The sequence below is a fragment of the Lelliottia sp. EB106-05-01-XG201 genome (assembly GCF_058791735.1).
The window spans coordinates 1384119-1441360 of the sequence record NZ_JBYTDV010000001.1; the positions used below are offsets into that span (position 1 = coordinate 1384119).

Consider the following 57242-nt stretch of genomic DNA (forward strand, 5'->3'; position numbering starts at 1 on the left):
TGGTTCATTTGCCACCACAGATTTTAAATCAGTGGGCAGCGTCAGCGTTGATGCGCCTTTTACAATCGTATTAAAAAAATGCTCATCAATGATTAAAAATGCCGGCATTTTATTCACGGGCACAACCGGCTCAGACCCGACGCTGCTTTCATTAACGGACACCAGCGGGGGCGGGAATATAGCATCGGGGGTCGCTGTCCAGGTGCTGGATAAAGATAAGAAGCCTGTTGCCATTAACAGTTCATCGCCGCTGAATTACGCTTTAAAAAGCGGCGACAATACACTTAATTTTTCCCTGCGCTACAAGTCCACTCTGGCGACAGTGACACCGGGAAACGCAACTGCTGTACTTTATTTTTCGGTGGAGTATCCATGATGAATCACATCGGGCCGCTCTCTTTTTGTCTGTTGACGATCCTCACCCCCCCTGTAACCGTTGCCTACGACGGCAAGGTGAATATCACGGGTGATATTCATACGGTGACCTGTGCGGTAACCACCAGCGATCTTAAAGTCACTCTGGGCGAAGTCTATTCCACCGCCTTTACAGCGTCCGGCGATAGCAGCGATCTCATTCCGTTCTCCCTTGGGGTTAAGGATTGCTCAGCGGTCAGCAACGTGACCGTCACATTCACCGGCATTGCCGCGGTGAAAGGCAGTCCGCTGGTAGCCCTGGACTCCGCGCCGGGCACGGCCACCGGCCTGGGCGTGAAGATTCTGGACGATACAAAATCCACTATCGCCGTTAACAGCACCAGCCACTCCTACCCTGTTAAGGCCGGAGCCACAACGGCGACGTTAAATTTTTACGCGCAGTTCACTTCCTACAGCACAAAAGTGACCGCTGGCCCCGCCTCTGCCACCGTCACCTTCAACATGACCTATGAATAAAATGAACAAAGGCTTCCCGGTACTGGCTTTATTTTGCAGTTTCACCGTCCACGCGGGAATCGTGATTAACGGCACGCGGTTTATTTTTCCGGAGGCAGCGGAGTCTCTCACTGTTGATATGAACAACACGGCGACAACGGACTTTCTGGTACAGACCAAAATCAGCCCACTTCAGGGGAACACGATTTTTGTCGCCACGCCGCCGCTGATGATGGTCGGCGGCGGACATGCCGGAAAGATCCGTATCATTCGCACTGGTGGCATTTTACCCGCCGATCGTGAAAGCCTGTTTTACCTGACCATTGCGGCAATTCCGGCGGGCAGACCAGAGGCCAACAGTCTGCAAATTGCGGTAAAGTCTCGGATGAAACTCTTTTATCGTCCTGCGGGGTTAAATGAAGGGGCTGATTTGGCCTATCAGAAATTGCAGTGGGAAATGAATGATGGGGCGCTACAGGTCAGTAATCCTACGCCCTATTTTGTTACGCTCAGTCAGCTTAAAATTAATGACCAGCCTGTAGAACAAAGGAATATGGTCGCCCCCTTTAGTTCGCTAAAAGTGCCGGGGTGCCACGAAAGCGCTTCCTGCCAGGTGCAATGGCAAAGTCTGAATGATTACGCCGCTTTAATGCCAGTCCGTAAAACCTCAGTGGCCCGCTCTCATCCCAACCTTCTCCCCCAGCAGATGGAGAAAACCAGGGAAGATGAGCGCTGAACGCTCCCCTCTCCTCTGGAAGAGGGGAGCACAACAAGGCGCACTACATCACGCCTAACGCCTTCTCAACCACGTTCTCAACCGTGAAGCCAAAATACGGGAACAACTTATCGGCAGGGGCCGATTCACCGTATCCCGTCATTCCGACAATCGCCCCTTTCAGACCGACGTATTTGTACCAGTAGTCGGCAATCCCCGCCTCGACGGCCACGCGTGCCGCCACGTTCGACGGCAGCACTGATTCGCGATACGCCTCATCCTGCGCATCAAAAATATCCGTTGAAGGCAGAGACACCACGCGCACGGCGTGCCCTTCGGCGGTCAGTTTCTCCGCCGCTTTTACGGTGATTTCAATCTCGGATCCGGTGGCAATCAAAATCACATCCGGCTTGCCGCCGCTGTCTTTCAGGATATACCCGCCGCGGGCGATATTCTTGACCTGCTCCGGCGAGCGCTCGATCTGCGCCAGGTTCTGCCGCGAGAGGATCAGCGCCGTCGGGCCGGTGTGGCGCTCTACCGCCAGCTTCCAGCCGACCGCCGCCTCGACCTGATCGCACGGCCGCCAGGTGCTGAAGTTTGGCGTCAGGCGCAGGCTCGCGAGCTGTTCCACCGCCTGGTGCGTTGGCCCATCTTCGCCAAGACCGATGGAGTCGTGGGTATAAACCATAATCTGCCGCGCCTTCATCAGCGCCGCCATACGCGCCGCGTTGCGGGCATACTCGACAAACATCAGGAAGGTGGCGGTATAAGGGACAAATCCGCCGTGATGGGCGAGACCGTTAGCAATTGCAGTCATGCCGAACTCACGCACGCCGTAGTGGATGTAGTTCCCGGAGATATCCTCTTTCAGCGATTTCGAGCCGGACCAGATCGTCAGGTTACTCGGGGCCAGATCCGCCGAGCCGCCCAACAGTTCGGGCAGGATGGGGCCGATGACGTTGAGGGTGTTTTGCGAGGCTTTACGGGTGGCGATTTTCGCCGGATTCGCCTGTAAATCTTCGATCAACGCCTGCGTTTTCGCTTCCCACTCTTGCGGTAGTTCTCCGCTCATACGGCGGGAAAACTCTGCTGCCAGATCGGGATGCGCTTTTTTGTAGGCACTGAATTTTTCGTTCCACGCCTGCTGCGCTTTCTCGCCGTCCTCGCGCGCATCCCAGGCTTTGTAGATCTCTTTCGGGATCTCAAAGGCCGGATATTTCCAGCCCAGTTTCTGCCGCGTCAAGGCCACTTCCTCTTCGCCCAGCGCCGCGCCGTGGGCCTCTTCTTTACCCGCTTTGTTTGGCGAGCCGAAGCCGATCACCGTGCGACAGATAATCAGCGACGGTTTGTCCGTCACGCTCTGGGCTTCAAGAATCGCTTTCTTTATCGCTTCCGGGTCGTGGCCGTCGATTTCATGCACCACGTGCCAGTGATAGGCCTCGAAGCGTTTTGCCGTATCGTCGGTAAACCAGCCGTCGGTTTCCCCGTCGATGGAGATGCCGTTGTGATCGTAAAAACCGATCAGTTTGCCGAGTCCCAGCGTCCCCGCCAGCGAGCTGACCTCGTGGGAAATCCCCTCCATCAGACAGCCGTCGCCCATAAACACGTAGGTGAAGTGATCGACAATCTCATGGTCCGGGCGGTTAAACTGCGCGCCCAGCGTGCGTTCGGCAATCGCCAGTCCCACCGCGTTCGCCAGCCCCTGGCCGAGCGGGCCGGTGGTGGTTTCGACGCCCGGCGTATAGCCCAGCTCCGGGTGGCCCGGCGTTTTGGAGTGCAGCTGACGGAAGTTTTTCAGCTCCTCTAACGGCAGGTCGTAGCCGGAGAGATGCAGCAGGCTGTAAAGCAGCATCGAGGCGTGGCCGTTGGAGAGGATAAAGCGGTCACGGTCATACCAGGTCGGGTCGGTCGGGTTGTGCTTCAGAAAGTCATTCCACAGCACTTCGGCGATATCGGCCATGCCCATCGGCGCGCCCGGGTGGCCGGAATTGGCTTTTTGTACCGCATCCATGCTGAGGGCGCGAATGGCATTGGCTAGCTCTTTACGGGACATAATTCACTCCATGGCATGATTAAAGTTTGGCGGCGAGAAGATCTTCCAGTTTGCGCTGGTCAACGGCGAACAGGCGAATGCCTTCGGCCAGTTTATCCACGGCCATCGCGTCCTGATTATGTTCCCAGCGGAACTCGGCTTCGGTCAGCGGCTTTGGTTTTGGCAGGACGGTAGAAGTTGGGATCAGCTTGCGCACCACCGGCTCTTCTTTGTCCTGCAGATCTTTCAGCAGATTGGGCGAGATGGTCAGACGGTCGCAGCCCGCCAGAGCGAGGATCTGCTCGGTGCGGCGGAAGCTGGCACCCATCACGATGGTGTCGTAGCGGTGCTGCTTAAAGTAATCGTAGATATTGCGCACCGATTTCACGCCCGGATCTTCGTCCACCACGTACGGGTCCATCGGCTGTTTTGCCTGATACCAGTCGTAGATACGCCCGACAAACGGCGAGACGAGGAACACGCCGGCTTCGGCGCAGGCGCGCGCCTGGGCAAAGGAGAACAGCAGCGTCAGGTTGCAGTTGATCCCCTCTTTTTCCAGCACTTCGGCGGCGCGGATACCCTCCCAGGTAGAGGCGAGCTTGATCAGAATGCGCGATTTATCGATGTCCTGCTCCTGGTACAGGTCGACCAGGCGGCGCGCTTTGGCGATGCTCTTTTCTTTGTCGAAGGAGAGACGCGCGTCCACCTCCGTCGAAACGCGGCCGGGAATACTTTTCAGAATTTCCGCACCGATATTGACCGCCAGTTTGTCGCTGGCCTCCGCCACCTTCTGCTCCTGCGTTTTACCGCGCTGTTTACCGTAGGCGATGGCGTCGTCGATCAGGTGGCTGAAGTGGTCGAGGCCCGCCGCCTTCAGCAGCAGCGACGGGTTGGTGGTCGCGTCCTCTGGCTGGTAGTGGCGGATGGACTCGATATCGCCGCTGTCGGCGACAACCGTGGTGAATTTTTTGATGCCGTCTAATTGGTTCATGAAAATAACTCCTTAGAAATAAAGGACTCAGGCGAGTGCGTTGGTTCACACTTCTGCGAAATACATGACGTACTTAACAAAAAAGCATAGCAGACGGGGAAGGCATTGCTTTCGGGAGTGGGTAACATGGCTGTTATAAATTGATAACAAATTTTGCTCCGCGATGGTGAGACTTTGGCAGCCTTCAAAGTTTGCGCCGCCCGCAGGGGCGATACTAAGCGCCACTCCAGGGTGAGCATCAGGAACGTGAGTACGCCACCCTTTTTGATCGATACGTGAAAGGAACAATAAGATGGATGATCAGTTAAGACAGAGTGCCCTCGATTTTCATCAATTCCCTGTACCGGGCAAAATCCAGGTTTCCCCCACCAAGCCACTCGCCACCCAGCGCGACCTGGCGCTGGCCTATTCACCGGGCGTCGCCGCGCCGTGCCTTGAGATCGAAAAAGATCCGCTGGCCGCGTACAAATACACTGCGCGCGGCAACCTGGTGGCGGTGATTTCCAACGGCACCGCGGTGCTGGGGCTGGGCAATATCGGCGCACTGGCCGGTAAACCGGTGATGGAAGGGAAGGGCGTACTGTTCAAGAAATTCGCCGGTATCGATGTGTTTGATATTGAAGTGGATGAGCTGGACCCGGACAAATTCATCAACGTCGTGGCCGCACTGGAGCCGACGTTTGGCGGCATTAACCTCGAAGACATCAAAGCGCCGGAATGTTTCTACATTGAGCAGAAACTGCGTGAACGTATGAACATTCCGGTGTTCCACGATGACCAGCACGGGACGGCGATCATCAGTACCGCGGCCATTCTGAACGGCCTGCGCGTGGTCGAAAAAAACCTCTCCGATGTGCGCATGGTGGTCTCCGGTGCGGGTGCGGCGGCGATCGCCTGTATGAACCTGCTGGTGGCGCTCGGCATGCAGAAGCACAACATCGTGGTGTGCGATTCGAAAGGGGTTATCTACAAAGACCGCGAGCCGAACATGGCGGAAACCAAAGCCGCTTACGCGGTAGAGGACGACGGCAAACGCTCGCTAGACGACGTGATCGACGGGGCGGATATCTTCCTCGGCTGCTCCGGCCCGAAAGTGCTGACCCCGGAGATGGTCAAGAAAATGGCGCGCGCGCCAATGATTCTGGCGCTGGCGAACCCGGAGCCGGAAATCCTGCCGCCGTTGGCAAAATCCGTGCGTGAAGATGCGATTATCTGTACCGGACGTTCCGATTACCCAAACCAGGTCAACAACGTCCTGTGCTTCCCGTTCATCTTCCGCGGCGCGCTGGACGTGGGTGCGACGGCGATCAACGAAGAGATGAAACTGGCGGCGGTCCACGCCATTGCCGAGCTGGCCCATGCGGAGCAGAGCGAAGTGGTGGCCTCGGCGTATGGCGATCAGGATCTGAGCTTTGGCCCGGACTACATCATTCCGAAACCGTTCGATCCGCGCCTGATCGTCAAAATCGCGCCAGCCGTGGCGAAAGCGGCGATGGATTCCGGCGTGGCGACGCGTCCGATTGAAGACTTTGACGCCTACATCGATAAGCTGACCGAGTTCGTCTACAAAACCAACCTGTTCATGAAGCCGATCTTCTCCCAGGCGCGTGCCGACGCAAAACGCGTGGTGCTGGCCGAAGGCGAAGAGGCGCGCGTGCTGCATGCGACGCAGGAGCTGATCACCTTAGGTCTGGCGAAACCGATCCTGATTGGTCGTCCGAGCGTGATCGAGATGCGTATCCAGAAACTCGGCCTGCAGATTAAGCCGGGCGTGGATTTTGAGATCGTCAACAACGAATCGGATCCGCGTTTTAAAGAGTACTGGAGCGAGTACTACGCGATCATGAAACGCCGCGGGGTAACCCAGGAGCAGGCGCAGAAAGCGGTCATCAGCAACACCACGGTGATCGGGGCGATCATGGTTCATCGTGGGGAAGCCGACGCGCTGATTTGCGGAACGGTGGGGGATTATCACGAGCACTTTAGCGTGGTGCAGGAGATCTTCGGCTATCGCGACGGCGTGCATACGGCGGGGGCGATGAACGCGCTGCTGCTGCCAAGCGGCAACACCTTTATCGCCGATACTTACGTCAACGACGATCCGACGCCGGAAGAGCTGGCGGAGATCACGGTGATGGCGGCGGAAACGGTTCGTCGTTTCGGTATCGAACCAAAGGTGGCGCTGCTGTCGCACTCTAACTTTGGCTCATCCAAATCAGCCGCGGCCTGCAAAATGCGTCATACCCTGGAGCTGGTACGTGAGCGCGCGCCAGAGCTGATGATTGACGGTGAGATGCACGGCGATGCGGCGCTGGTGGAGAGTATCCGTAACGAGCGGATGCCGGACAGCCCGCTGAAAGGCTCGGCGAACGTGCTGATTATGCCGAACGTGGAAGCGGCGCGTATCAGCTATAACCTGCTGCGTGTGTCGAGTTCGGAAGGGGTGACCGTTGGGCCGGTGCTGATGGGTGTGGCGAAACCGGTGCATGTGTTAACGCCGATTGCGTCCGTGCGTCGTATCGTCAATATGGTCGCATTAGCGGTGGTTGAGGCGCAGACGCAGCCGTTGTAAGAGAGGCGTCGTCTGTGGTGTCGGGTGGCGCTGCGCTTACCCGACCTACAAAACCTGTAGGCCGGTGCAAGCGAAGCGCCGCCCGGCGTTAAACCCAGTCGCGAACTTTCAGAAACTCACTCAAGGCAGCCTCCGGGCTGCCTTCTTTTGGCTCGAAATTGTATTCCCAGCGCACCAGCGGCGGCATCGACATCAGAATCGACTCCGTGCGCCCGCCGGTCTGCAGGCCAAACAACGTCCCGCGATCCCACACCAGGTTGAACTCCACATACCGCCCGCGACGATAAAGCTGGAACTCGCGCTCGCGCACACCGTAATCGGTGTCTTTGCGTCGTTCAACGATCGGCAGATACGCATCCGTATAGCCTTTACCCACCGCCTGCATAAAGGCAAACGCGGTGTCAAAATCCGGCGTATTCAGATCGTCGAAGAACAGCCCGCCAATCCCGCGCTGTTCGTCCCGATGCTTGAGGTAGAAATAGTCGTCGCACCACTTTTTGTACTTCGGATAAACGTCCTCGCCAAACGGCTGACAAATATCGCGCGCGGTGCGATGCCAGTGGACGGCGTCCTCTTCGAATCCGTAATAAGGCGTTAAATCGAAGCCGCCGCCAAACCACCACACCGGATCGGCACCCGGTTTCTCGGCGATGAAAAAGCGCACGTTGGCGTGGCTGGTGGGCACAAACGGGCTGTGCGGATGCACGACCAGCGACACGCCCATCGCTTCGAAGCTGCGTCCGGCGAGCTCCGGGCGATGCGCGGTGGCAGACGCAGGCATCGCGTCACCGTGGACGTGAGAAAAGTTAACGCCTGCCTGCTCAAACACGCCGCCGTTACGCAGCACGCGGCTGCGCCCGCCGCCACCGGCTTCGCGCTGCCAGTTATCTTCCTGAAATTCGCCACCGTCGACGGCAGCCAGCTGCTGGCAAATCTGATCCTGCAGGTGCAGCAGAAACGCTTTGACCTGCTGAGAGTTCGGTTTCATTTACGTCTCGACGAATGCGCTTTTTGATTATCAAACCAGTTGAAATAACTGATCACCCCGGAGGCGATGGCGTTGGCGATTTTCTGACGAAACGCCGTGGTGCCGAGCAGACGCTCTTCGTCCGGGTTAGTAATGAATGAGGTTTCCACCAGCACGGACGGGATCGACGGCGATTTGAGGACCACAAATGCCGCCTGCTCCGTGCCTTTACTGTGCAGGCGATGCACCGGCTTAATCTTCTTTAAGATGTGCGAGCCGAGCGTCAGGCTGTTTTTGATGGTGTCGGTCTGGACCAGATCGAACAGCACCTGCTGTAACAGGTGATCTTTATCGGTGGTTTTTTTGCCCGCCACTTCGTCCGCGCGGTTTTCGCGATCGGACAGGTATTTCGCCATGGCGCTACTCGCTCCGCGGTTGGAGAGGGCAAACACCGATGCACCCGCGGCGCTCGGATTGGTAAAGCCGTCGGCGTGGATCGACATAAACAGATCCGCGCCATGCTGGTGGGCAATTTCCACGCGATCGTACAGCGGGATAAAGGTATCACCGCTGCGCGTCAGGCGCGCGTCGATGCCGTTGGCGCGTAAAATCGACCGCACGTTTTTGGCGATCGCCAGCACCACATGTTTCTCTTTCGAGCCGTTACGGCCAATCGCGCCGGTGTCGATCCCGCCGTGGCCCGGATCGAGCATCACCACGCGTTTGGCGCCCGCTTTCTTCGCCTTAGGCTTACTGTGCCCATTGCTGGTTTTCAGGGTGCTGTCGTCTTTGGCCTGCGCCTGGGCGATGCCGGTTAACGTCAAGGCCGCCAGCCCCGCTTTGAGTACCTGACGACGCGATGTGAGTGTTTTTAAAGGTTTGAATGTGCTCATGCGGCCTGAATTGTAAAAAATGGGGTCCTGGTGTTATATCGTATCGCGTTTTACGTTACGACAGTCCTTGTTGAGAATTGTTTTACTTTTCATTTCAATACGTGACAGAGTGACATTATGCCAAAATTTTGGACATTTTTCGCCGCTTATTGGCTAATGGCGGCGTTCGCGCCATAATCACTGTTTTTAAACCCAAAAAGGCGGTTAATACCATGGAGATACGCGTTTTTCGCCAGGAAGATTTCGAAGAGGTCATTACCCTTTGGGAACGCTGCGATCTGCTGCGTCCGTGGAACGATCCGGAAATGGATATCGAACGTAAGGTCAATCACGACGTCAGCCTGTTCCTCGTCGCGGAAGTGAACGGCGAAGTGGTGGGCACGGTGATGGGCGGCTACGACGGGCATCGCGGCTCGGCCTATTATCTCGGCGTTCACCCGGAATATCGCGGGCGTGGTATCGCCAATGCGCTGCTCAATCGCCTGGAAAAGAAACTGATCGCCCGTGGCTGCCCGAAGATTCAGATTATGGTGCGCGAAGACAACGACGTGGTATTAGGGATGTATGAGCGGCTCGGGTATGAGCATGCTGATGTTCTGAATTTAGGGAAGCGCCTGATCGAAGATGAAGAATACTGAGTTTCACCCGGCGCACTATGACAGCCAGGGCCGCGTCAGATTGCCTTTTCTGTTCTGGTGTGTGCTTCTGCTTCAGGCACGAACCTGGGTGCTGTTTGTGGTGGCGGGGGCGTCGCGCGATCAGGGAAATACGCTGCTGAATCTGTTCTATCCCGACCACGATAACTTCTGGCTCGGGCTGTTGCCCGGCGTGCCCGCGGTGCTGGCGTTTTTGCTCAGCGGCCGGCGGCAACATTTTCCGCGTGTCTGGTACAGCCTTCGTTGGCTGCTGATCCTCGCGCAGGTGGTATTGCTGTGCTGGCAGCCTCTGCTTTGGTACTTCGGTGAGCCGCTGAGTGGGATCGGGATTTCGCTGGTGGTGGCGGATATTGTGGCGCTGCTGTGGCTCCTGACGCATCCTCGTCTGCGCGCCAGTTTCGCCATCGAAAAAGATTAAAGGCACTTTTTATCGATGCTGCACTCCAACAAGCGTTGAATTAACAAGAAAGGACGTTTCAATGAAATCGCTGCGTTTAGTTTTATGCGCTTTGCCGCTGGTGTTAACCGGGTGTTCAACGCTCTCGTCAATCTCCTCCATCAACTGGTCGGCGGCCTATCCGTGGAACTGGTTTGGATCCTCATTCGAAGTGACCGAGAAGGGCGTCGGGAACATTAACGCAACCACCGCGCTGGACCAGGACGCCATCCAGTCAGAACTCAGCAGCGACTACCGCCTGCGCAGCGGCATGAAAACCGAGAATGGCACCATCGTGCACTACTTCGAAGCGCTGAAAGACGACAAGCTGGCGCTGATCATCAACGGCGATAAGGGCACCGTGAACCGCATTGAGGTGCTGGACCGCGATGTGGAAACCGACACTGGCGTCAAAGTGGGAACGCCGTTTAGCGACCTGTATCAGAAAGCGTTCGGCAACTGCGAGAGCGCGGTGGCGGATGAGAAAGTGGCCGTCGAGTGTAAGGCCAAAGACAGCCAGCATATTAGCTATCTCTTCACCGGTGAGTGGAGCGGCCCGGAAGGGCTGATGCCTGCGGATGACACTCTCAAAAACTGGAAAGTAAGCAAGATTATCTGGAAGCAGTAATTTGCGCCTGAACAAACCGCCTCGCTGAAATCCAGGTATAATACCCGCCATCAATGCCACGATATCGTGGCATCTTTTTTTCAGGAGGAGCGATGTCTCAGGTTCAGAGTGGCATTTTGCCAGAACATTGCCGCGCGGCGATTTGGATTGAAGCCAATGTGAAAGGGGATGTGGATGCCCTGCGTGCGGCCAGCAAAGTATTTATCGATAAACTGGCGACCTTCGAGGCCAAATTCCCGGACGCGCATCTCGGCGCGGTGGTGGCGTTTGGCAACAACGTCTGGCGTCAGCTGAGCGGCGGCGAAGGCGCTATTGAGCTGAAAGACTTTACCCCTTACGGTAAAGGCCTGGCGCCTGCGACGCAGTACGACGTGCTGATCCATATCCTTTCCCTGCGTCATGACGTGAACTTCTCCGTCGCCCAGGCGGCGATGGAAGCCTTCGGTGACAGCATCGAGGTCCAGGAAGAGGTGCACGGTTTCCGCTGGGTGGAAGAGCGCGATCTGAGCGGCTTCGTCGATGGCACCGAAAACCCGGCGGGCGAAGAGACACGTCGCGATGTGGCGGTGATCAAAAACGGCGTGGATGCGGGCGGCAGCTACGTGTTCGTTCAGCGCTGGGAGCACAACCTCAAGCAGCTGAACCGCATGAGCGTGCGCGATCAGGAGATGATGATCGGTCGCACCAAAGAAGCCAACGAAGAGATCGACGGTGACGACCGCCCGGTGACCTCTCACCTGACCCGCGTGGATCTGAAAGAAGACGGCAAAGGACTGAAGATTGTCCGCCAGAGCCTGCCGTACGGCACGGCGAGCGGCACCCACGGCCTGTACTTCTGCGCCTACTGCGCGCGTCTGTACAACATCGAACAGCAGCTGCTGAGCATGTTTGGTGACACCGACGGCAAGCGCGACGCCATGCTGCGCTTCACCAAACCGGTGACCGGCGGCTACTACTTCGCGCCGTCCGTTGAGCGTCTAATGGCTCTTTAATTTTGTAGGCCGGGTAATCGTAAGCGCCACCCGGCAATAACGCTCCTCATCCTTATTCCCTTTTCTGCTGCTAAATCACCAAACGGTATATAAAACCGTTACTCCTTTCGTACCCGTTATAAATATTATGGCAATAAGTTAGTCATCACATTTATAAGGGTGCGCAATGGCCGTTACTGTACTGAAAAAAGGATATCTGGCGCTGGCAGCTTCCATGCTGTTGGTCGCGCAGGCGCAGGCGACTGAGCTGCTCAACAGTTCCTATGATGTCTCCCGCGAACTGTTTGCCGCCCTGAATCCACCGTTTGAACAGCAGTGGGCGAAAGAGAACAACGGCGACAAGCTGACCATCAAGCAATCTCACGCGGGCTCCTCAAAGCAGGCGCTGGCGATTTTGCAGGGGCTGAAAGCCGATGTGGTGACCTACAACCAGATTACCGACGTGCAAATTTTGCATGACAAAGGCAACCTGATCCCGGCGGACTGGCAGAGCCGTCTGCCGAACAACAGCTCGCCGTTCTACTCCACCATGGCGTTCCTGGTGCGCAAGGGCAACCCGAAGAATATCCACGACTGGAACGATCTGGTGCGCTCTGACGTGAAGCTGATCTTCCCGAATCCAAAAACCTCCGGTAACGCGCGCTATACCTATCTCGCCGCCTGGGGCGCAGCCGATAAAGCGGACGGCGGCGATAAAGCCAAAACCGAGCAGTTCATGACTCAGTTCCTGAGAAACGTTGAAGTGTTCGATACCGGCGGTCGCGGGGCGACCACCACCTTCGTGGAACGCGGTCTGGGCGACGTGCTGATCAGCTTCGAATCGGAAGTGAACAACATCCGTAAACAGTACGAAGCGCAGGGCTTCGAAGTGGTAGTGCCGAAGGTCAACATCTTTGCCGAGTTCCCGGTGGCGTGGGTCGATAAAAACGTCAAAGCCAACGGCACCGAGAAAGCGGCGAAGGAGTACCTGAACTATCTCTACAGCCCGCAGGCGCAGGCCATTATCACCGACTATTACTATCGCGTGGCGAACCCGGACGTGATGAACAAGCTCAAAGACAAATTCCCGCAGACCGAGCTGTTCCGCGTGGAAGATCAGTTTGGCTCCTGGCCTGAGGTGATGAAAACCCACTTCACCACCGGCGGTGAGCTGGACAAACTGTTGGCGGCGGGGCGTAAGTAATGTTTGCAGTTTCCTCCAGACACGTGCTGCCCGGCTTTACCTTAAGCCTCGGGACCAGCCTGCTGTTCGTCTGTCTGATTTTGCTGTTGCCGTTAAGCGCGCTGGTGATGCAGCTTTCTGAGATGAGCTGGGCGCAGTACTGGGAAGTGATCACCAACCCGCAGGTGGTGGCGGCCTATAAAGTCACGCTGCTGTCGGCGTTTGTGGCGTCGATTTTCAACGGCGTGTTTGGCCTGCTGATGGCGTGGATCTTAACCCGCTATCGTTTTCCGGGCCGTACGCTGCTGGACGCCCTGATGGATCTGCCATTCGCGCTGCCGACGGCGGTTGCCGGTTTGACCCTGGCGTCCCTGTTCTCGGTAAACGGGTTTTACGGTCAGTGGCTGGCGCAGTTTGACATCAAAGTGACATACACCTGGCTTGGGATCGCCGTGGCGATGGCCTTTACCAGCATCCCGTTTGTGGTGCGTACCGTGCAGCCCGTTCTCGAAGAGTTAGGGCCGGAATACGAAGAGGCGGCGGAAACCCTCGGCGCGACGCGCATTCAGAGCTTCTGCAAAGTGGTATTACCGGAACTCTCTCCGGCGCTGCTGGCCGGTGTGGCGCTGTCGTTTACCCGCAGCCTTGGCGAGTTTGGCGCGGTGATTTTTATCGCCGGGAACATCGCGTGGAAAACCGAAGTCACCTCGCTGATGATTTTTGTGCGCTTGCAGGAGTTTGACTATCCGGCGGCGAGTGCGATTGCCTCGGTGATCCTGGCCGCGTCGCTGCTGCTGCTGTTCTCGATTAACACTCTGCAAAGTCGCTTTGGTCGACGTGTGGTAGGTCACTGATGGCGGAAGTTACTCAATTGAAGCGCTACGACGCCCCCCGCATCAACTGGGGAAAATGGTTTCTGATTAGCACCGGCGTGCTGGTGTCAGTCTTTATTCTCGTTGTGCCGATGGTCTACATCTTCGTGCAGGCGTTCAGCAAGGGGATTATGCCCGCGCTGCAAAACCTGGCGGACCCGGACATGCTGCACGCCATCTGGCTTACGGTGATGATCGCCCTGATTTCCGTGCCGGTGAATCTGGTGTTCGGGATTTTGCTGGCGTGGCTGGTGACGCGCTTTGACTTCCCGGGGCGTCAGCTGTTGCTGACCCTGCTGGATATCCCGTTTGCCGTCTCGCCGGTGGTCGCTGGTCTGATTTATCTGCTGTTTTACGGCTCGAATGGCCCGCTCGGCGGCTGGCTGGATGAGCACAACCTGCAAATCATGTTCGCCTGGCCGGGCATGGTGCTGGTGACGATATTCGTGACCTGTCCGTTTGTGGTGCGTGAGCTGGTGCCGGTGATGTTGAGCCAGGGCAGCCATGAAGACGAAGCGGCGATCCTGCTGGGCGCATCCGGCTGGCAGATGTTTAAGCGTGTGACGCTGCCGAACATTCGCTGGGCGCTGCTGTACGGCGTGGTGCTGACCAACGCCCGCGCGATCGGTGAGTTTGGCGCGGTGTCGGTGGTTTCTGGCTCGATTCGCGGTGAAACCCTGTCACTGCCATTACAGATTGAATTGCTGGAGCAGGACTATAACACCGTCGGTTCCTTTACCGCCGCAGCCCTGCTGACGCTGATGGCTATTTTGACCTTGTTTTTAAAGAGTGTGGTGCAGTGGCGTTTAGAGAATCAGGAAAAACGCCTGCAGCAGGAGGGAAATCATGAGCATTGAGATTGCCAATATTAAGAAGTCTTTTGGTCGCACCCAGGTGCTGAACGATATCTCACTGGATATCCCATCCGGCCAGATGGTGGCGCTGCTTGGCCCATCCGGCTCCGGTAAAACCACGCTTCTGCGTATTATTGCCGGGCTTGAGCATCAGACCAGCGGGCACATTCGCTTCCACGGAACCGATGTCAGCCGTCTGCATGCCCGCGATCGTAAAGTCGGTTTTGTGTTCCAGCACTACGCTCTTTTCCGCCACATGACGGTGTTCGACAACATCGCCTTTGGCCTGACCGTGCTGCCGCGTCGCGAGCGCCCGAATGCCGCGACCATCAAAGCGAAAGTGACCAAACTGCTGGAGATGGTGCAGCTGGCCCATCTCGCCGACCGTTACCCGGCGCAGCTTTCCGGTGGACAGAAGCAGCGCGTGGCGCTGGCTCGCGCCCTGGCGGTGGAGCCGCAAATCCTGCTGCTCGATGAACCTTTTGGCGCGCTGGACGCCCAGGTGCGTAAAGAGCTGCGTCGCTGGCTGCGTCAGCTCCATGAGGAGCTGAAATTCACCAGCGTCTTCGTGACTCACGATCAGGAAGAGGCGATGGAAGTGGCCGACCGCGTGGTGGTGATGAGCCAGGGGAATATCGAACAGGTTGATGAGCCGGAACAGCTGTGGCGCGAGCCTGCAACCCGCTTCGTGCTGGAGTTTATGGGCGAAGTGAACCGCATGCAGGGCAATATTCGCGGCGGACAGTTCCACGTCGGTGCGCACCGTTGGCCGCTGGGCTACACGCCTGCCCATCAGGGACCGGTCGATCTTTTCCTGCGTCCGTGGGAAGTGGACGTCAGCCGTCGAACCAGCCTCGATTCTCCGCTGCCGGTCCAGGTGCTGGAGGCGAGTCCTAAAGGTCACTACACCCAACTGGTGGTGCAACCCCTGGGCTGGTACACCGAGCCGCTGACGGTGGTGATGCGCGATGAAGAGGCGCCGTCCCGCGGCGATCGCCTGTTTGTCGGTTTGCAGCATGCCCGTATCTATCACGGCACCGAGCGCATCGAGTCGCGCGAGAGTCTTGCTCTGGCGGAGTCGGCCTGATAGGTTAATTAGACGTGGTATTTGCCGGGTGGCGCTGCGCTTACCCGGCCTACAAAGCGATCCCTGTAGGCCCGGTAAGCGAAGCGCCACCGGGCTTTTTATTGGACAGAATTCGTGAACACATTAGAACACACCATCGGCAACACCCCTCTGGTCAAACTACAGCGCATGCATCCCAACAATGGCAGCGAAATCTGGGTCAAACTGGAAGGCAATAACCCCGCCGGTTCTGTCAAAGACAGGGCGGCATTGTCGATGATAGTTGAGGCGGAAAAGCGCGGGGAGATACAGCCCGGCGACGTGCTGATCGAAGCGACCAGCGGCAACACTGGCATTGCGCTGGCGATGATTGCGGCGTTAAAAGGCTATCGCATGAAATTGCTGATGCCGGACAACATGAGTCAGGAGCGCCGTGCCGCCATGCGTGCCTATGGCGCAGAACTGATCCTCGTCACTAAAGAGCAGGGGATGGAAGGGGCGCGCGATCTGGCCCTCGACATGGCCCAGCGTGGCGAAGGGAAACTGCTGGATCAATTTAACAATCCCGATAACCCCTACGCGCACTACACCACGACGGGCCCGGAAATCTGGCGTCAGACCGACGGGCGCATCAGCCATTTCGTCTCCAGCATGGGGACCACCGGCACCATTACCGGTGTCTCGCGTTTTCTGCGTGAGCAGGACAGTGCAGTGACGATTGTCGGTCTGCAACCGGAAGAGGGGAGCAGCATTCCGGGCATTCGCCGCTGGCCGGCGGAGTACATGCCGGGCATTTTTAATGCCCAGCTTGTGGACCAGGTGCTGGATATTCATCAGCGCGAAGCGGAAAATACCATGCGTGAACTGGCAGTGCGCGAAGGCATCTTCTGCGGCGTCAGTTCGGGTGGCGCGGTAGCCGGGGCATTGCGCGTGGCGCAGGCTAATCCGGGTGCAGTGGTGGTGGCGATTATTTGCGATCGCGGCGACCGTTATCTGTCTACCGGTGTCTTTGGTGAAGAGAGTTATTCGCAGGGGGCGGGGATTTAAGCGTCATGGAGATGATTTTATTTCGGGATAAAACCCGTGCGCAGCAGACGGATATCGTGGCTGTGCAGTCGCAGGTGGTTTACGGCAGCGTGGGCAACAGCATTGCGGTGCCGAACATCAGACAACATCAGTTGACCGTCACGGCGGTCCCGACGGTGCTGTTCAGCAATACCCCGCATTACGACACCTTCTACGGCGGCGTGATCCCCGACGACTGGTTCAGCGGCTACCTGAAAGCCCTCGAAGAGCGCGATGTGTTACGCGAACTGAAAGCGGTGACCACGGGCTATATGGGCAGCGCCAGCCAGATTGCGATCCTCGCCGAGTGGCTTATCGCCATCAAAGCAAAGCACCCTGATTTGCTGGTGCTGGTCGACCCGGTGATCGGGGATATCGACAGCGGGATCTACGTGAAGCCCGAAATTCCGGAAGCCTATCGCACGCATTTGCTGCCGCTGGCGCAGGGGATTACGCCGAACGTCTTCGAGCTGGAAGTGCTGAGCGGCCAGCCTTGTAGCACGCCGGAGAGCGCCATTTCTGCGGCCCAAAGTCTGCTGTCCGACACCCTGAAATGGGTAGCGATCACCAGCGCGCCGGTGGAGTCTGATCCTGAGAACATCCACGTGGTACTGGTGACGAAAGAGGGGGTGACGGTAACGGACCATCCGCGCGTCGCGACTGACCTGAAAGGGACGGGTGACCTCTTCTGTTCAGAGCTAGTAAGCGGCATTGTGCAGGGCAGGGATGTGGCTGACGCGATTCGCCGTGCAGGCGATAGGGTGACAGAGGTGATGAAGTACACCCAGGAAAAAGGCTTTGATGAGCTCATTCTCCCCGCATAAACAAAAATGGCGCCCGAAGGCGCCATTTTTCTGTGCGGCAAGAATTACTTCTTGATGCGGATGACCGGGGTCTCGCCCACGGTAACGCTGCCAGACAGTTTGATCAGTTCTTTGATTTCGTCCATGTTGGAGATAACAACCGGAGTCAGGGTAGACTTGGCTTTCTCTTCCAGCAGCGCCAGATCGAATTCGATCACCGGGTCGCCGACTTTCACACGCTGGCCTTCTTCAGCGATACGCTTGAAGCCTTCGCCTTTCAGCTCAACGGTGTCGATACCGAAGTGTACAAACAGTTCGATACCGCTATCAGATTCGATAGAGAACGCATGGTTGGTTTCAAAAATTTTACCGATGGTGCCGTCAACTGGCGCAACCATTTTGTTACCAGTTGGTTTGATAGCAATACCATCACCAACGATTTTTTCGGCAAAAACTACATCCGGCACGTCTTCGATATTGACGATTTCGCCAGACAACGGAGCAATAATCTCAATAGTTCCGGTGTCTTTCTTATCATCAGAAACCAGAGATTTCAGTTTATCGAACAAACCCATGATCTTCTCCTAAGCAGTAATTTGGGCCGCATCTCGTGGATTAGCAGATTGTTTTTTCTTCAATGAACTTGTTAACCAGCGTCATTAACTCGTCCGTTGTCGGTTGAGCAAGAGCCTGCTCTGCTAACACCTTCGCATCTTCGAAGTTCGTGTTACGGATAATCTTCTTAATGCGCGGGATGGAAATGGCGCTCATAGAGAATTCGTCCAGACCCATACCCAGCAACAGAAGTGTAGCACGTTCGTCGCCTGCAAGCTCACCACACATGCCTGTCCATTTACCTTCAGCATGAGAAGCATCAATAACTTGCTTGATTAGCGTGAGTACGGACGGTGACATTGGCTGGTAGAGATGTGAAATCATATCATTACCACGGTCAACTGCCAGGGTGTACTGCGTTAAATCATTGGTGCCGATACTAAAGAAGTCGACTTCTTTGGCCAAATGACGAGCAATCGTCGCGGCTGCTGGTGTTTCCACCATCACGCCCACTTCGATAGTTTCATCAAAGGCTTTACCTTCTTCACGCAGCTGCGCCTTCATGATTTCGATCTCTGCTTTCAGTGCGCGCACTTCTTCTACAGAGATGATCATTGGGAACATGATGCGTAATTTACCGAATACAGAAGCACGCAGGATGGCACGTACCTGAGCGTACAGGATCTCTTTACGATCCATCGCGATACGCACTGCACGCCAGCCCAGGAACGGGTTCTCTTCTTTCGGGAAGTTCATGTACGGCAGCTCTTTGTCGCCACCGATGTCCATGGTACGTACGATAACCGCTTGTGAGCCACAGGCTTCAGCAACCGCTTTGTACGCCGCGAACTGCTCATCTTCAGTTGGCAGTGAATCACGGTCCATGAACAGGAATTCAGTACGATACAGACCCACGCCTTCCGCGCCGTTGCGCTCAGCGCCGTCAACGTCACGGACGGTACCGATGTTCGCGCAAACTTCCACCTGATGACCGTCCAGCGTAATGGCTGGCAGATCTTTCAGTTTGGCCAGTTCCGCTTTCTCAGAAGCAACCTGCTCCTGAACGGCACGCAGCTGTTCGATCTCTTCGTTAGTTGGGTTGACGTAAACCAGATTGTTTACGGCATCCAGAATCAGATAGTCGTCGTTTTTCACCTGAGCGGTGACGCTACCGGTACCCACGATGGCTGGCAGTTCCAGAGAACGCGCCATGATAGAGGTGTGGGAGGTACGGCCACCGGCGTCGGTGATGAAACCCAGCACCTTGTTCAGGTTCAGCTGTGCGGTTTCAGACGGAGTCAGGTCGGCGGCAACCAGGATTACTTCGTCCTGAATTGCGCTCAGATCGATAATCGCCAGACCCAGGATGTTGCGCAGCAGGCGCTTACCGATGTCACGTACGTCAGCCGCACGCTCTTTCAGGTATTCATCATCCAGCTCTTCAAGGGCAGTTGCCTGACCTTCGATAATCTCATGTGCAGCCGCGTCGGCCGTCATGCCCTTATCTTTAATCAGGGCTATGATTTCCTGCTCCAGCTCCTCATCTTCGAGCAGCATGATGTGCCCTTCGAAGATGGCTTCTTTTTCTTCACCGAAAGTTTCGCCAGCTTTAGTTTTGATGGCTTCCAGTTGCGCTGATGCCTTGGCACGACCGCTCAGAAAACGCTCAACTTCCTGATCAACCTTGTCGGCAGAAATTTTTTTCCGGTCGATGACGATCTCGTCTTCTTTCAGCAGAAGTGCTTTGCCGAAAGCGATACCCGGGGATGCTAAAATGCCTGAAATCATAACCCTACCTTACTTGTGACTGATATTGAAAAGAACCCGTAACTTACTCGAGCTCAGCCATCAGTTTTACCAGATGCTCAACTGCTTTCTGCTCGTCTTCGCCTTCTGCGGAGATGGTGACGACGGTACCCTGAGTCAGGCCCAGAGTCTGCAGCTTGAACAGGCTTTTCGCGCTAGCGCTTTTGCCGTTGGAGGTCACAGTGATCTCAGAAGTGAAGCCTTTAGCTTCTTTAACAAACTGAGCAGCAGGGCGGGTGTGCAGACCGTTCGGAGCGGTAATGGTAACTTCTTGCTGGAACATTGTATTTCCCCAACTTATAGGTTTAGTGTTGTGGAACTAAAGTCTAGCCTGGCGGTTTAACTTTAGCCTGTCTTGTTAGCGCTGACGTTTCGCTCGTCATTAAACATTATGCAGTGAAAGCAAGACTTGAACCAAATCATAAAATCGATTCAGCTTCTGTATTTCCTGTAATGATTAATTTCGCGCTTCAAAATAATTGTCAGGTTAAATACCAGACCCGACGGGGTGAATCAATGCCAGGAGGAGTAAAAGTTTGACGCAGGCCACAAAAAAGCACCCGTTTGGGTGCTTTTTTACGCGTTATTAACATGCTGGCATTACTGTTGCAGTTCTTTTTCTGTGAACAGATCGGCAAACAGTGCAGTGCTTAAATAACGCTCACCCGAGGACGGTAGGATAACCACAATATTCTTATTGGTAAAGGTTTCGTCTTCCTGGAGTTTCAGCGCAGCGGCAACCGCTGCACCAGAAGAGATACCGGCCAGAATACCTTCTTCGTCCATCAGACGACGCGCCGTGGAGATCGCTTCTTCGTTCGTGATAGCGACCACTTTATCAATCAGCTTCAGATCCAGGTTACCCGGGATAAAGCCTGCGCCGATACCCTGAATTTTGTGCGGGCCCGGTTTGATCTCTTCGCCCGCCAGTGCCTGAGCGATGACAGGGGAGTCGGTTGGCTCAACGGCAACGGTGATTAAATCCTTTTTGCCTTTTGTGCCTTTAATATAGCGGCTCACGCCGGTCAGCGTCCCGCCGGTGCCGACGCCGGAGATAAACACGTCAACCTGACCGTCCGTATCTTCCCAGATTTCCGGGCCGGTGGTTTTTTCGTGGATTTCCGGGTTAGCCGGGTTGCTGAACTGCTGCAGCAGCAGATATTTCGCCGGGTCGTTGGCGACAATCTCTTCCGCTTTCTGAATGGCACCTTTCATGCCTTTCGCGCCTTCGGTCAGAACCAGGTTCGCGCCCAGCGCTTTCAGCAGCTTGCGACGCTCAATGCTCATGGTTTCTGGCATCGTCAGCGTTAATTTGTAGCCACGCGCCGCGGCAACATAGGCCAGAGCAATACCGGTGTTGCCGCTGGTCGGTTCTACCAGCTCAACGCCAGGTTTCAGAACGCCACGTTTTTCGGCATCCCAAATCATGTTTGCACCGATACGGCATTTCACGCTGAAGCTCGGGTTACGTGATTCTACCTTCGCCAGAATGCGTCCATTACCGATACGGTTCAGTCGAACCAGTGGCGTATGACCGATAGTCAGCGAGTTGTCTTCGTAAATCTTACTCATGGCCTGTCCTTAACTGTATGAAATTGGGATACCGTCCCAGCATACCCGTTGGATAAGTATGCGGAAGTAAGGAAATCGCATATCTATATGCTGCAAGGAAATAATGGCTATCAGTATGGAATAAGGAGGGCATAAGCCGCCCTCCATTTACACAGTTTTGCATTACTTCCATAACGCGTGCTTAGCACGGTAGCAATCTACCCACATCGCGGTCGCGCCGCAGACGGCAACCGGCATAATGAACAGGTTAAGGACAGGGATCATGGTGAACAGGCTGGTGAGGGCACCAAACTGCATATTGATGACCTTTTGGGAGCGCAGCGCCGTGCGCATCTCTTTGAACGGCACTTTGTGGTTATCAAACGGGTAATCGCAATACTGGATGGCCAGCATCCAGGCGCTAAACAGGAACCACAGCACCGGCGCAACGGTCTGGCCGATGCCGGGGATAAAGTAGAGGATCAGCAGAACAATGGCGCGCGGCAGGTACCAGGCAAACTTCTGCCATTCGCGTTTCATGATGCGCGGCACATCTTTCATGATGCCAAGCACACCCGTATCGGGCGGCGTCGCGCCGGTCAGTCGGGCCTCGAGCTGCTCCGCCAGCAGTCCGTTAAACGGCGCTGCGATCCAGTTGGCGATGGTCGAGAAGAAATAACCGAAGACCAGCAGGACGGATATGACCACTATCGGCCACAGCAAATAGCTCAGCCACTGCAGCCAGTCGGGCACATGGCTCATGATGGCCGGCACCCAGCTTTCCAGCCGGGTAAACAGCCACCAGAACGCGCCGCCCATCAGCAGAATGTTGATCAGAAGAGGTAAGATCACAAAGCGGCGGATCCCATGCAGGGAGACCAGCTTCCATCCCTGAGAAAAATAGCCAATGCCGCTGCGCGGGGTCGGTGTTGATGTCGAAACCATAGCCAGGCTGTACTCCTTTTTTCACAACCAGTGGAATTGCACGCCTATATTATCGGGTTATGGACCAATGACCAGTTCGGAAATGTTCGAAAAAACAGCAAAAAGCACGATTTCGTACATCTTTATGCTTTGAATGCTCTGCACACACTTGCACTTGACGTAATCGGCAAATACTCTTAGTGAGTAAATGTTTGCCGTGGTGGCAAGGTGTTAGAACAACAGAGAATATAATGATGCAGGATTTGCGTCTGATATTAATCATTGTTGGCGCGATCGCCATACTCGCTTTACTGGTACATGGTTTCTGGACCAGCCGTAAAGAACGTTCCTCGATGTTTCGCGATCGCCCACTGAAACGCATGAAGTCCAGTCGTAACGACGATGACGGTGATGACGACATCGACGATAACGACGACGAAGGCGTGGGTGAAGTTCGCGTTCATCGGGTCAATACGACTGCGCCTGCTGCAGGCCATGGGGAGCATGAAGCACCTCGTCAGCCTCCGCAGCACCAGTATCAGCCGCCTTACGCGTCTGCACAGCCGCGCCAGCCCGCGCCACAGCCTGTGGAAGAGCCGGTGCGTCAGCCACAGCAACCGCCGGTACAACAGCCTGTTGTCCAGCAGCCGGTTCAGCCGCAGCACGTTCAACAGCCCGTGCAGCAGCCGCGCCCTGTTCAGCCCTCGCCGCCAGAAATGCCGCCGCAGCCTGTTCATGTGCAACCGGCTCCACAGCCTGAGCCTGTCGTTGAACCGGAACCGATTATCGAAGAAGCGCCGGTAGCTGAAAAGCCGCAGCGTAAAGAGACGGTGATCATCATGAACGTCGCCGCGCATCACGGGACTCAGCTCAATGGTGACGTGCTGCTCAACAGCATTCAGCAGGCGGGCTTCAAGTTTGGCGACATGAATATTTTCCACCGTCACCTGAGTCCGGACGGGAGCGGCCCTGCGCTGTTCAGCCTGGCAAACATGGTGAATCCGGGGACCTTTGATCCGGAAATGACCGGTGATTTCACCACGCCGGGCATCACTATCTTTATGCAGGTGCCGTCCTACGGTGACGAACTGCAAAACTTTAAGCTGATGCTGCAATCCGCCCAGCACATCGCCGATGAAGTCGGTGGTGTGGTACTCGACGATCAGCGTCGTATGATGACGCCGCAGAAACTGCGCGAGTATCAGGATCGCATCCGCGAAGTAAAGGAAGCTAACGCCTAAATTCTGCGTTTTCTTCCACGCCTCCTCAACCCCCGCCTGTCGGGGGTTTTTCTCATTGATGGTGCGCTATGGACTCTATCGAACAACAACTCACACACCTACGAACCACACTTCGCCATCATGAATACCTGTATCACGTGATGGACGCACCGGAGATCCCGGATGCGGAGTACGACCGCCTGATGCGCGAACTGCGCGAGCTGGAAACACAACATCCCGATCTCATAACCCCGGACTCACCGACGCAGCGCGTGGGTGCGGCTCCGCTGGCCTCTTTCAGCCAGGTACGCCATGAAGTGCCGATGCTGTCACTGGACAACGTCTTTGACGAGGAGAGTTTCCTCGCCTTCAACAAGCGCGTGCAGGACCGTCTGAAAAGCGCGGATGTGCTGACCTGGTGCTGTGAGCTGAAGCTCGACGGTCTGGCGGTCAGCATTCTGTACGAAAACGGCGTTCTGGTGCGGGCCGCCACGCGCGGCGATGGCACCACGGGTGAGGACATCACCAGCAACGTGCGGACGATTCGCGCCATCCCATTGAAGCTGCGCGGGGAGAATATTCCTGCGCGCCTCGAAGTGCGCGGAGAAGTGTTTCTCCCGCAGGCGGGCTTTGAGAAGATTAACGATGAAGCGCGCCGTACCGGTGGCAAAGTCTTTGCTAACCCGCGTAATGCCGCCGCGGGCTCTATCCGCCAGCTTGACCCGCGCATCACGGCGAAGCGACCGCTCACTTTCTTCTGCTACGGCGTGGGTATTCTTGAGGGCGGCGAACTGCCTGATACCCATCTGGGCCGTCTGCTGCAGTTCAAAGAGTGGGGCCTGCCGGTCAGTAATCGGGTGAAGCTTTGTGACTCACCGGAAGCGGTACTGGCGTTTTATCGTCAGGTCGAAGAGGACCGTCCGACGCTGGGGTTTGATATCGACGGCGTGGTGATCAAAGTGAACTCGCTGGCGCTTCAGGAGCAGCTAGGTTTTGTGGCGCGAGCACCGCGCTGGGCAGTGGCGTTTAAATTCCCCGCTCAGGAGCAGATGACCTTTGTGCGCGATGTGGAATTCCAGGTCGGACGTACCGGGGCGATTACCCCGGTCGCACGTCTGGAGCCGGTTCAGGTCGCGGGTGTGCTGGTCAGCAATGCCACCTTGCACAACGCCGACGAAATCGCGCGTCTTGGCCTGCGGATTGGCGACAAAGTGGTGATTCGCCGCGCGGGGGATGTGATCCCTCAGGTGGTGAACGTCGTCGAATCTGAACGCCCTGACGATACGCGCGAGATTGAATTCCCGTCCCATTGCCCGGTCTGCGGCTCTGACGTGGAACGCGTGGAAGGTGAGGCGGTAACCCGCTGTACTGGCGGGTTAATCTGCGGGGCGCAGCGCAAAGAAGCGCTGAAACACTTTGTCTCTCGTCGGGCGATGGACGTTGACGGGATGGGTGACAAAATCATCGATCAACTGGTCGAAAAAGAGTATGTCCATACGCCTGCGGATCTGTTCCGTCTGACGGCGGGCAAGCTGACCGGGCTGGATCGTATGGGGCCAAAATCCGCCCAGAACGTCGTCAATGCGCTGGAAAAATCTAAAGAGACCACTTTCGCGCGCTTCCTCTACGCCCTGGGTATTCGTGAAGTCGGCGAAGCAACAGCCGCCGGGCTGGCTGCCCATTTCGGTACGCTTGAGCTGCTCGAAAAGGCCTCGATTGAGGATCTGCAAAAAGTGCCGGACGTCGGCATCGTTGTCGCTACCCACGTCTTCAACTTCTTCGCGGAAGAGAGCAATCGCGAAGTCATCGGTAAGCTGCTGGAAGAGGGCATTCACTGGCCCGCGCCAGTGGTGGTTAACGCCGAAGAGATCGACAGCCCGTTTGCGGGCAAAACTGTGGTACTCACCGGCAGTTTGAGCCAGCTTTCCCGTGACGATGCCAAAGCGCGTCTGGTGGCATTAGGCGCCAAAGTGGCGGGCAGCGTGTCGAAGAAAACCGATCTGGTGATCGCCGGTGAAGCGGCGGGCTCGAAACTGGCGAAAGCGCAGGAGCTGGGCATTGAGGTTATTGACGAAGCCGAAATGATCAGGCTACTGGGAGAGTAACGTGGAGAAAGAGCAGCTCATCGAGATCGCCAACACCGAAATGCCGTTCGGGAAATACAAGGGGCGTCGCTTGATTGACGTGCCGGAAGAGTATTTCCTGTGGTTCGCGCGCAAGGATCAATTTCCTGCCGGGCGACTGGGCGAGCTGATGGCTATCACGTTGCTTATCAAAAGCGAAGGGCTGAGCCATCTGGTTCAGCCCCTCAAACGTCCTTAAGCTTTCGCGGCGCGGGTCTCTTCCTGCGCCAGCTTCTCCGTCTGACGCTTGTAACGACGCGCCATCACCGCACAGACCATCAGCTGGATCTGGTGGAAAATCATCAGCGGTAGCACCATCATCCCAATCACCGACGTCGGGAAGAGAATGTTCGCCATCGGAATGCCGTTGGCGAGACTCTTTTTCGAACCGCAGAACACAATGGTGATTTCATCCGCTTTGTTGAAGCCAAACTTGCGCGCGGCAAAGGTGTTCACCGCAATCACAATCGCCAGCAGGACAATGCTCACCAGCGCGATAAACAGCAGCGAACCAATCCCGACCTTATGCCAGATCCCGTTCACCACGGCTTCGCCAAAGGCGGAGTAGACCACTAACAGAATCGAGGTCTGGTCGGTTTTACCGATCCACTTTTTGTTTCTGGCGACGAAATCCCCGGTCCAGGGACGCGAGAGATGCCCGAGCACGAACGGCAGCAACAGCTGGAGGCAGATTTTCCCGACCTGTTCGAGGTTGCCCTCTGCGCCGTGCATATTCATCAGCAGGCCGACCAGCAGCGGCGAGACAAAAATACCCAGCAGACTAGACGCCGACGCGGAACAGACCGCCGCCGCGACGTTACCGCCTGCGAGCGACGTAAAGGCAATGGCCGACTGCACGGTGGCAGGCAGAATACAGAGATAGAGGAAACCGGTGTACAGCGCCGGATCGACATTCACCGGTGCCCACCAGGCGAATAGCACGCCGAGGATGGGGAACAGAATGAAGGTGCTGCACATCACCCAGAGGTGCAGTCGCCAGTGGCTTCCCCCGGCAATGATCGCTTCACGCGACAGTTTGGCACCGTGCATGAAGAACAGCAGGGCGATGGCGGCCGTCGTCAGGCCCTCAATAAAGGGAACAAAAGCGCCGCGAGCCGGGAAGAAAGAGGCCAGCAGGACAACGGCAATCAGCGTAAGAGTAAAGGGGTCGAGAACACGAAACAGTTTCATAGATGCTCCTGAAATCAGATTTGGCTATTGTGCTTTGTTCCCTTTGAGAAATAAAATCGATTTATTGCATCTATTCATGAATAAAAACGATGAATTATTCCCTACGTCAGCTTCGTGTTTTTGTCACCGTCGCCCAGGCCCGTAGCTTTAGCCGCGCCGGGGAGATAATCGGCCTGAGCCAGTCGGCGGTTAGCCACAGCGTCAAAGAGCTGGAGCTGCAAACCGGCGTTCGCCTGCTCGACCGCACCACGCGGGAAGTGGTGCTGACCGAAGCGGGGCAGCAGCTGGCCGCGCGTCTGGAGCGACTGCTGGATGAACTCAACAGTACGCTGCGCGACGTCGGCAGGGTGGGGCAGCAACTTTCCGGGACCGTGCGCGTGGCCGCCAGCCAGACCATTTCGGCGCATTTGATTCCCCAGTGCATTGCCGAAAGTAACCGGCGTTATCCCGATATCGATTTTGTACTGCACGACAGGCCGCAGCAGTGGGTCCTGGAGAGTATCAGGCAAGGCGAGGTGGATTTCGGGATTGTGATCGATCCGGGGCCGGTGACGGATCTCGAGTGTGAAGTGGTGCTCTCAGAGCCATTTTTACTGCTCTGTCGCGATGACGATCCGCTGGCCCTGGTGCCAGAGGTGACGTGGCAGGCATTGCAGGGCGCAAACCTGGTATTGCAGGATTATGCATCGGGAAGCCGTCCGCTGATTGATGCGGCGCTTGCCCAGCAGAAAGTGAATGCGACGATCGTGCAGGAGATTGGCCATCCCGCGACGCTCTTCCCGATGGTGGAAGCGGGGATTGGGATCAGCGTGTTACCCGCGCTGGCGTTGCCGTTGCCGCAGGGGAGTCGGCTCGTTGTCAGGCGTTTCACGCCCTGTATTGAGCGAAAACTGATGCTGGCGCGACGTAAAAATCGCTCGCTTTCCGGGGCGGCTCACGCGCTTTGGGAGGTGGTACGTATGCAGGCACAGCGATTAATGGAGGCCCGCATACGCGATCCGTTATTTAACGCGCCGGACGATTAGATGTAGATATCGATCTGGTGCTCAGCGGAAGGTGAATTCACGCCTTCAGCTTTGCCCTGTTTTTGTTCTTGTTTCTTCTGCGCTTCTTCAGCCTGCTGGCGCTGCAATTGTGCCAGCTGGGCCTGCAGCATTTTGATCTGCGCCTGAAGCAGGTCCTGCTGCTTTTTCTTATCTTCCGCAGTGCCGCTGCCGTTCGCGACATCTTTGAGCTGCTGGGTGAGCTTGGTGATCTGCGACGTCAGACGGCTGATTTGCGACGCAATGCTGTTGTCGCTGGAGCTGCTACCACTGCTACTGCTGGTCTGCATTGAAGGTGTTGATGTCTGTATGGTTGTCATTGTAAATCCTCTCGCCATAAAACAAGCATATCGGCATAAAAATCCATAGCTTGAGAGGACCTGCCAGATCTGGGGGGCTATTTGTCGGGTGGCGCTGCGCTTACCCGACCTACGGATCACGCAGGCATAACGTAGGCCTGATAAGCGAAGCGCCATCAGGCAATGTCTTTTGAATTCAGGAATCGCAGATAGCAAAAAAGCGCCTTTAGGGCGCTTTTTTACATTGGTGGGTCGTGCAGGATGACTCGCTTCGCTCGCCCTTCGGGCCGTCGCCTTGCGGCTCCGGTGCCTCACTGCGTTCGGCTCGAACCTGCTGCAGGTTCGAATCTTGAATATCGCAGATAGCAAAAAAGCGCCTTTAGGGCGCTTTTTTACATTGGTGGGTCGTGCAGGATTCGAACCTGCGACCAATTGATTAAAAGTCAACTGCTCTACCAACTGAGCTAACGACCCGAATGGTGGGTGATGACGGGCTCGAACCGCCGACCCCCTCCGTGTAAAGGAGGTGCTCTACCAACTGAGCTAATCACCCATTTCGGTGCTACTAAATAAGATTTAAGAATGGTGGGCGATGACGGGCTCGAACCGCCGACCCCCTCCGTGTAAAGGAGATGCTCTACCAACTGAGCTAATCGCCCAATCTTAATTCTTATCTACACTGCGGTATCTACTTAAGTAGATGGTGGGTGATGACGGGCTCGAACCGCCGACCCCCTCCGTGTAAAGGAGGTGCTCTACCAACTGAGCTAATCACCCCCGCTGTGTGGAGTCGCATTATAGGGAGAGTTGAAAATGAGTCAACGCCTTTTCTAAAGATTTTGTTTGTTCGTCGTAAAATTAAACAAATGGATCACAAAATGGTCCGCGCAGCATGATTTCTAAACAAATTTAGCAAACCTGCACGTCATTCAGGCTTCCTCATTGAGGAATCGGCCCACAGTGATAGAATATTGCCCATTGTTTTTATCCCAGCATTTGCCGGTCGTCGGCATCTTTATAACGTAAGGCCATTTCATGAAAATCAAAACTCGCTTCGCGCCCAGCCCGACAGGCTATCTGCACGTCGGTGGTGCCCGTACTGCTCTTTATTCCTGGCTTTTTGCACGTAACCACGGCGGTGAGTTCGTGCTGCGTATTGAAGACACCGATCTTGAGCGTTCAACACCGGAAGCTATCGAAGCCATCATGGATGGCATGAACTGGCTGAATCTGGAGTGGGACGAAGGCCCGTACTTCCAGACCAAACGTTTCGATCGCTACAACGCCGTCATTGATGAAATGCTGGTCGCGGGTACCGCGTATAAATGCTACTGCTCTAAAGAGCGTCTGGAAGCCCTGCGTGAAGAGCAGATGGCGAACGGCGACAAACCTCGCTACGACGGCCGCTGCCGCCATAGCCATGAACATCATGCTGATGATGAACCCTGCGTCGTGCGTTTTGCTAACCCGCAGGACGGTTCTGTGATCTTTGACGATCAGATCCGTGGCCCGATTGAGTTCAGCAACCAGGAGCTGGACGATCTGATCATTCGTCGTACCGACGGTTCCCCAACCTACAACTTCTGCGTGGTGGTTGATGACTGGGATATGGAAATCACCCACGTTATCCGTGGCGAAGACCATATCAACAACACTCCGCGCCAGATCAACATCCTGAAAGCGCTGAATGCGCCAGTGCCGGTCTACGCCCACGTCTCGATGATCAACGGTGATGACGGTAAAAAACTGTCCAAACGCCACGGCGCCGTGAGCGTGATGCAGTACCGCGACGACGGCTACCTGCCGGAAGCGCTGCTGAACTACCTGGTGCGCCTGGGCTGGTCCAGCGGCGATCAGGAGATCTTCAGCCGCGAAGAGATGATCAAACTCTTCTCCCTGAATGCGGTGAGCAAATCCGCCAGTGCGTTTAACACCGATAAACTGCTGTGGCTGAACCATCACTACATCAACACCATGCCGGCTGAATATGTTGCGACCTACCTGCAATGGCACATTGAACAGGCCAACATTGATACCCGCACCGGCCCTGAGCTGGCGGATCTGGTGAGACTGCTCGGCGAACGCTGCAAAACCCTCAAAGAGATTGCGGAAAGCTGCCGCTATTTCTATGAAGAGTTTGACGAGTTTGATGCTGACGCGGCGAAAAAACACCTGCGTCCGGTTGCGCGTCAGCCGCTGGAAGTGGTGCGCGATAAACTGGCAGCCCTGACCGACTGGACCGCAGAGAACGTGCATCATGCGATTCAGGCAACGGCTGATGAGCTGGAAGTGGGCATGGGTAAAGTCGGTATGCCGCTGCGTGTGGCTGTGACCGGCGCAGGCCAGTCTCCAGGCCTGGACGTCACCGTCCATGCGATTGGCAAGACACGCAGCGTCGCGCGTATCAACAAAGCGCTGGGCTTTATTGCTGAGCGCGAAAGCCAGCAGTAATTGCATCAGGCAGACCCATTTGAAAACGGCAGGTTATCCTGCCGTTTTTTTATGTCTGCTCTTCAGCGATCCCGAGGCGGGTGAGAAAACCCTGAACCCCTTCGCGTGCCAGCAGCACGGCGAGCCTCTGTTGCTCGATTTGGGTCAGGTTTTCCAGAGCAGTGGTCACCTGGCGTGGCAGGCTGGTGGTATTCACATCGCCATATTCGGCGGAGGCTTCTGCTAACTGGTAAACCGCCTGGCGGGTACGAATAGCGGGGAGGGTCATAAGGTGCTCGCGCACGCGGGTATCGATGTGGATCAGTCTCGCTCGTCCACCTTTCACGCCGTTTAACCCTTCGGTTTTCCACCCTTGCTTACGTATCCAGCGGTTGACCGTCTGTTTGGCGACCCCCAGGCTCTCGGCCAGCTCTTCCGTGGTCATCTTGCTCCGTAATCTTTTCATATCAGCTCTGGTCGCGTATCCCTAAACGTTGTAGCAATCCGGTGATCCCTTCTCGCAGCAGCAGCGTCGTCAGCTGTTTTTGTTCATCGGGGGTCATTTCATTGGCGAGTGTCAGAAGCAAAGCGTCAAGCGAGCTACTGCTTGCCACGCTTTCAGGATGAAGAGGTGCTTCCGTTACCCGAGAAGCGCTGCGGATGAACTCTCGCACTTTCTCGTTCACGTGGACCAGACGCGCTTTACCGCCCTGAACACCCGGCCTTGGAGATGTTTTCCAACCCTCTTTACGTACCCATTTATTGATGGTCTGTCGGCTATAGCCAGTGAGCCGGGACAGCTCCTCTGGCGTCATTCGTTCCTTGATCATGCAATTACCTGAATATCAGTAGGGTTAATGAAGGCTTCATGTTATAGCACCCTTTTACGCGAAAATGTGACAGGTTTAACTACTGGCTGCGAGCAACCTCGCAATGTGCTTCATTTGCATGATTTTTCGACGATTGAAAGGGCAGGGCTGATTTTGCCGTTGACACTCAGCAATGGAATTCATATTATGCCGCCCGTCAACACGACAGCTTTACGTTGGGGCTATAGCTCAGCTGGGAGAGCGCTTGCATGGCATGCAAGAGGTCAGCGGTTCGATCCCGCTTAGCTCCACCAAATTCTTAATCCAGGGGAATTTGGAACGTAAAGACACTGTGGGGCTATAGCTCAGCTGGGAGAGCGCTTGCATGGCATGCAAGAGGTCAGCGGTTCGATCCCGCTTAGCTCCACCAAAATTTAAACCCTCGCCGAAAGGCGGGGGTTTTTTTTATGCGTTTGTTATCATCTCCTGCCTTTTTTGTTGCCATCCGTGTATGTTTATCAATCTGACCTCAATCGAAATCAATAAAAGAGTTCATTTAAAACCGGGAACTTGATTCGCTCAATTAATAAACTTACCATTTCTTCAACCAATGATTCGACTGGGAAATAGCCCCTTGTTACGAGCAAAAAGTCACCTTACAAATAATTTACGAATATTTATGCTGGCATTCATTTTATGTCTGCTGGCGGTGCCTTTCTCTCGTTTTATTTCCCCTCGTTCCATCCTCGACGGTCATTACGTCTATTTAGCCTGGTTACCCTTAAGCGTGATGCTGGCGATGATGTTATTGTTTGGTCGCCGCGCGGTTCTTCCCATTGTCTTCAGTTTTGCCTTAACTAACCTTTATTACTTCCAGCTCACCCCTCTGCAGCATGCGGTAGTGCTGTTTTGCCAGACGTTTTCGGTCTTCGCAGTCTGCGCAATCCTGCGCTTCACGCTGGGTAAGCGCTGGCGCTATGGGCTGCCTAACCGGCATATTGGGTTACGCATTTTCTGGCTGGGATTTGTCATTCCCCTCGGCATAAAGCTGTCGATGTATCTCGCCGGATATTTCTTTGATTTCCCGCTTTCGATATCAAACTTCTTTGGCGATGGCACCGCAATTTATAACATCGTTGATATTCAGAGCCTGATTTGCGCCAGCCTGATATTTACCATGATGTTCTATTACCCGCTAAGAATGATAATTAATCCGCGCAATGCCAGAACCTTCTGGCTGCGCAGCGTTAAGCCGTATCTTATTCATAAACATTCTGTATTTACATTTGGCTGGCTGATATGTCTGACGCTGGGATTAGTGGTTTTATGCTCCCCAATCGAAGCCAGCTTTATCGCCGGGTATCTGGTTCCGGTGATCTTTATTCTGTTCACGGTGGCGATCAGTCGCCTGAGCTATGCCCTGGTTTCTCTGAGCTGGGCGATCTCCGCCTTCCTGCTCCTGTCCTACAACAAAAACTTCCTTAACGGCGTTCAGACCGGGCATGCCCTGGCGTTCGTCCTGTCGGTGCTGATCTCCTTCGCCATCTGCCTGATGTACATGTCGCGGATTTACCACCGGAGCGAATGGCTAAAGAAGGGCTGGCATGAAAGGGCGTTGACCGATCCGCTCACGGGCCTCGCGAATATGCGCGCCCTGGAAGACTATTTACAGCGACACCCGGATGCCAAAATCTGCTGCCTGCGGATGGGCAACCTGGGGTTTCTCAGCCGGCATTACGGCATGCTGATGCGCATCCACTGTAAGCGAGCCATCACTTCTGCGGTTCAGCCTTTACTTCAGGCGAACGAAAAATTCTTCCAGCTACCGGGCAGCGAGTTGATTCTGGTGCTGCAGGGGCCAGACAGCGGGGAGCGTTTGCAGCACATCGTCGATCGGCTGAACAGCCGTAAAATCTACTGGAACAATACCGGGCTGGACATCGAATTTGGTGCGGCCTGGGGCGAACTGGACGATCAGGATGCAGAAAACCTGCACCATACGCTGGGGCAGTTGAGCTGGCTTTCAGAGCAGTCCTGCGTCACGCACAGAGTGCTGGCGCTCACCAACAGCGTCGAGCGGGTCTCAGGGCAAACCACGGACCGCGTATTGATGCTGAGCCGGGTGAAACGGGCGCTGGAGGAGGGAGGCGTGCGTCTGTATGCCCAGCCCATTCAGAATGCTGCCGGTGAGGGCTACCACGAAATTCTGACCCGTCTGGAGAGCGACGGTGAAATCCTCACCCCCGATCGCTTCATTCCTCTGGTGGCGCAGTTCAACCTCAGCCACCGCTTTGACCTTTGCGTCCTTGACAGCCTGCTGAAATGGCTGCGGCAAAACCCTTCGACGGAGTGCGGAGCGCGCTTCTCCGTCAACCTGATGCCAATGACGCTCAATCAAAAAGAGGTGGCCGCTGAGATTATCGATCGCTTCAGGCACCACGCGATTGCCCCGCAGGCGGTCATTATCGAAGTCACCGAAGAGCAGGCTTTTTCCGATTCCGAATACAGCATTCAGAATATCCAGCAGCTGCGCGAATACGGCTTCAAAATTGCGATCGATGATTTTGGCACGGGGTATGCCAACTATGAGCGCCTCAAACGCCTGCAGGCGGACATCATTAAAATCGACGGTTGCTTTGTGAAAGACATCTGTACGGACAGCATGGATGCGACCATTGTGAAGTCGATTTGTAATCTGGCGAAGACGAAATCCTTGTGCGTGGTGGCGGAGTTTGTCGAAACGCCGGAGCAGCGGCAGATGTTACTCGATATCGGAGTGGACTATTTGCAGGGCTATTTGCTGGGAAAACCCCAGCCGCTTGATGAACTGAAGGCGTAAAAAAACCGGGGGCGCAAACCCCCGGTTTTTTTATCTGGATTACAGTACCAGTGCCGCGATAGACGCAGACAGTACGCTCACCAGCGTCGAGCCGTAAACCAGTTTCAGGCCGAAGCGAGAAACTACGTTACCTTGCTCTTCGTTCAGACCTTTAATCGCACCGGCGATGATACCGATGGAAGAGAAGTTAGCGAAGGAGACCAGGAACACAGACAGGATACCTTCAGCGCGCGGAGAGAGCGTGCTGGCGATTTTCTGCAGATCCATCATCGCAACGAATTCGTTGGAAACCAGTTTGGTCGCCATGATGCTGCCGACCTGCAGTGCTTCGTGAGCCGGAACACCCATCACCCACGCAATCGGGTAGAAGATGTAGCCCAGAATGCCCTGGAAGGAGATACCCAGCACAGCGGCGAACAGGGCGTTCAGCGCAGCGATCAGGGCGATGAAGCCGATCAGCATCGCAGCAACGATAATCGCCACTTTGAAACCTGCCAGAATGTACTCGCCCAGCATTTCGAAGAAGCTCTGGCCTTCGTGCAGGTTAGACATCTGAATATTTTCTTCGCTGGCGTCAACGCGGTACGGGTTGATCAGCGACAGAACGATAAAGGTGCTGAACATGTTCAGAACCAGTGCTGCGACCACGTATTTTGGATCCAGCATTGTCATGTATGCGCCCACGATAGACATGGAAACAGTCGACATTGCGGTAGCCGCCATGGTGTACATGCGGTTGCGGGACATTTTGCCGAGGATGTCTTTATACGCGATAAAGTTCTCGGACTGGCCCAGAATCAGGGAGCTGACTGCGTTGAAAGATTCCAGTTTACCCATGCCGTTGACTTTGGATAACAGGAAACCAATCCCACGGATCACAAACGGCAGAACACGGATGTGCTGCAGAATACCGATCAGCGCAGAGATGAAGACGATTGGGCAAAGCACTTTCAGGAAGAAGAATGCCAGGCCTTGATCGTTCATGCTGCCGAAGACAAAGTTCGTCCCTTCGTTAGCAAATCCGAGCAGTTTTTCGAACATTTCGGAGAAGCCTTTCACGAAGCCCAGGCCTACGTTGGAGTTCAGGAAGAACCACGCAAGTAAAACTTCAATGACGAGCAGCTGTACAACATAACGTATACGAATGTTTTTGCGGTCTGTGCTGACCAGCAATGCAAGTGCAGTAACGACAACAAGTGCCAGGACAAAATGAAGGACGCGGTCCATATTTGCTCCAAATATGAGGCAGGTTTAATTTCCGTGCACATTCTATGTAACAAGCACAAAGAAAACGAGATCAAGACCACAGTATAGTTACAACCTGTGACGAGTCTCAAAAATAGTGATCAACCATACACTTCTGTTATGTTATGTAAATGAGTGAAAAGTTACGTTTGTGTGCTACGCTTCACAAATGACTGTGCGATTTCACTGTCTGTGAGATCGTTTCATTGCACCCGCCCCAGCTATCGTTCTTTGCTATCAGAGAAATCACTATAAACTTTTTAAATGATCTTGATAATCATTCTCATTTTGATAGCATGAAACATAGCAAAGGCTATATTTCCAGAGGCAGAAATGACAAACAGTCGCGTAGAGGGTAGCAGTGCCAGAGCGGCGCGCAAGCTCAGGTTCGCATTAATGGGACCTGCGTTCATCGCTGCTATTGGCTATATCGATCCGGGTAATTTTGCGACCAACATTCAGGCCGGGGCGAGCTTTGGCTACAAATTACTGTGGGTGGTGGTGTGGGCGAACCTGATGGCGATGCTCATTCAGGTGCTCTCCGCAAAACTGGGTATCGCGACGGGGAAAAACCTCGCGGAACAGATTCGCGATCACTATCCGCGTCCGGTGGTCTGGTTCTATTGGGTGCAGGCGGAAATCATCGCCATGGCGACTGACCTCGCCGAATTTATCGGCGCGGCGATAGGCTTTAAGCTGATTCTGGGCGTGTCGCTCCTGCAGGGTGCGGTACTGACCGGGATCGCCACCTTCCTGATTTTGATGCTCCAGCGTCGCGGGCAGAAGCCCCTCGAGCTGGTGATCGGCGGTCTGCTGCTGTTTGTCGCTGCGGCCTATATTGTTGAGCTGATATTTTCCCAGCCGAATCTGGCGCAGCTGAGTAAAGGGATGATTATCCCCAGCCTGCCGACGTCAGAAGCCGTGTTCCTGGCGGCGGGCGTCCTGGGTGCGACCATCATGCCGCACGTGATTTATCTCCACTCCTCCCTGACGCAGCACGCCCACGAAGGCTCGCGTCAGGAGCGCTACTCGGCCACCAAATGGGATGTCGGTATCGCCATGACCATCGCCGGGTTTGTGAATCTGGCGATGATGGCGACGGCCGCAGCGGCGTTCCACTTTAACGGTCACACGGGGATTGCCGATCTCGATCAGGCATACCTGACGCTGGAACCGCTCCTGAGCCACGCGGCGGCGACCATCTTCGGCCTGAGCCTGGTGGCAGCCGGTCTTTCATCGACGGTGGTCGGGACGCTGGCCGGGCAGGTGGTGATGCAGGGGTTCGTGCGCTTCCACATTCCTCTGTGGGTGCGCCGCTCCGTGACGATGCTGCCGTCGTTTATCGTCATTCTGATGGGGCTGGATCCGACGCGCATTCTGGTAATGAGCCAGGTCCTGCTGAGCTTTGGTATCGCGCTGGCGCTGGTTCCGCTGCTGATCTTTACCAGCAATCAGAAGCTGATGGGCGACCTGGTCAATACCACGCTGGTTAAACGTATCGGCTGGATTATTGTGGTGTTGGTGGTGGCCTTGAACCTGTGGCTGCTGATTGGTACGGCGCTGGGCCTGTAAGATCGCAGACATAAAAAAAGGAGCCATTTGGCTCCTTTTTGTCTTTTAGTGGTGATGGCCGCCGTGTCCGTGACCGCGTCCATGACCGTGCGGTCCGCGACGATCGTCCCGGTCGCTCCAGCCTTCACGATAGCCACGCTCGTACGCTTTGCGATTATCCCAGCCACGGTGACGGCCATTATCGTGCCTCCACCAGCGGTCTTTTCGCCATTCATAGTTGCGGTGCCAGTAATCACGGTCGCGCCAGCCACCGCCGTCCCAGTAGTTACCATAATTGTCACGATCGCCAATTTGTAATTTTACTGATGGCAACAGGGTGATTTCGCCAGCATTGGCGACCAGCGGTGCTGAAGCCATTAATACCGCTGCAAGAATCAGTGACCTGAACATGCTTCTTCTCCTTCACGATCGGGGCCGTAAGCGGCCTGTTAACGCAATATTACGGGGCCGTAAAGCCCCGTTTAATCGCCTCAACTCCTAATTCGTCAGGGGGAGCACGTTTTGCTAAAAGTGCGTTTATTTTGTCCGGTTCAGGATCGCGTCAATGGTATTGAGTTCATCGGCGCTGAAGTGCAGGTTATTTAACGTGCCTACCGCGTCCTCGATTTGCGCGGTCTTACTCGCGCCAATCAGCACCGTCGTGACCGCGTCGTGGCGTAACACCCAGGCCAGCGCCATCTGCGACAGTTTTTGACCCCGGCTTTCGGCCAGCGCGTTCAGCTCGCGCACCTGGCTGATTTTCTCTTCCGTAATGTGATCCGGATTGAGGAAGCGACTTCCGCTGGCCGCACGAGAATCCGCCGGAATACCGTTCAGATAACGGTCGGTCAGTTGCCCGCCGGCCAGCGGAGAGAACGGAATACAGCCGACGCCTTTCTCCTGCAGGACGGACAGCAAACCCTGTTCCGGCGCGCGTTCAAACATGGAGTATTTCGGCTGGTGGATAAGACACGGCGTACCGAGGTCGTCGAGGATCTCAATCGCCTGACGCGCCAGTTCCGCCGGGTAATTCGACAGGCCAACGTAGAGCGCTTTCCCCTGACGCACCACGTGATCGAGGGCTTTCATCGTCTCGCGCAGCGGCGTTTCCGGGTCCGGGCGGTGGTGATAGAAAATATCCACGTACTCCAGGCCCATCCGTTTCAGGCTTTGATCGAGGCTGGCGATCAGGTATTTACGTGAACCCCAGTCACCGTAGGGGCCGTCCCACATGGTATAGCCCGCCTTGGTCGAGATAATCAGTTCGTCGCGATAGGGCAGAAAATCTTCCTGCAAAATGCGACCAAAGTTCGATTCTGCCGAGCCGGGAGGTGGCCCGTAGTTATTGGCCAGATCGAAATGGGTAATCCCCAGCTCGAAGGCGCGGTGTAAAAGTTGACGACTAGTGTCAATGAGCGTGGTATCGCCAAAGTTATGCCATAAACCCAGTGAAATCGCCGGCAGCTTTAAACCGCTCTGGCCGCAGCGACGATACTGCATTGACTGATAACGCATTTTATCCGCCTGAAAAACCATTGCTAAACCCCTCTGACCTGAAATATCCCATCAGTGTATACGTTTACACTGTGGCGCAGTAAATCAGATTACACCGCCATTTTTCGTAAAGCATTCTTTCCAGAGCCATCTTGTCGCGGTTTCTGGACAGTCATCACGCTTCTTTAATACTCAAAGTGAGGTCAACGTCAGAAGGACACCTGTTATGCGAACCCCATACTGCGTCGCCGATTATCTGCTTGAACGACTAAAACACTGCGGCGCCGAACACCTGTTTGGCGTCCCTGGCGACTACAACCTACAGTTTCTCGATCATGTCATCGACAGCCCGGACATCCGCTGGGTGGGCTGTGCAAACGAGCTGAACGCCGCCTATGCCGCTGACGGGTATGCCCGCTGCAAGGGCTTTTCCGCGCTGTTGACGACATTTGGCGTCGGGGAGTTAAGTGCCATGAACGGCATCGCGGGCAGTTTCGCGGAGTACGTTCCGGTGCTGCATATCGTGGGCGCACCGGGCAGCGCCGCGCAGCAAAAAGGCGAACTGCTGCACCACACGCTGGGCGACGGCGAGTTCCGTCATTTTTACCGGATGAGTGAGCCGGTGACGGTGGCGCAGGCGATTTTAACGGAGCAAAACGCCTGCTATGAAATCGACCGGGTCTTGTCGATCATGCTGCGCGAGCGGCGTCCGGGGTATCTGATGTTGCCTGCGGACGTGGCAAAAAAACCGGCCACGCCGCCTGTAAACGCTCTCACAGAACGCACCTCTCACGCGGACAGCACCTGCCTGAAAGCCTTCCGCGATGCGGCTGAATCGCGCATGGCCAGCAGCAAACGTACCGCACTGCTGGCTGACTTCCTGGTGCTGCGATATGGGCTCAAAGATCAGCTGCAGAAATGGGTGAAAGAGACACCGATGGCCCACGCGACCATGTTGATGGGCAAAGGGATTTTTGATGAGCGCCAGACCGGTTTTTACGGCACTTACAGCGGCTCGGCGAGCGGGAAAGGGGTGAAAGAAGCCATTGAAGAAGCGGATACCATCATCTGCGTCGGGACACGTTTCACCGATACCCTGACCGCCGGTTTCACACACCATCTTCCGGCGGCCAAAACCATCGAAATCCAGCCGCACGCCGCCCGCGTAGGGGAGCGCTGGTTCACCGGCATTCCGATGGCGAAGGCCGTCGAGATCCTCTCGGCGCTGTGTAAGCAGCACATCACCAGGCAGACGACACCGGCCCGACAGGCGCCGCTCACCCATCGGCATCAGGATGAAACCCTCACCCAGGATAACTTCTGGCACACGCTGCAACCCTTTATTCGCCCCGGCGACGTCATTCTCGCTGACCAGGGCACTTCCGCCTTTGGTGCCGCCGCACTGCGTCTCCCGACCGACGTGAACTTTATCGTGCAGCCCCTGTGGGGATCGATTGGTTATACCCTGGCGGCGGCGTTTGGCGCGCAGACGGCATGCCCGGACAGACGCGTGATTGTGCTGACCGGGGACGGCGCAGCGCAGCTAACGATTCAGGAGATGGGGTCGATGCTGCGGGATAAACAGCACCCGGTGATTCTGGTGCTGAACAACGAAGGCTACACCGTTGAGCGGGCGATCCACGGGCCGAAACAGCGCTATAACGATATCGCCCTGTGGAACTGGACGCAGATCCCGCAGGCACTGAGCCAGAACGGTCAGGCTCAGTGCTGGCGGGTAAGCGAAACAGGGCAACTGGCGGAGATACTGGAGAAGGTTGCCCACAGCGAAAAACTGTCGCTGATCGAGGTGATGTTGCCCAAAGAGGATATTCCTCCGCTGTTGAGCGCCATCACCCAGGCGCTGGAAGCGCGCAATAACGCCTGACTATTTCTTCGGCCGCCAGGCCATCAGCATCGGTTTGCCCGCCAGCAGGAGCCAGGCGGGCAACATCACGATACAGAGCAGCGGCAGCAGGTTGGTATCCGGCACCACCACTACCGCCATGAACAGGCTCAGCCACGCATCGCGCGTCACCACCAGCACAAACCCCAGAATCGAACAGGAGACGGTGATCGCCGCCGGAACCGCATCGACATGCTCATGCAACATCAGACCCAGCGCCACGGCGATAAACACCGCCGGGAAAATCCGCCCGCCGCGAAAACCACACGCGGCGGCCACCACCACTGCGGCCAGTTTCACCACCGCAAACAGGAAATAATCTGACACGCTAAACACCTGGCTGAACGCCATGCGCTGCATCTCATCCAGTCCTTTGAACAGGGTGATGGGGCCGCCAATGGCACCCAGAATACCGAGTAAAAAGCCGCCCGCGCCGAGAATCAGCACCGGGTGTTTCAGCTTGTGCATCAGAAGATGCAGGCGCGGCAGGCACCACACGGCGACCATTCCCACCGCGATGGCGATCGCGGCGACAATCGCCCCGCTAAAGATATCGGCCAGCTGCATGTGCCCGTAGTGAGGGATCGGCAGCGAAAAGTGCGGCTGGAAGAACAGGCTGGTGGTGAGCGCACCGGCCGCCGCCGCCATCAACGGCGCGAACAGGCGATCCCAGAGCGGAACGTCGTTATCGGAGCTCAGGGTTTGCGAGAAAATCAGCGCGGCAGCAACGGGCGTGCCGAACAGCGCGCCGATCGTCCCCGCCGATGCCAGAATGGTCCAGTCGAGAGCACCTACGCGCGGCAAAATCCGTGAGCCAAGATAGACTGCTAGAGCGATATTCACCGCCATAATCGGATGTTCTGGCCCGAGGCTCACGCCGCCCGCAAGACCAATCACCAGAGCAAGAATCAGCCCCGGCAGCGCGCCGGGATTCACGGGCGCACCAATCAGCGGCTCCAGCGCCGGATCCGGGCCTGCATGTCCTGGGCTAAAGCGAACCACCAGCCCCACCGCAATCCCGGTGAGCGTTAACATCAAAATGATCCACGACGGAGACGCCACATCAATACCGAACTGCCCGGGAAGTGAGGACCATAAAAACGTCTGCAGCACCGAGGCGACTTTCATCACGACGATTAACACCAGGCTTGACGCAATACCAATCAGTAGCGCGGGTATTGCCAGCAGCAACATCGTTCTGGCGCGGGGATGAAGCATGATGATTTCCTTGTACAAAAGTATTTAGCGTGACTTTGCACAATCAGTTTGACGGCAATAGTGCAAAAGGTGCTGAAACGGTAAAGTTATTCTGTGACGAAGATCGATAATCCTGGGCCACCCGCCTTCAGGCCGTTGTTGTTATCTCGCCTTGAACTTACAGTGTCCCAAAGATTTATTCTGACTTTAGCGGAGCAGTAGAAGAATGACAAAGTATGCTTTAGTAGGCGATGTGGGCGGTACCAACGCCCGGCTGGCGCTATGCGATATTAATACCGGTGAAATCTCTCAGGCAAAGGCCTACTCAGGGCTGGATTACCCGAGCCTGGAAGCGGTGGTTCGCGTCTATCTGGATGAGCATAAGGTCAGCGTAGAAGATGGCTGTATCGCCATTGCCTGCCCGATTACCGGCGACTGGGTGGCGATGACCAACCACACCTGGGCGTTTTCCATTGCCGAGATGAAAAAGAATCTTGGTTTCGCGCATCTGGAAATTATTAACGACTTTACAGCGGTCTCGATGGCGATCCCGATGCTTAAACCTGAACATCTGATTCAGTTTGGCGGGGATAAACCGGTCGAGGGCAAGCCGATTGCCGTTTACGGCGCGGGCACCGGGCTGGGCGTTTCGCACCTGGTTCACGTCGACAAACGCTGGGTGAGTCTGCCGGGCGAAGGCGGCCACGTTGATTTCGCGCCAAACAGCGAAGAAGAGGGTATTATTCTGCAGGAGCTGCGCGCCGAGCTGGGTCACGTTTCCGCCGAGCGCGTGCTCTCCGGCCCGGGTCTGGTCTATCTTTATCGCGCGATTGTGAAATCTGACGGTCGTCTGCCAGAAAACCTGCAGCCGAAAGACGTCACCGAACGCGCGCTGGCAGACAGCTGCACCGACTGTCGCCGTGCCCTGTCGCTGTTCTGCGTGATCATGGGACGCTTCGGCGGCAACCTGGCGTTGAATCTCGGTACCTTTGGCGGCGTGTACATCGCCGGTGGGATTGTGCCGCGCTTCCTCGAATTCTTTAAAGCGTCCGGTTTCCGCGGCGGTTTCGAAGATAAAGGGCGCTTCAAATCCTACGTCCAGGATATTCCCGTTTATCTGATCGTGCATGATAATCCAGGCCTGCTGGGTTCCGGCGCGCATCTGCGCCAGACGCTGGGTCAGTACCTCTGATTCACTTCGCCCTCTTCGTCACGGAGAGGGCGTCAAAAATGCATCAACTGCCTGAACTCTTTCACCTTGCTGCGACTCACTGGCACCTGAAACTCCAGATCCTTCAGCCGTAAAATATAGGTGTTGTTAAACCAGGGCTCGATTTCGCGGATCTTGTTTAGATTGACGCAAAACGAGCGGTGGCAGCGGAAAAAGTGCGACGTCGGGAGCTTGGCGCAAAACTCGGTGATGTTCATCGGCATCACAAACGAGTCCCGGCGCGTGTAGACGAACGTCATCTTCTCGTGCGCTTCGGCGTAATAAATATCATCCATCGGTGTGACGATAATGCGCTCATCTTTGATCAGATTGAGGGTGTCATTTTCGCGCGTGGCGGCAGGCGCAGGGCTGACTGCCGGGCTGGATTGCTGTCGCCACGCCAGTTCCAGCTTCTGCAGCATGCTGATGATGCGCGACTCCTGATAAGGTTTCAGAATGTAGTCGAAGGCTTCCAGTTCAAAGGCTTCGGCGGCATGCTCTTTCCACGCGGTGACAAACACAATAAACGGCTTATGGGCGAACTGGTTGATGTTTTGCGCCAGCAGCACGCCGTCCAGCGACGGAATATTGATATCCAGAAAAATGGCGTCGACGCGGTTGTGCTGCAAAAATTTCAGCACATCCAGCCCGTCCTCAAAGGTGCCCACGATCTCCATTTTGCTGTGCTCTTTAATCAGCCAGCTTAATTCCTGTTGGGCGAGGATTTCATCTTCCACAATGATGACTTTCATGAGGCACTCCCGTTAAGGCAACAACAGCGTCTGCGTATGAACGGGCAAACGTTCATTCGGGACGTAAAAAGCGATTTCGGTGCCGGGCTCCAGGCGGCGAATATGCAGCCCTTCGCCATACAGCAGTTTCACGCGGTGATGGACGTTCAGCAGGCCAATTTTATTGCCAGGCATCTCGTTTGACTCGACGCGCGCAATCACGTTGGGGTCGATGCCGTGGCCGGTATCGCGCACCGCCACCCGCACCCGATTCCCGCACTCCGCCACGCTGATGGTCACTACGCCTTTGCCTTTGCACGGCTGAATGCCGTGAACGATGGCGTTCTCCACCAGCGGCTGGATCAGAAGGCTCGGGATCACACAGTGAACCTCTTCATCAATATCGTAGATAACCGTCAGCTTATCGCCAAAGCGCGCCTGCTCAATCGCGATGTAATCTTTAATCTGGTACAGCTCTTTTTTGATGTCGATCTGCTCGTCGTCTTTCAGCTCAATGTTGTAGCGCAGGTAGCGCGACAGATTGAAAATCAGCTGGCGGGCGGTGTCCGGATTCATGCGAATCGACGATGAAATGGCGTTCAGGGCGTTAAACAGGAAATGGGGATTGATCTTACTTTGCAGGGCGCGCAGCTCTGCCTTATTTGCCATTTCGCGTAACTGCTCGGCGCGGGAGACTTCCAGCTGCGTCGAGATAATCTGCGACAGGCCAATCGCCATCTCCTGCAGCGTAGAGGTGATCTGATGCGCGTGACAGTAGTAGATTTTCAGCGTGCCGGTCACCACGCCTTTTTCCCACAGGGGAATCACCAGCATCGAATGAATTTCCGGCGTACGGTGTGCTTCATCATTGTTTTTAATGATGATTTTACCGTAGTTAATCGCCTGGCGGGTGGTGGGGCTGACGGTATCGTCGGTGTTGCGATAGTTGTCTTCACCGACGCCGACGTAGGCCAGCACGTGATCAATGTTGGTAATGGCAACCGCGTCGGCATGAATATCGCGGCGAATAATATCGCACACCTGACGCAGAGATTCGGCGTTCACGTGGCGGAACAGCGGCAGCGTTTTGTTGGCAATGTCCAGCGCCAGTTTCGCCTGGCGTGCGGCGCTGGCCTCTTTCTCGCCCTCGACGCTCTGGACCAGCAGCACGATAAAACCGATACAGACGGTGCCGAGGATCATCGGAATACCGATTTTGGAAACGATATCCAGACCCAGTTCGATGCTGGGCGCCCAGACGACCACGAGGATCATGGTCAGGGTTTCGCACATCATCCCGGCGACGATACCTGCCCGCCAGCGCTGTTTTTTCGGGATCTTACGGTTAATCCAGCCGGACATAACGCCCGCGATAATACTGGTGATAAAGCAGGGTATGGCCGTTACGCCGCCGATATCGATTAAGTAGCGGTGCGTCCCGGCAATAATCCCGGTGATAATCCCGACCCACGGGCCGAACAAAATCCCGCCCGACATCACCGCAATGATACGCACGTTCACCAGCGAGCCTTCGACGTGCACGCCGGACCAGGTGCTGAACAGGGCAAACAGGGAAAAAATCGCCGTGACGGCCAGCAGCTCTTTGGGCGAGTGGGCGGATTTGTGCAGAAGCTCGCGAAAGAGCCGGATGCGGATCAGGAAGAAGAGGCAAATCAGCATTAATGCCGCGCGATCGAAGACTGCCAGCAGCATATTGAATGTTTCGTGCACGAGGAAACCTGGGAATTCGGGAAAAAGCTATGATAGAAAACCTGGGGCATAATGACCAGACATCCCTCTGAATAATCAAATGAGGAAAGACCCCTTTCTTCAAAGGGGATTGTTTTTTTCAGACCCTGTAATCGACGCTTTAGCCTTTTCGCGCCCTTGTGTTGTTACTTCATTGATATCGCTGCGTTAAATAAAAGCTGCCATGGGAACATTCTTGCCTCAATGCCTTCCGCTTTTTGCCTCAGCAGTCTTCCGGTTTTAGCGTGATAATTTTTTTTCGTTTTCCTCTCGACAGCAGCTTTTCAATCAGGCTATTTTCTAAACACGCCACAATCGTGGCAGCGTCGCTCGGACGGTCCGGGCGCTCACGTGAATCTGAGGAATCTATGGCTGAATCCAGTCCTGAACGCCGTTTTACGCGTATCGATCGTCTTCCCCCTTATGTTTTTAATATCACTGCTGAACTGAAAATGGCTGCGCGTCGGCGCGGCGAAGACATTATCGATTTCAGCATGGGTAACCCTGATGGCCCCACGCCGCCGCATATCGTTGAAAAGCTCTGCACCGTGGCGCAGCGCCCGGACACGCACGGCTACTCCACCTCGCGCGGTATACCGCGTCTGCGTCGGGCGATCTCCCGCTGGTATCAGGATCGCTACAACGTTGAAATCGATCCCGAAAGCGAAGCCATCGTCACCATCGGTTCGAAAGAGGGGCTGGCGCACCTGATGCTGGCGACGCTCGATCACGGCGATACGGTGCTGGTGCCGAACCCGAGCTACCCGATCCATATTTATGGCGCGGTGATTGCCGGGGCGCAGGTTCGCTCCGTCCCGCTGGTGGAGGGGGTGGACTTCTTCAACGAACTGGAACGCGCCATTCGTGAAAGCTACCCGAAACCGAAAATGATGATCCTCGGATTCCCGTCGAACCCTACGGCGCAGTGCGTCGAGCTGGAGTTCTTCGAGAAGGTGGTCGCGCTGGCGAAGCGCTACGACGTGCTGGTGGTCCACGATCTGGCGTATGCCGATATCGTGTACGACGGCTGGAAAGCGCCGTCGATTATGCAGGTGCCGGGTGCGCGTGACGTGGCCGTTGAATTCTTTACCTTGTCCAAAAGCTACAACATGGCGGGCTGGCGTATCGGCTTTATGGTTGGCAATAAAACGCTGGTCAACGCGCTGGCGCGCATCAAGAGCTATCACGACTACGGCACCTTTACGCCGCTGCAGGTCGCTGCGATTGCCGCGCTGGAAGGCGATCAGCAGTGCGTGCACGACATCGCCGCGCAGTATAAACGCCGCCGTGATGTGCTGGTGAAAGGCCTGCACGAAGCGGGCTGGATGGTGGAAATGCCGAAAGCCTCGATGTACGTCTGGGCCAAAATCCCTGGACACTACGCCGCGATGGGCTCGCTGGAGTTTGCCAAAAAGCTGCTGCAGGATGCGAAGGTTTGTGTCTCACCGGGCATTGGTTTCGGTGATTACGGCGATACCCACGTTCGCTTTGCGCTGATCGAAAACAGCGACCGAATTCGTCAGGCGGTGAGAGGCATCAAAAGTATGTTCCGCGCCGACGGGCTGTTGCCGGTCGAGAGAAAATCGGAATAAGCAGGATATGCATAAAAAAACAGGAGCCGATTGGCTCCTGTTTTTTTAACTGTATTTTCTTCGCTCAGATCATCAGGGCAAAGGTTCCGGCCCAGACTAATACAATCACCGAAATGCCCATAAAGAAATATTTCACGTTCATCGCTCCGCGCATCAAAGATACGCCTTAAAAAACAGAGTCCAACTGAGTATAGAGAGTTGAAATCAGACCCTGGCGGAAATAAGAATTATCCCGCGAGCTCGCTGACTCCAGCTCAGAATTCTGTGCGTTCCCATTGCCAGACGGCGCTAATGTACGCCTAAATTTGGGGGGTGACAAGAGGCATTTTTTTGTATCATTTCCGTAACTTACGAGTGTCGTGGAACGGAGACAGTTTAATTTCGCAGCGGAATAAATTGCGTTGAGCGAAGGGGTAAATGGACAGTAACGGCGGGTGATTACAGGTGATTGAAAAGGTTAGTTTCCTGGAGAAACTAACCTGATAAAAGGACTAAATATAGAGAGACGACTCGCCGACCGGGCGGGTCTTAAAGCGACGATGCACCCACAGATACTGTTCCGGCGCGCGCATGATTTCGCTCTCAATCACTTTGTTGATGTAAGTCGCGGCTTCGCGCTCGTCCTGTGGGTAATTATGCAGTTCTGGCGAGATAAACAGACGATAGCCCGACTTATCGGCTTTTCTGACCATAGTGACGGTCAGCATGGGCGCACCGGACAGGCGGGAAATCACAAAGGTGCCGTTAGTGGTGGCGACGTCCCTGACCGCGAAGAAGGGGGCAAAACTGCTGCCTTTCCGTCCATAATCTTGATCGGGCGCGAACCACACCGCTTCGCCTTTCTTCAGGGCATTGACCAGACCGCGCAGATTGTTACGGCTGATCATCGCTTTGTTCGAGCGCATACGTCCGCGCGTCTGCACCCATTCCATCAGCAAATTATTGTGCGGGCGATACGTTGCCATCATCGGCTGACACAGGCCCATTACGCGCCCGCCCAGCTCCAGCGACATAAAATGCACGCCGATGACCATCACGCCGCGATTCTGCGCTTGTACCTGCTGGAGGTTTTCCAGGCCTTCGACGTCGAACCATTTGCGCACGCGCTCGTCCGGCCAGAACCAGGCCATACCGGTTTCCAGCAGCGCCATGCCAATGGATTTGAAATTCTCGGCGATCAGCTTGTCGCGCTGCTCGTCGCTGTAATGAGGGAAGCACAGTTCCAGATTGCGGCGGGCAATGGATTCACGACGTTTCAGAAAGAGACGGGAAGCGCTGCCTAAACTTGAACCCAGTACTTGTATTGCGGGATAAGGCAATTGAACGAGCAACCAGAGCAGGCCAAGGCCAAACCAGGTGAGCCAGTAACGTGGGTGGAGAAATGCACGTTCGAATTTGCATTGAGACAAAATTGTGGACCTATATAAAGCCAGAGAAGGTAGCGCAAAGGTTGCGATACTACGTGCTGATTTAGACCGTCGTTCAGGGCGATGGTTTCAGGCCTTACCCAACTTTACGGCGCTGCCTGTCCACTGCCGGGACAAGGCGGGCTGCGTAGATTATCACCCTTATACACTCTGTGCTATGACTTGTTTTCTCGGGAAAATTGTCCGCAGCGAAAAGGTCCACTATCCGGGTTTTCTTGGGGATTAAAAAGATGATTGTGGGTGTTTCGATGGGGTTAACAATTCGCTGAAAGTGTCCCCTGCAGGAATCGAACCTGCAACTAGCCCTTAGGAGGGGCTCGTTATATCCATTTAACTAAGGGGACGAAGCGGCACGAGTATAGCCTCATTTACACAGGGCGTTAAGCTCGATGCCGCCTGACTGCTTAAAGAGTCGCCATTTAGTGCGTTTTTTCTGGATCCTCATCCTTGTTTTGTCGGGCTTTTTCCTTTTCCTTCAGCTCGGCCTTGCGCTTGTTCGACATATCGTTGCGGATTTGCGCATGGCTCAGCAGGGCGAAGATAAAGGTCCCGCCGCAGATATTCCCCGCCAGCGTCGGCAGGGCGAACGGCCAGAAGAAATCACTCCAGTGCTGGGTGCCGTTAAACACCAGATAAAGCACTTCCACGGTGCCGACGACGATATGGGTGGTGTCAGCCAGCGCAATCAGCCAGGTCATCAGGATAATCACCACGATTTTGGCCGCGCCAGCAGAGGGGAACATCCACACCATAGTGGCTATGATCCAGCCTGAGATAATGGCGTTAGAGAACATTTCCAGCGGGGTATTCTTCATGATGTCCATCCCGATTTTGACGAACGCATCGCGGGTCGGCTCATCAAAGATCGGCATGTATTCGAACGCCCAGGCGGCGACGCCCGTGCCGATGAGGTTCCCCAGCAGCACCACACTCCACAGGCGCATCAGCAGCCCGAAATTGCCCCAGGTCGGGGTTTGCATGACGGGCAGCACCGCCGTCACGGTGTTTTCCGTGAACAGCTGCTGGCGCGCCATAATGACGATCACGAAGCCAAAGGTGTAGCCCAGGTTCTCAATCAGAAATCCGCCCGGCACGCCTTCCAACTGGACATGAAAAATCCCTTTCGCCAGCAGTGAGGCCCCCATCGACAGCCCGGCGGCAATGGCTGACCAGAGCAGGGCCATCGCATCTCGCTCGAGCTCTTTTTCGCCGTCCTGGCGGATATGTTCGTGGATCGCCATCGCCCGGGAGGGGAGACGGTCTTCGTCGACTTCGATTTTGCCTCCGTGCTGTTTCTCATCGCTTTCCACTTCCAGTTCATCGGTGTGTTTATCAATTTTTTCTGCGTGTAGTTCGTCCATCGGGCACGTCTCGCTGCGTTGTCATAACAGTAATCGTAGCGGTTTTCCGGACATTGCCCGTGGGGATGCTCTTATTTTCCCTGGAATGGCAATAAACGTGATACATCACATTCAGACACAAGATAAAATTACCGACGAAAAGAAAGGTAAAGCCAGGCTATGCTGAGATCAGAGTGATGGCAGATGACTGCCCGTCATTGTGTGCGTGGACATCCAGAAACGTGCTGTTACAATCACTTGCACGATAATCAGCGGAGCGTCAGGCGCTTCGTAACGGATGGCAGTCAACGATAGCCATACTAACAGGGAGAAATATATGAAACTTCGGCTGTCGGCGCTTGCGCTGGGCACCACGCTGCTCGTGGGCTGTGCCAGCTCGGGCGAGCAAACGGGGCGCTCCGATCCTTTAGAAGGATTCAACCGATCCATGTATAGCTTTAACTACAACGTGCTGGACCCGTACGTGGTCCGCCCGGTAGCTGTGGCATGGCGTGATTACGTTCCGCAACCTGCTCGCAATGGTCTGAGCAACTTCACCAGCAACCTGGAAGAGCCTGCCGTCATGGTGAACTTCTTCCTGCAGGGCGACCCGTATCAGGGGATGGTGCATTTCACCCGCTTCTTCCTGAACAGCCTGTTAGGGATGGGTGGCTTTATCGACGTGGCGGGCATGGCGAATCCGAAGTTGCAGCGTGAACAGCCGCACCGCTTCGGTAGTACGCTGGGTAATTATGGCGTGGGTTATGGCCCGTATATGCATCTGCCATTCTACGGAAGCTTTACCGTCCGTGATGACGGGGGTGACATGGTCGATACCCTTTATCCGGTGCTGTCGTGGCTGACCTGGCCGCTGTCGATCGGTAAATGGACCGTCGAAGGGATTGAGACGCGTGCTCAGCTGCTGGATTCAGACGGCCTGCTGCGTCAGTCTTCCGACCCGTACATTATGGTCCGCGAAGCTTACTTCCAGAATCATGACTTCATCGCCAACGGCGGCAAGCTGAAACCGGAAGATAATCCGAACGCCAAAGCCATCGAGAATGAGCTTTCTGAGATAGATAAAGAATAAAAGAAAAAGGTGAGCAAATGCTCACCTTTTTTAATGACGACGCGATTAGAACGCGTAGTTGAAGTTCATGCCATACAGCCAGGCTTTCCCTTCAGAAGTAAACTTATACGGGCCTTCCTGGAAGGTCACTTTCTGCCCGTGCATGTAAGAAATACCTGCATCGACGGAAGCATCTTTATTGAACGCGTAAGTGGCACCTGCGCTCAGCCAGAAGCGGTCCTGATCCGGGATAGAGATAGAACGTTTGTCAGCCGGAACCGGGCTATCATCAAATGCGATACCGGTACGGAACGTCCAGCTGTCATCCATATAGTAGGTCGTACCCAGCGCGATACGGTAGGCATCTTTGAAGCTTTCGTCTTTGTAGAACAGCGTCTGACCATTGCTTCCGGTCGCTTTCAGCTCCTGGAACTGGCTCCAGCTGGTGTAAGCCAGGCTGTAGTGAACCGCCCACTGTGGCGCAACGCGGTTATAACCGGACACTTCCCACATTTCTGGCAGATGCAGCGTGAGTGAGCCAGGGATAGTTTGACCAGAGGTGCCCCACGGAATAGTGGTGCCCGCGCCTGGTACCATGCCATTCACTGGTGACAGGATGCCGCTCTTATAATCGCCGTCGAAGTCAATTTTCACTTCTGAACGGTAGGTGAAGCCCCAACGGTTGTTTTTGTCCAGCTCATACAGGATACCCGCGTTCCAGCCGTAGCCCCACTCATCACCCTTCAGGCTGGCGATTTTGTTGCTGTTTTTCGGCAGTGCGGCAGTTTGTTCACCCGCGTAACGTTCGATCTTCGCATCAGCGTAGACGGCGTCAAAGCCCAGACCGAAGCTCCAGCTGTCGTTCAGACGGTAAGCGCCGCTCAGGTTCAGGTTAACGGTGGTCAGATCGGTTTTACCGGCGTACTCACCTGCTGGATAGTTGGTATTAAATTCAGTGGCCAGCCCGTAGTTAGAGGTCACCGAAGCGCCCCAGCCGAACTGGTCATTAATAGGTGCGACAAAGTGCAGGTTTGGAACCCATGCCGTTGGGGCGATGTTATCTGCTTTCAGGCTGGCTCCAGTGAATGGAGAATTACCGGAGACATTCACGTCTGGATCGATGAAGACCGCACCCGCAGAGAAGGTAGGGCGATCAAACATAGTGATCAGCGCCGGGTTACGGCTCACGTTGCCTGCGTCATCGGCAATAGCGCCTTCCCCGGAATATGCACGGCCAAGGCCAGAGGAAGAAAATTCGTTAAGCTGGAAGCCCGCGGACCAGGCGGACGTTGATACGATTGCCACTGCGACTGCCAGCGCAGTCTTTTTGAACAGGGTTTTCTGGCTCATGACCATAACCTCATTGAGTTATTTTTATGCAATATATGTTACATAGAGTAACAGGAGCGCGAAGTGTAGGGTCTGTGGTAACACTTAGAAATCAGACCAGTGGCGAGAGTATAGGTCGGACCAGATGGGATGTTGCAAGTTTGTTTCTGAAGTTTTTCAAAGATGTTTTTTGAAACGAGATCCAGGTGGCAAAAATGCGACCACCGGCACTCACCATAAAGGGTGATTTTTGCGTTAGATCATTTTTTAGTGTGATAACGGTCACTTATCCCCGTTTGCGCCATTAACGGCTGGAGAGACCTTCAGCCAGGGCGTAAAATATCAGCAACGTATTTATCTCGCGCCGTGCGCGAAAACGCAGAGGAACTTGAGCTATGAGTAAATGCAGTGCTGATGAAACCCCGGTTTGCTGCTGTATGGATGTCGGTACCATCATGGATAACACCGATTGCACCGCGTCTTACAGCCGTGTATTTAGCAAACGTTCGGATGCTGAAGAGACCTTGACCGCGTTGACCAAACGCGCGCGTGACGTGGAATCCGATCCGTGTGAAATCAAATCTTCCCTCACGGAAGTGGACGGTGGCGTGAAGCTCGACATCGATTTCGTTTTTGCGTGTGAAGCTGAAACACTGATCTTCCAGCTCGGGTTGCGTTAATTTTGTGCCCGGCGGCGCTTCGCTTGAACGGGCCTACGGTTTTGTAGGTCGGGTAAGGCGAAGCGCCACCCGACAAAAACCACCTCAAATGCCCCTGCCTGCGCCGGGGCATTTTCTTTTCTTCTCTGTGTCTTACCTCGCAATTTTTCGCTTCCCCGATTGGCTCAATGTAAAAATATGGTTAAAACTGTTATCAGGTCAGACCACTTTGAGCATCAGGTTATTTACAGGGGACTGTTATGAGTCAGGCATTACCGCTCGTCACCCGTCAGGGTGATCGCATTGCCATTGTCAGTGGATTGCGTACTCCGTTTGCACGTCAGGCGACGGCATTTCACGGAATACCGGCTGTCGATCTGGGGAAAATGGTAGTGGGGGAGATGCTGGCACGCAGCGAAATACCCCCTGAGGTCATTGAACAGCTGGTATTTGGGCAGGTGGTTCAAATGCCCGAAGCGCCCAACATCGCCCGCGAAATCGTGCTAGGCACCGGAATGAACGTCCATACGGACGCCTACAGCGTCAGCCGTGCCTGTGCGACCAGCTTCCAGGCCGTCGCTAACGTGGCGGAAAGTCTGATCACCGGGACTATTCGTGCGGGCATTGCGGGCGGGGCCGATTCTTCGTCTGTTCTGCCGATTGGCGTCAGCAAAAAGCTGGCCCGCGTGCTGGTGGACGTCAACAAAGCCCGCACCATGGGGCAGCGCCTCAAACTCTTTTCTCGTCTTCGCCTGCGCGATCTTGCGCCCGTCCCGCCTGCGGTTGCGGAATACTCTACCGGCCTGCGGATGGGCGATACCGCCGAGCAGATGGCGAAAACCTATGGCATTACCCGTGAGCAGCAGGATGCCCTGGCCCATCGTTCCCATCAGCGCGCGGCGCTGGCGTGGTCCGAGGGCAAACTCTCCAACGAAGTCATGACGGCCTACATCCCGCCGTTCCGTGAGCCTCTCGCCGAAGATAACAACATTCGTGGCAATTCGACGCTGGCGGATTATGCAAAATTACGCCCAGCATTCGACCGCAAACACGGAACCGTCACGGCGGCGAACAGCACGCCTCTGACCGACGGCGCGGCGGCGGTGATCCTGATGACCGAGTCCCGCGCCAAAGAGCTGGGGCTGGTCCCGCTGGGCTATCTGCGCAGCTACGCTTTCACCGCCATCGACGTCTGGCAGGACATGCTGCTGGGTCCGGCGTGGTCCACGCCGCTGGCGCTCGAACGCGCCGGATTAACGATGGCCGATTTAACACTGATCGATATGCACGAAGCCTTTGCGGCACAAACGCTGGCTAACCTGCAGCTGTTAGGTAGCGAACGCTTTGCCCGCGATGTACTGGGCCGCACCCATGCCACCGGTGAAGTGGATGAGAGCAAATTTAACGTGCTGGGCGGCTCCATTGCCTACGGCCACCCGTTTGCCGCCACCGGGGCACGCATGATTACGCAAACGCTACATGAACTTCGCCGTCGCGGCGGCGGTTTTGGTCTGGTCACCGCCTGTGCGGCGGGCGGTCTGGGCGCGGCGATGGTTCTGGAGGCTGAATAATGGAAACGACTTCCGCTTTTGACCTGAAGGTCCGTCTGGATAATATCGCCGTCGTCACCATCGACGTGCCGGGCGAGAAGATGAATACCCTGAAAGCCGAGTTCGGCGTTCAGGTGCGCGCGATCCTCAAGCAGATCCGCGAAAACAAAGAGATTCGCGGGCTGATTTTTATCTCCGCCAAGCCCGATAATTTTATCGCCGGTGCCGATATCAACATGATCGCCCGCGCCAGCAGTGCGCAGGAGGCGGAGCAGCTTGCCCGTCAGGGCCAGCAGATCATGGCGGAGATCCACGCCTTGCCGATCCCGGCGATCGCCGCGATCCACGGCGCTTGCCTCGGCGGTGGCCTGGAGCTGGCGCTGGCGTGTCACAGCCGTATCTGTACGGATGATGCGAAAACTGTCCTCGGTCTGCCGGAAGTGCAGCTCGGGCTGTTACCCGGCTCGGGTGGAACTCAGCGATTGCCGCGCCTGATTGGCGTAAGTACCGCGCTGGAGATGATTTTGACCGGGAAACAGCTTCGCCCTCGTCAGGCATTAAAGGCCGGACTGGTGGATGAAGTGGTTCCTCATTCCATTCTGCTGGAAGCGGCCGTTGAGCTGGCGTTAAAAGGGCGTCAGGCCAGTCGGCATCTGCCGGTCCGCGAGCGGGTTCTCGCGGGGCCGCTCGGGCGCGCTTTGCTCTTTAATATGGTCGGCAAAAAAACCGAACAAAAGACCAAAGGCAACTACCCGGCGACCAAACGTATTCTTGAGGTGATTGAAACCGGTCTGTCGCAGGGCAGCAGCAGCGGCTATGCGGCGGAAGCCAAAGCCTTTGGTGAGCTGGCGATGACGCCTCAGTCGAAGGCGCTGCGCAGCATCTTCTTTGCCAGCACCGACGTGAAAAAAGATCCCGGAAGCGAGGCCTCACCGGCACCGCTCAACTCTGTTGGCGTGCTGGGCGGGGGATTGATGGGCGGCGGCATCGCTTTTGTTACAGCCAGCAAAGGCAAATTGCCTGTGCGAATCAAAGATATCAATCTGAAAGGCATTAACCACGCCCTGCAATACAGCTGGCAGCTCCTTGATCAAAAGGTCAAACGCCGCCATATCAAAGCCAGTGAGCGCGACAGAGAGCTGGCGCTGATTTCAGGGACCACCGACTACAGCGGTTTTCAGCATCGCGACGTGGTGATTGAAGCCGTGTTTGAAGATCTGGGCCTTAAACAGCAGATGGTCGCGGAAGTGGAGCAACATTGTGCCCCGCACACCATTTTTGCCTCGAATACCTCGTCGCTGCCGATTGGTGATATTGCGGCCAAAGCCGCGCGGCCTGAGCAGGTGATCGGTCTGCACTTCTTTAGTCCGGTGGAAAAAATGCCGCTGGTGGAGGTCATTCCGCATGCCTCAACCAGCGCACAAACGGTGGCTACGGTAGTCAAGCTGGCTAAACGGCAGGGCAAAACGCCGATTGTGGTGGCGGACAAAGCCGGGTTTTACGTCAACCGGATCCTTGCGCCTTATATCAACGAGGCGATGAGCCTCCTGACCGAAGGCGAGAAGATCGATCATATCGACGAAGCCTTAGTGAAGTTTGGTTTTCCGGTGGGGCCAATCCAACTTTTGGATGAGGTTGGAATAGACACAGGCACTAAAATTATACCTGTGCTGGAAGCTGCTTATGGAGAACGTTTTAGCCCACCTGCAAACATTGTTTCTGTGATCTTGAACGACGATCGCAAAGGCAGAAAAAATGGACGTGGCTTCTATCTTTACGCAGTTAAAGGGCGTAAAAGCAAGAAACAGGTCGACCCCTCGGTTTATGGGCTTATTCACGCTTCCGGCCAGGGGAAACTATCAGCGCAGCAGTGTGCTGAGCGCTGCGTCATGATGATGCTCAACGAAGCGGCTCGCTGTTATGACGAGCAGGTCGTTAAAAGTGCGCGAGACGGCGATATTGGCGCCGTGTTTGGCATCGGTTTTCCACCTTTCCTGGGTGGCCCGTTCCGCTATATGGATAGTCTGGGCGCGGGTGAAGTGGTGGCAATATTGCAGCGTCTGGCATCGCTTTATGGTCCACGGTTTACCCCGTGCGAACCTTTAGTGCGGATGGCAGAAAATAACCTGCACTTTTGGCCGAAAGAGGAAACTGACCTCGTAACTTAAGGTCCAACAAGAGTATATCCAGCGGTGAATGAACCTGTTTTGGCGAATTTGTAAACAGATATTGACTATACTTACGCCATTAAGGTAAAAAACAGCGTTTCATTCATCAGATGGATCAGGCACAATGCCCGGCCATCGGGTTTTCTACCTTTTTGCAGTTTTCGCGGGTAGTCAACGCCGGTGATCCTGGTTAACAAAAGCGGTGCAATATGCAAGTTTTTATCATGCGTCACGGCGACGCGGCACTCGATGCTGCCAGTGACTCTGTTCGTCCTTTGACAACCTGTGGCTGTGACGAATCCCGTCAAATGGCGACCTGGCTCAAAGGCCAAAAAGTGGATATCGATCGTGTGCTGGTGAGTCCGTTCCTGCGGGCCGAACAGACGCTGGATGTGGTGGGGGAGTGTATGAACCTGCCGAAAAGCGTCGATGTTCTTCCCGAGCTCACACCCTGTGGGGATGTGGGTCTTGTCAGCGCGTATCTTCAGGCGCTGAGCAACGAAGGTGTCTCTTCTGCACTGGTGATTTCACATCTGCCGCTGGTCGGCTACCTGGTGTCTGAACTCTGCCCTGGCGAAACGCCTCCGATGTTCACCACCTCCGCGATTGCCAACGTCACCCTCGACGACGCCGGCAAAGGGGTATTCAACTGGCAAATGAGTCC

At 55.5% G+C, this 57242-nt stretch carries 52 protein-coding genes, 7 tRNA genes and 1 other RNA gene (2 of these 60 cut by a window edge); 31 read left to right on the top strand and 29 right to left on the bottom strand.

The window, feature by feature from the left end; genetic code table 11:
* The 3 genes in view from AC3WS9_RS06455 to AC3WS9_RS06465 are tightly spaced (each overlapping or abutting the next) and all read left to right on the top strand, a layout consistent with a single transcriptional unit that may run on beyond the window.
* Positions 1-376, top strand: the 3' portion of a protein-coding gene (locus tag AC3WS9_RS06455; protein ID WP_285154409.1) for a fimbrial protein. Its footprint begins 164 nt before the window's first position; only the last 376 of its 540 coding nucleotides appear in the window; the start codon falls outside the window, past its left edge; the stop codon is at positions 374-376.
* Positions 373-891, top strand: coding sequence for a fimbrial protein (locus AC3WS9_RS06460; protein WP_285149824.1), 519 nt, complete (start codon positions 373-375; stop codon positions 889-891). The genes AC3WS9_RS06455 and AC3WS9_RS06460 overlap by 4 nt, the downstream gene beginning before the upstream one ends.
* Positions 884-1606 (top strand): fimbrial biogenesis chaperone, encoded by a 723-nt coding sequence (locus AC3WS9_RS06465; protein ID WP_492487379.1) that lies wholly within the window; start codon positions 884-886, stop codon positions 1604-1606. Before AC3WS9_RS06460 ends, AC3WS9_RS06465 begins: the two co-directional genes overlap by 8 nt.
* A 43-nt stretch (positions 1607-1649) precedes the next feature.
* Here AC3WS9_RS06465 and tkt read toward each other — a convergent pair whose 3' ends face one another.
* Complete coding sequence (gene tkt / locus AC3WS9_RS06470) at positions 1650-3638, bottom strand: transketolase (RefSeq protein WP_492487381.1); 1989 nt, start codon at positions 3636-3638, stop codon at positions 1650-1652.
* A gap of 19 nt (positions 3639-3657) precedes the next feature.
* Positions 3658-4608, bottom strand: a complete 951-nt coding sequence (gene tal / locus AC3WS9_RS06475) for a transaldolase (RefSeq protein ID WP_492487383.1) — start codon at positions 4606-4608, stop codon at positions 3658-3660.
* A 292-nt stretch (positions 4609-4900) separates the two neighbouring features.
* On the opposite strand from tal, the gene maeB reads away from it, so the two are divergent.
* Positions 4901-7180 (top strand): NADP-dependent oxaloacetate-decarboxylating malate dehydrogenase, encoded by a 2280-nt coding sequence (gene maeB, locus AC3WS9_RS06480; protein ID WP_492487385.1) that lies wholly within the window; start codon positions 4901-4903, stop codon positions 7178-7180.
* Between the two features lie 88 nt (positions 7181-7268).
* Here maeB and hemF read toward each other — a convergent pair whose 3' ends face one another.
* Both hemF and amiA read right to left on the bottom strand, forming a co-directional pair.
* A complete protein-coding gene (gene hemF, locus AC3WS9_RS06485) occupies positions 7269-8168 on the bottom strand; it encodes an oxygen-dependent coproporphyrinogen oxidase (RefSeq protein ID WP_285146832.1) in 900 nt (299 codons plus the stop codon).
* Positions 8165-9040, bottom strand: a complete 876-nt coding sequence (gene amiA, locus AC3WS9_RS06490) for an N-acetylmuramoyl-L-alanine amidase AmiA (RefSeq protein ID WP_095282836.1) — start codon at positions 9038-9040, stop codon at positions 8165-8167. The genes hemF and amiA overlap by 4 nt, the downstream gene beginning before the upstream one ends.
* Before the next feature lie 212 nt (positions 9041-9252).
* Between amiA and AC3WS9_RS06495 the strand changes: the two genes are divergently transcribed.
* The 10 genes from AC3WS9_RS06495 (at position 9253) to pdxK (ending at position 17595) form a co-directional block, all read left to right on the top strand.
* On the top strand, positions 9253-9678 hold the full coding sequence (locus AC3WS9_RS06495) for a GNAT family acetyltransferase (protein WP_047624910.1): 426 nt from the start codon (positions 9253-9255) through the stop codon (positions 9676-9678).
* Positions 9665-10114 (top strand): DUF2919 domain-containing protein, encoded by a 450-nt coding sequence (locus AC3WS9_RS06500; protein ID WP_285146831.1) that lies wholly within the window; start codon positions 9665-9667, stop codon positions 10112-10114. The genes AC3WS9_RS06495 and AC3WS9_RS06500 overlap by 14 nt, the downstream gene beginning before the upstream one ends.
* 61 nt (positions 10115-10175) lie before the next feature.
* Complete coding sequence (locus tag AC3WS9_RS06505) at positions 10176-10760, top strand: RpoE-regulated lipoprotein (protein WP_285146830.1); 585 nt, start codon at positions 10176-10178, stop codon at positions 10758-10760.
* A 92-nt stretch (positions 10761-10852) separates the two neighbouring features.
* Positions 10853-11752: a Dyp-type peroxidase gene (locus AC3WS9_RS06510; protein WP_492487389.1), complete on the top strand. Its 900-nt coding sequence runs from the start codon at positions 10853-10855 to the stop codon at positions 11750-11752.
* A gap of 166 nt (positions 11753-11918) precedes the next feature.
* On the top strand, positions 11919-12935 hold the full coding sequence (locus AC3WS9_RS06515; RefSeq protein WP_492487391.1) for a sulfate ABC transporter substrate-binding protein: 1017 nt from the start codon (positions 11919-11921) through the stop codon (positions 12933-12935).
* Positions 12935-13768, top strand: coding sequence for a sulfate/thiosulfate ABC transporter permease CysT (cysT, locus tag AC3WS9_RS06520; protein WP_492487393.1), 834 nt, complete (start codon positions 12935-12937; stop codon positions 13766-13768). The genes AC3WS9_RS06515 and cysT overlap by 1 nt, the downstream gene beginning before the upstream one ends.
* Positions 13768-14643 carry a sulfate/thiosulfate ABC transporter permease CysW gene (cysW, locus tag AC3WS9_RS06525; RefSeq protein ID WP_492487395.1) on the top strand — a complete coding sequence of 292 codons (876 nt, stop codon included), beginning with the start codon at positions 13768-13770 and terminating at the stop codon, positions 14641-14643. The genes cysT and cysW overlap by 1 nt, the downstream gene beginning before the upstream one ends.
* On the top strand, positions 14633-15727 hold the full coding sequence (gene cysA, locus AC3WS9_RS06530) for a sulfate/thiosulfate ABC transporter ATP-binding protein CysA (RefSeq protein ID WP_282495467.1): 1095 nt from the start codon (positions 14633-14635) through the stop codon (positions 15725-15727). The genes cysW and cysA overlap by 11 nt, the downstream gene beginning before the upstream one ends.
* Before the next feature lie 114 nt (positions 15728-15841).
* A complete protein-coding gene (cysM, locus tag AC3WS9_RS06535) occupies positions 15842-16753 on the top strand; it encodes a cysteine synthase CysM (RefSeq protein ID WP_282495466.1) in 912 nt (303 codons plus the stop codon).
* Positions 16754-16758: 5 nt separating this feature from the next.
* The gene (gene pdxK / locus AC3WS9_RS06540) at positions 16759-17595 is read left to right on the top strand and encodes a pyridoxine/pyridoxal/pyridoxamine kinase (protein WP_492487398.1); all 837 of its coding nucleotides are present in this window, start codon (positions 16759-16761) and stop codon (positions 17593-17595) included.
* Between the two features lie 44 nt (positions 17596-17639).
* On the opposite strand, the gene crr is transcribed toward pdxK, so the two are convergent.
* The 5 genes from crr to cysZ all read right to left on the bottom strand — a co-directional run bounded on the left by crr (position 17640) and on the right by cysZ (position 22431).
* On the bottom strand, positions 17640-18149 hold the full coding sequence (crr, locus tag AC3WS9_RS06545) for a PTS glucose transporter subunit IIA (protein WP_049841435.1): 510 nt from the start codon (positions 18147-18149) through the stop codon (positions 17640-17642).
* 40 nt (positions 18150-18189) lie between these two features.
* The gene (gene ptsI / locus AC3WS9_RS06550; protein WP_282495464.1) at positions 18190-19917 is read right to left on the bottom strand and encodes a phosphoenolpyruvate-protein phosphotransferase PtsI; all 1728 of its coding nucleotides are present in this window, start codon (positions 19915-19917) and stop codon (positions 18190-18192) included.
* Positions 19918-19960: 43 nt separating this feature from the next.
* A complete protein-coding gene (gene ptsH / locus AC3WS9_RS06555; RefSeq protein ID WP_000487600.1) occupies positions 19961-20218 on the bottom strand; it encodes a phosphocarrier protein Hpr in 258 nt (85 codons plus the stop codon).
* Positions 20219-20535: 317 nt separating this feature from the next.
* A complete protein-coding gene (gene cysK, locus AC3WS9_RS06560; protein WP_492487417.1) occupies positions 20536-21507 on the bottom strand; it encodes a cysteine synthase A in 972 nt (323 codons plus the stop codon).
* Between the two features lie 162 nt (positions 21508-21669).
* A complete protein-coding gene (cysZ, locus tag AC3WS9_RS06565; RefSeq protein WP_492487419.1) occupies positions 21670-22431 on the bottom strand; it encodes a sulfate transporter CysZ in 762 nt (253 codons plus the stop codon).
* Between the two features lie 230 nt (positions 22432-22661).
* On the opposite strand from cysZ, the gene zipA reads away from it, so the two are divergent.
* The 3 genes from zipA (at position 22662) to AC3WS9_RS06580 (ending at position 25952) form a co-directional block, all read left to right on the top strand.
* The gene (gene zipA / locus AC3WS9_RS06570) at positions 22662-23651 is read left to right on the top strand and encodes a cell division protein ZipA (RefSeq protein ID WP_285158446.1); all 990 of its coding nucleotides are present in this window, start codon (positions 22662-22664) and stop codon (positions 23649-23651) included.
* Positions 23652-23719: 68 nt separating this feature from the next.
* Entirely contained in the window at positions 23720-25735 is a 2016-nt protein-coding gene (ligA, locus tag AC3WS9_RS06575) for an NAD-dependent DNA ligase LigA (RefSeq protein WP_285146823.1), read from the top strand.
* 1 nt (position 25736) lies between these two features.
* On the top strand, positions 25737-25952 hold the full coding sequence (locus AC3WS9_RS06580) for a DUF3820 family protein (protein WP_095282821.1): 216 nt from the start codon (positions 25737-25739) through the stop codon (positions 25950-25952).
* On the opposite strand, the gene AC3WS9_RS06585 is transcribed toward AC3WS9_RS06580, so the two are convergent.
* On the bottom strand, positions 25949-26944 hold the full coding sequence (locus AC3WS9_RS06585; RefSeq protein WP_282495460.1) for a bile acid:sodium symporter family protein: 996 nt from the start codon (positions 26942-26944) through the stop codon (positions 25949-25951). The genes AC3WS9_RS06580 and AC3WS9_RS06585 overlap by 4 nt on opposite strands.
* 89 nt (positions 26945-27033) lie before the next feature.
* Here AC3WS9_RS06585 and AC3WS9_RS06590 point away from each other — a divergent pair, with 89 nt between their 5' ends.
* Positions 27034-27969: a LysR family transcriptional regulator gene (locus tag AC3WS9_RS06590; RefSeq protein WP_492487422.1), complete on the top strand. Its 936-nt coding sequence runs from the start codon at positions 27034-27036 to the stop codon at positions 27967-27969.
* On the opposite strand, the gene AC3WS9_RS06595 is transcribed toward AC3WS9_RS06590, so the two are convergent.
* The 6 genes from AC3WS9_RS06595 to AC3WS9_RS06620 form a co-directional block, all read right to left on the bottom strand.
* Positions 27966-28307, bottom strand: a complete 342-nt coding sequence (locus AC3WS9_RS06595; RefSeq protein ID WP_282495458.1) for a FlxA-like family protein — start codon at positions 28305-28307, stop codon at positions 27966-27968. The two genes, AC3WS9_RS06590 and AC3WS9_RS06595, sit on opposite strands and share 4 nt — an antisense overlap.
* A gap of 224 nt (positions 28308-28531) precedes the next feature.
* A non-coding RNA gene (locus AC3WS9_RS06600) (RtT sRNA) lies at positions 28532-28655 on the bottom strand.
* A 29-nt stretch (positions 28656-28684) separates the two neighbouring features.
* Positions 28685-28760: transfer RNA gene (locus AC3WS9_RS06605), tRNA-Lys, on the bottom strand.
* A gap of 3 nt (positions 28761-28763) precedes the next feature.
* Positions 28764-28839: transfer RNA gene (locus AC3WS9_RS06610), tRNA-Val, on the bottom strand.
* Between the two features lie 30 nt (positions 28840-28869).
* A tRNA-Val gene (locus AC3WS9_RS06615) sits at positions 28870-28945 on the bottom strand.
* Positions 28946-28987: 42 nt separating this feature from the next.
* A tRNA-Val gene (locus tag AC3WS9_RS06620) sits at positions 28988-29063 on the bottom strand.
* Between the two features lie 258 nt (positions 29064-29321).
* On the opposite strand from AC3WS9_RS06620, the gene gltX reads away from it, so the two are divergent.
* Positions 29322-30737, top strand: a complete 1416-nt coding sequence (gene gltX, locus AC3WS9_RS06625; protein WP_285146820.1) for a glutamate--tRNA ligase — start codon at positions 29322-29324, stop codon at positions 30735-30737.
* Positions 30738-30786: 49 nt separating this feature from the next.
* On the opposite strand, the gene AC3WS9_RS06630 is transcribed toward gltX, so the two are convergent.
* Together AC3WS9_RS06630 and AC3WS9_RS06635 are read right to left on the bottom strand one after the other, a co-directional pair.
* Complete coding sequence (locus tag AC3WS9_RS06630; RefSeq protein WP_492487424.1) at positions 30787-31182, bottom strand: YfeC-like transcriptional regulator; 396 nt, start codon at positions 31180-31182, stop codon at positions 30787-30789.
* A 1-nt stretch (position 31183) separates the two neighbouring features.
* Positions 31184-31546, bottom strand: coding sequence for a YfeC-like transcriptional regulator (locus AC3WS9_RS06635; RefSeq protein WP_282491562.1), 363 nt, complete (start codon positions 31544-31546; stop codon positions 31184-31186).
* A 217-nt stretch (positions 31547-31763) separates the two neighbouring features.
* On the opposite strand from AC3WS9_RS06635, the gene AC3WS9_RS06640 reads away from it, so the two are divergent.
* The 3 genes from AC3WS9_RS06640 (at position 31764) to AC3WS9_RS06650 (ending at position 34364) form a co-directional block, all read left to right on the top strand.
* Positions 31764-31839: transfer RNA gene (locus AC3WS9_RS06640), tRNA-Ala, on the top strand.
* A 40-nt stretch (positions 31840-31879) separates the two neighbouring features.
* Positions 31880-31955, top strand: a tRNA-Ala gene (locus AC3WS9_RS06645).
* A gap of 249 nt (positions 31956-32204) precedes the next feature.
* Complete coding sequence (locus AC3WS9_RS06650; protein ID WP_492487426.1) at positions 32205-34364, top strand: EAL domain-containing protein; 2160 nt, start codon at positions 32205-32207, stop codon at positions 34362-34364.
* Positions 34365-34403: 39 nt separating this feature from the next.
* Here AC3WS9_RS06650 and nupC read toward each other — a convergent pair whose 3' ends face one another.
* Positions 34404-35591, bottom strand: a complete 1188-nt coding sequence (gene nupC / locus AC3WS9_RS06655) for a nucleoside permease NupC (RefSeq protein ID WP_282493769.1) — start codon at positions 35589-35591, stop codon at positions 34404-34406.
* A gap of 351 nt (positions 35592-35942) precedes the next feature.
* Here nupC and AC3WS9_RS06660 point away from each other — a divergent pair, with 351 nt between their 5' ends.
* Entirely contained in the window at positions 35943-37181 is a 1239-nt protein-coding gene (locus AC3WS9_RS06660; protein WP_285150117.1) for an Nramp family divalent metal transporter, read from the top strand.
* 45 nt (positions 37182-37226) lie between these two features.
* Here the strand turns inward: AC3WS9_RS06660 and ypeC are convergent, their stop codons facing one another.
* Positions 37227-37571 (bottom strand): DUF2502 domain-containing protein YpeC, encoded by a 345-nt coding sequence (ypeC, locus tag AC3WS9_RS06665; protein WP_282493767.1) that lies wholly within the window; start codon positions 37569-37571, stop codon positions 37227-37229.
* Between the two features lie 126 nt (positions 37572-37697).
* On the bottom strand, positions 37698-38696 hold the full coding sequence (gene mgrA, locus AC3WS9_RS06670; RefSeq protein ID WP_492487429.1) for an L-glyceraldehyde 3-phosphate reductase: 999 nt from the start codon (positions 38694-38696) through the stop codon (positions 37698-37700).
* Between the two features lie 184 nt (positions 38697-38880).
* On the opposite strand from mgrA, the gene ipdC reads away from it, so the two are divergent.
* A complete protein-coding gene (gene ipdC, locus AC3WS9_RS06675; RefSeq protein WP_492487431.1) occupies positions 38881-40539 on the top strand; it encodes an indolepyruvate decarboxylase in 1659 nt (552 codons plus the stop codon).
* On the opposite strand, the gene AC3WS9_RS06680 is transcribed toward ipdC, so the two are convergent.
* On the bottom strand, positions 40540-41775 hold the full coding sequence (locus AC3WS9_RS06680) for an ion channel protein (protein ID WP_285150114.1): 1236 nt from the start codon (positions 41773-41775) through the stop codon (positions 40540-40542).
* 205 nt (positions 41776-41980) lie between these two features.
* Here AC3WS9_RS06680 and glk point away from each other — a divergent pair, with 205 nt between their 5' ends.
* Entirely contained in the window at positions 41981-42946 is a 966-nt protein-coding gene (gene glk / locus AC3WS9_RS06685; RefSeq protein WP_282493763.1) for a glucokinase, read from the top strand.
* Positions 42947-42978: 32 nt separating this feature from the next.
* Here the strand turns inward: glk and AC3WS9_RS06690 are convergent, their stop codons facing one another.
* Positions 42979-43716 carry a LytR/AlgR family response regulator transcription factor gene (locus AC3WS9_RS06690; RefSeq protein ID WP_492487434.1) on the bottom strand — a complete coding sequence of 246 codons (738 nt, stop codon included), beginning with the start codon at positions 43714-43716 and terminating at the stop codon, positions 42979-42981.
* 12 nt (positions 43717-43728) lie between these two features.
* Positions 43729-45426 (bottom strand): sensor histidine kinase, encoded by a 1698-nt coding sequence (locus AC3WS9_RS06695; protein ID WP_282493761.1) that lies wholly within the window; start codon positions 45424-45426, stop codon positions 43729-43731.
* 386 nt (positions 45427-45812) lie between these two features.
* Here AC3WS9_RS06695 and alaC point away from each other — a divergent pair, with 386 nt between their 5' ends.
* Complete coding sequence (gene alaC / locus AC3WS9_RS06700; RefSeq protein ID WP_492487436.1) at positions 45813-47036, top strand: alanine transaminase; 1224 nt, start codon at positions 45813-45815, stop codon at positions 47034-47036.
* A gap of 64 nt (positions 47037-47100) precedes the next feature.
* On the opposite strand, the gene ypdK is transcribed toward alaC, so the two are convergent.
* From ypdK to AC3WS9_RS06720, 4 genes are all read right to left on the bottom strand, one after another.
* The gene (gene ypdK, locus AC3WS9_RS06705) at positions 47101-47172 is read right to left on the bottom strand and encodes a membrane protein YpdK (protein ID WP_099458937.1); all 72 of its coding nucleotides are present in this window, start codon (positions 47170-47172) and stop codon (positions 47101-47103) included.
* A 355-nt stretch (positions 47173-47527) separates the two neighbouring features.
* A complete protein-coding gene (gene lpxP, locus AC3WS9_RS06710; protein ID WP_285150128.1) occupies positions 47528-48448 on the bottom strand; it encodes a kdo(2)-lipid IV(A) palmitoleoyltransferase in 921 nt (306 codons plus the stop codon).
* Positions 48449-48735: 287 nt separating this feature from the next.
* Positions 48736-48807 (bottom strand) — tRNA-Arg (locus AC3WS9_RS06715).
* Positions 48808-48882: 75 nt separating this feature from the next.
* Complete coding sequence (locus AC3WS9_RS06720) at positions 48883-49824, bottom strand: formate/nitrite transporter family protein (protein WP_285154289.1); 942 nt, start codon at positions 49822-49824, stop codon at positions 48883-48885.
* A 316-nt stretch (positions 49825-50140) separates the two neighbouring features.
* Here AC3WS9_RS06720 and mlaA point away from each other — a divergent pair, with 316 nt between their 5' ends.
* Positions 50141-50893: a phospholipid-binding lipoprotein MlaA gene (gene mlaA / locus AC3WS9_RS06725; RefSeq protein WP_282493693.1), complete on the top strand. Its 753-nt coding sequence runs from the start codon at positions 50141-50143 to the stop codon at positions 50891-50893.
* Between the two features lie 45 nt (positions 50894-50938).
* Here the strand turns inward: mlaA and fadL are convergent, their stop codons facing one another.
* A complete protein-coding gene (fadL, locus tag AC3WS9_RS06730) occupies positions 50939-52222 on the bottom strand; it encodes a long-chain fatty acid transporter FadL (protein WP_282493692.1) in 1284 nt (427 codons plus the stop codon).
* 374 nt (positions 52223-52596) lie between these two features.
* Between fadL and AC3WS9_RS06735 the strand changes: the two genes are divergently transcribed.
* From AC3WS9_RS06735 to sixA, 4 genes are all read left to right on the top strand, one after another.
* Positions 52597-52881, top strand: a complete 285-nt coding sequence (locus AC3WS9_RS06735) for a YfcZ/YiiS family protein (protein ID WP_282493691.1) — start codon at positions 52597-52599, stop codon at positions 52879-52881.
* Between the two features lie 239 nt (positions 52882-53120).
* The gene (fadI, locus tag AC3WS9_RS06740; RefSeq protein WP_492487440.1) at positions 53121-54431 is read left to right on the top strand and encodes an acetyl-CoA C-acyltransferase FadI; all 1311 of its coding nucleotides are present in this window, start codon (positions 53121-53123) and stop codon (positions 54429-54431) included.
* Positions 54431-56578, top strand: a complete 2148-nt coding sequence (fadJ, locus tag AC3WS9_RS06745; protein WP_492487442.1) for a fatty acid oxidation complex subunit alpha FadJ — start codon at positions 54431-54433, stop codon at positions 56576-56578. Before fadI ends, fadJ begins: the two co-directional genes overlap by 1 nt.
* Positions 56579-56787: 209 nt before the next feature.
* Positions 56788-57242, top strand: the 5' portion of a protein-coding gene (gene sixA / locus AC3WS9_RS06750; RefSeq protein WP_282493688.1) for a phosphohistidine phosphatase SixA. 31 nt of this gene lie beyond the right edge of the window; the window shows 455 of its 486 coding nt (coding positions 1-455); the start codon lies at positions 56788-56790; its stop codon lies beyond the right edge, outside the window.

Excerpts from the sequence above, each read along its gene's own strand:
- AC3WS9_RS06460 (WP_285149824.1), top strand. The coding sequence starts at position 373 with ATGATGAATCACATCGGGCCGCTCTCTTTTTGTCTGTTGACGATCCTC.
- AC3WS9_RS06465 (WP_492487379.1), top strand. The coding sequence starts at position 884 with ATGAATAAAATGAACAAAGGCTTCCCGGTACTGGCTTTATTTTGCAGT.
- tkt (WP_492487381.1), bottom strand. The coding sequence starts at position 3,638 with ATGTCCCGTAAAGAGCTAGCCAATGCCATTCGCGCCCTCAGCATGGAT.
- tal (WP_492487383.1), bottom strand. The coding sequence starts at position 4,608 with ATGAACCAATTAGACGGCATCAAAAAATTCACCACGGTTGTCGCCGAC.
- maeB (WP_492487385.1), top strand. The coding sequence starts at position 4,901 with ATGGATGATCAGTTAAGACAGAGTGCCCTCGATTTTCATCAATTCCCT.
- hemF (WP_285146832.1), bottom strand. The coding sequence starts at position 8,168 with ATGAAACCGAACTCTCAGCAGGTCAAAGCGTTTCTGCTGCACCTGCAG.
- amiA (WP_095282836.1), bottom strand. The coding sequence starts at position 9,040 with ATGAGCACATTCAAACCTTTAAAAACACTCACATCGCGTCGTCAGGTA.
- AC3WS9_RS06495 (WP_047624910.1), top strand. The coding sequence starts at position 9,253 with ATGGAGATACGCGTTTTTCGCCAGGAAGATTTCGAAGAGGTCATTACC.
- AC3WS9_RS06500 (WP_285146831.1), top strand. The coding sequence starts at position 9,665 with ATGAAGAATACTGAGTTTCACCCGGCGCACTATGACAGCCAGGGCCGC.
- AC3WS9_RS06505 (WP_285146830.1), top strand. The coding sequence starts at position 10,176 with ATGAAATCGCTGCGTTTAGTTTTATGCGCTTTGCCGCTGGTGTTAACC.
- AC3WS9_RS06510 (WP_492487389.1), top strand. The coding sequence starts at position 10,853 with ATGTCTCAGGTTCAGAGTGGCATTTTGCCAGAACATTGCCGCGCGGCG.
- AC3WS9_RS06515 (WP_492487391.1), top strand. The coding sequence starts at position 11,919 with ATGGCCGTTACTGTACTGAAAAAAGGATATCTGGCGCTGGCAGCTTCC.
- cysT (WP_492487393.1), top strand. The coding sequence starts at position 12,935 with ATGTTTGCAGTTTCCTCCAGACACGTGCTGCCCGGCTTTACCTTAAGC.
- cysW (WP_492487395.1), top strand. The coding sequence starts at position 13,768 with ATGGCGGAAGTTACTCAATTGAAGCGCTACGACGCCCCCCGCATCAAC.
- cysA (WP_282495467.1), top strand. The coding sequence starts at position 14,633 with ATGAGCATTGAGATTGCCAATATTAAGAAGTCTTTTGGTCGCACCCAG.
- pdxK (WP_492487398.1), top strand. The coding sequence starts at position 16,759 with ATGGAGATGATTTTATTTCGGGATAAAACCCGTGCGCAGCAGACGGAT.
- crr (WP_049841435.1), bottom strand. The coding sequence starts at position 18,149 with ATGGGTTTGTTCGATAAACTGAAATCTCTGGTTTCTGATGATAAGAAA.
- ptsI (WP_282495464.1), bottom strand. The coding sequence starts at position 19,917 with ATGATTTCAGGCATTTTAGCATCCCCGGGTATCGCTTTCGGCAAAGCA.
- ptsH (WP_000487600.1), bottom strand. The coding sequence starts at position 20,218 with ATGTTCCAGCAAGAAGTTACCATTACCGCTCCGAACGGTCTGCACACC.
- cysK (WP_492487417.1), bottom strand. The coding sequence starts at position 21,507 with ATGAGTAAGATTTACGAAGACAACTCGCTGACTATCGGTCATACGCCA.
- cysZ (WP_492487419.1), bottom strand. The coding sequence starts at position 22,431 with ATGGTTTCGACATCAACACCGACCCCGCGCAGCGGCATTGGCTATTTT.
- zipA (WP_285158446.1), top strand. The coding sequence starts at position 22,662 with ATGATGCAGGATTTGCGTCTGATATTAATCATTGTTGGCGCGATCGCC.
- ligA (WP_285146823.1), top strand. The coding sequence starts at position 23,720 with ATGGACTCTATCGAACAACAACTCACACACCTACGAACCACACTTCGC.
- AC3WS9_RS06585 (WP_282495460.1), bottom strand. The coding sequence starts at position 26,944 with ATGAAACTGTTTCGTGTTCTCGACCCCTTTACTCTTACGCTGATTGCC.
- AC3WS9_RS06590 (WP_492487422.1), top strand. The coding sequence starts at position 27,034 with ATGAATTATTCCCTACGTCAGCTTCGTGTTTTTGTCACCGTCGCCCAG.
- AC3WS9_RS06595 (WP_282495458.1), bottom strand. The coding sequence starts at position 28,307 with ATGACAACCATACAGACATCAACACCTTCAATGCAGACCAGCAGTAGC.
- gltX (WP_285146820.1), top strand. The coding sequence starts at position 29,322 with ATGAAAATCAAAACTCGCTTCGCGCCCAGCCCGACAGGCTATCTGCAC.
- AC3WS9_RS06630 (WP_492487424.1), bottom strand. The coding sequence starts at position 31,182 with ATGAAAAGATTACGGAGCAAGATGACCACGGAAGAGCTGGCCGAGAGC.
- AC3WS9_RS06635 (WP_282491562.1), bottom strand. The coding sequence starts at position 31,546 with ATGATCAAGGAACGAATGACGCCAGAGGAGCTGTCCCGGCTCACTGGC.
- AC3WS9_RS06650 (WP_492487426.1), top strand. The coding sequence starts at position 32,205 with ATGCTGGCATTCATTTTATGTCTGCTGGCGGTGCCTTTCTCTCGTTTT.
- nupC (WP_282493769.1), bottom strand. The coding sequence starts at position 35,591 with ATGGACCGCGTCCTTCATTTTGTCCTGGCACTTGTTGTCGTTACTGCA.
- AC3WS9_RS06660 (WP_285150117.1), top strand. The coding sequence starts at position 35,943 with ATGACAAACAGTCGCGTAGAGGGTAGCAGTGCCAGAGCGGCGCGCAAG.
- ypeC (WP_282493767.1), bottom strand. The coding sequence starts at position 37,571 with ATGTTCAGGTCACTGATTCTTGCAGCGGTATTAATGGCTTCAGCACCG.
- mgrA (WP_492487429.1), bottom strand. The coding sequence starts at position 38,696 with ATGGTTTTTCAGGCGGATAAAATGCGTTATCAGTCAATGCAGTATCGT.
- ipdC (WP_492487431.1), top strand. The coding sequence starts at position 38,881 with ATGCGAACCCCATACTGCGTCGCCGATTATCTGCTTGAACGACTAAAA.
- AC3WS9_RS06680 (WP_285150114.1), bottom strand. The coding sequence starts at position 41,775 with ATGCTTCATCCCCGCGCCAGAACGATGTTGCTGCTGGCAATACCCGCG.
- glk (WP_282493763.1), top strand. The coding sequence starts at position 41,981 with ATGACAAAGTATGCTTTAGTAGGCGATGTGGGCGGTACCAACGCCCGG.
- AC3WS9_RS06690 (WP_492487434.1), bottom strand. The coding sequence starts at position 43,716 with ATGAAAGTCATCATTGTGGAAGATGAAATCCTCGCCCAACAGGAATTA.
- alaC (WP_492487436.1), top strand. The coding sequence starts at position 45,813 with ATGGCTGAATCCAGTCCTGAACGCCGTTTTACGCGTATCGATCGTCTT.
- AC3WS9_RS06720 (WP_285154289.1), bottom strand. The coding sequence starts at position 49,824 with ATGGACGAACTACACGCAGAAAAAATTGATAAACACACCGATGAACTG.
- mlaA (WP_282493693.1), top strand. The coding sequence starts at position 50,141 with ATGAAACTTCGGCTGTCGGCGCTTGCGCTGGGCACCACGCTGCTCGTG.
- fadL (WP_282493692.1), bottom strand. The coding sequence starts at position 52,222 with ATGAGCCAGAAAACCCTGTTCAAAAAGACTGCGCTGGCAGTCGCAGTG.
- AC3WS9_RS06735 (WP_282493691.1), top strand. The coding sequence starts at position 52,597 with ATGAGTAAATGCAGTGCTGATGAAACCCCGGTTTGCTGCTGTATGGAT.
- fadI (WP_492487440.1), top strand. The coding sequence starts at position 53,121 with ATGAGTCAGGCATTACCGCTCGTCACCCGTCAGGGTGATCGCATTGCC.
- fadJ (WP_492487442.1), top strand. The coding sequence starts at position 54,431 with ATGGAAACGACTTCCGCTTTTGACCTGAAGGTCCGTCTGGATAATATC.